The organism is Burkholderia thailandensis E264, assembly GCF_000012365.1.
Lineage (GTDB): Bacteria > Pseudomonadota > Gammaproteobacteria > Burkholderiales > Burkholderiaceae > Burkholderia > Burkholderia thailandensis.
This window is the reverse complement of record NC_007651.1, coordinates 228,561-284,047: the sequence shown is the minus strand read 5'-3', so window position 1 is coordinate 284,047 and position 55,487 is coordinate 228,561. Positions and strand designations below refer to the sequence as shown.

Genomic DNA, 55,487 nt, shown 5'->3' with positions numbered 1-55,487 from the left:
GGCAGCACGGTGAACGAATCGCCCGCGTTGGGCGTGGCCGACAGCGACAGATTCAAGCCGCCGATCGTCATCGTCGGCGGATTGGTCGCCGGCGTCGCCGTGCCGACGACACTGCCCGTCGCGCGGTCCGTCAGCGTGTATTTCGAGCCGTCGTACGACAGCGCGTAGTCGCTCGAAGGCGGCTGCGCGCCGTTCGCGATCGATGCGCTCAGCGTCGAGCTGCTCGTATTGCCCTGATTCGCATAGACGATCGGGCTGCCGGCCGTGAACAGGTTGCCGCCCGGATTGCCGGACATGTCGACGCCGAGCGCGTTCTGCGCGTTGACCTGCGACGCGAAGCTGACCGCGAGCGCGCCGAGCTGCGCCTGCGCGGGATCGAGCGTCTGGCTGCGGAACGCGAGCAGGCCGCCGAGCGTGCCGCCCGTCAGCGACGCGTCGGGCAGATACTGCGGGCTGCCCTGCGGATTCGCGCCGGCCACGCCGTTCGACACGATCGTGAGCTCGCTCGGATCGGACTTCGATGCGACGGCGGCGAGCTGATAGCTCGCGTTGCCGACGACGAGCGGCTGGCCGCCCGCGAGAAACACGCTGTAGCTGCCGTTGGTCGGCACGACCTGCACGCCCGCGAACTGCGACAGCTTCGACACCGCGAGATCGCGCTGATCGAGAAGCTGGTTCGGCGGCTGCCCCTGCGAGCTCGCCGACGCGATCTGCTCGTTGAGCTGCGCGATCTGCGAGGTGTAGCTGTTGATCTGCGTGACGGTATCGGTGAGCTGCGAATTCACGCTCTGGCGCAGTTGCGAGTATTGCTGGCCCGCGGCGACGAGCTGGCTCGCGAGCGTCTGCGCGTTGCTCATCGCGGTCTGCCGCGCGGACGGGTCAGCCGCGTTGTTCGCGACCGTCTGCAGGCCGGTGAAGTAGTTCGTGATCGCGGTCGCGATGCCGGCCGTCGGGCTGCCGACGTAGTTGTTCAGTTGCGCGACGAGCGTGTAGTAGGTCGACAGCGAACTGCCCTGCGTCTGCGCGGCGTTCAGCTGATTCGACAGATACTGGTTGTACTGGCGCTCGACGGTGACGGTCGACACGCCTTGCGGCAGATAGCCGCTGCTCGTGTACTGGCCGCTCGCCTCCGCGTAGACGGGGCGCTCGACGGAATAGCCGGGCGTCGCCGCGTTGCTGATGTTCTGGCCGGTCGTGGTGAGCCCCCAGAGTGCGGCGTTCAGGCCGCTGACCCCGAGGTTCATGAGGGTATTGGACATGCGCGATCCTATGAGCCGGCCGCGCCGCGGCCGCCGGGTTGCGTGGACTCCCGGTATAACGGCCGCGCGTCGAGAAAATTGAGGGATCGCACGCGCAAAAATGCGTGCCGCGGCGTGCGGCCTGCGCGCGAGCGCCGCCGCATGCGTTTCTGCCGCCCCGAGCGGGTTCGCCGGCCGCGCGCCGCGCGTTTCGTCAGGCGCGCGCGAGTTGCCGGCGCTTCATCTCGAGCTGCGTGATGATGCGCTGCAACGTATTCTCGGCATTGCCCGGCAGCGACAGGAAGCGAAAGCCCAACTGGTAGCGGCGCGCACCGCTCGGCGTCTCGGTTGCGCGGTGCGACACGAGCTGCAGGTCGAGCGACAGCATCCCGTGGCCGTTCAGGTTCAGCTCCACGTCGGGCAGCGTCATCCCCGGCTCGAACGACGCCACGCGATCGTCGCCCGTGCGCAGCCCCAGGCCGCCGAGCGACAGGTTGTGCACCTCGAACAGGAAGCTCTCGCCGTCGGGCAGCTTGCCTCGGCACACGTACGGATCGAGGATCGGCGCGTCGACCCGGAAATATTCGCGGCGCTGCACGCAGTACAGCACATCGGGAAAGTCGGCCTCGAACGCCGGCAGGTTCTCGTAACGGGTTTCGCGCGGGGTCGCGGTCGAGAATTCGACGCGCACGCCGTCCGGCGACGCATGGAACACGCAGCGCTGCGCGGCGAGGATGCCCGCGTTCTGGTCGGCAAGCGCGCCCCAGTCGAATACGAAGGTCCGCGCGCCGACGTCGACGTCGAGGATGCGGGTGACGAGTTGGCCGCCCTGATACTGGACGGTCAGGAAATCGCCGCGATTGACGAGGTTGCGCAACTGCACGCCGATCTCGAGCGGATTGCGGCGGCCGTAATCGTGGCCGGAATGCGCGGCGGCGTTCGCGGGCGGACTCGTCGACTGTTCGGTATTCATGGCTTGCCGGTATTTTATCTCTATGCGCCTGGCGGATTTCGGGGGCGCGTTATGACCGGGCGTGATCCGCCCGATCGCTGGTCTCTCACGTTTAGCGGCAACGGCTGCGCAAAGTTTAGATCGAAACCGGAGTTTATTTTTTCAGCAAACGTTAAAACCGCGCGAGGCGAAGCCCGGCGCGGTCCGAAATGTACCGAACGGTTGCTCGGCTTACATCAGCCGATCTGCTGCATGATCGAAATCAGCTTCTTCGCGTAGTGCGGATCGGTCGCGTAGCCGGCCTTCTGCATCCCGTTGGCGAAGCCCTCCGCGCTGTGGCCCGCGTTCAGCACGCTCGCGTAGCGCGGGTTGTTCCTCAGGAGGCTCGCGTAATCGGTCATCGCGTGCTCGTACGAATCGTACGCGCGGAACCGCGCGACGACGCGGTGCGGCTTGCCGTTCACGTACTCGGTCGTGACGGCCGACACCGTGCGGCCGGTCCAGCCCTTCGTCGCCTTGATGCCGAATACGTTGTAGCTCGATTCGCCGTTCGCGCCGCGAATCTCGCGCTTGCCCCAGCCGGATTCGAGCGCCGCCTGGCCGACGATGAAGCGCGCCGGAATGCCGGTGGCCGCGCTCGCCGCCTGCGCGGCGCCCGCCATCTTCTCGACGAACGCCTCCGCCTGCGGGGAGCCGTTGCCCTTGAGCGGCGGCGTGAGCGCGCTCGCCGCCGAATAGCCGTGCGTGCCCGCGAGCGCGCCGTTGCCGGACGACGCATTCGAATTCGCGTACGCCTTCGCGAGCGCGTTCATCGCCGCGAGCCCGCCTTCGCTCTGCGCGTCGGGCGCCACGTTCGCGTTGCGCAGCAACTGCTTCGTCAGCGCGTCGGCAACGCCGATGCCCTTCGACGACATCTGCTGCGCGAGCTGCTGATCGAGCATCGACGTGTACATCTTCGACGAGTTCGAATCGAGCAGGCCGTCCGACGGCGTCGCATCGCGCATGCTCTTCAACATCATCTGCGTGAACATCGCGTCGAACTGGCCCGCGACCATCTTCACGCCCTCGCGCGGCGGCACCGCCGCGGCTTTCGAGCGCAGCGCGTCGAACCCTTGAACGTCGAGCGCGAAGCGCTGCGACAGATCGTTCGCTTTCGAGAAAGTCGTCACTTAGATGATCTCCAGATCCGCGCGCAGCGCGCCCGCCGCCTTCATTGCCTGCAGGATCGACATCAGATCCGCGGGCGTCGCGCCGAGCGAGTTGAGCGCCTTCACCACTTCGGCGAGGTTCGCGCCCGCCGTCACCATCCGCAGCGAGCCGTTGTCCTGCTTGAGCTGGATCTGCGACTGCTGCGCGACGACCGTCTGCCCGTTCGAGAAGGGCCCCGGCTGCGACACGACGGGCTGCGTATTGACGACGACCGACAGATTGCCGTGCGCGATCGCGCAGTTCTGCAGCGTCACCATCTGGTTCATCACGATCGAGCCCGTGCGCGCGTTCAGGATCACCTTCGCCGCCGCCTTCTCCGGGCTCACCTCGAGGTTCTGCAGCCGCGCCATGAACGCGACCTGCTGCGCCGAATCGGCGGGCGCGGTGAGCTGGATCGTGCGGCCGTCGAGCGCCATCGCCGTGCCCGCGCCGAAGCTCGCGTTCACCGCAGAGACGATCCGCTGCGCGGTGCCGTAATCCATGTCGTTCAGTTGCAACTGCAGCACGCCGTTCATCTGCGCGACCGCGTTCGGCACCGAGCGCTCGACGATCGCGCCGCCGGCGATGCGGCCGGCCGCGAGCTGGTTCACCTGCACGCGGCTGCCGTTCGCGCTCGCCCCCGCGCCGCCCACCGCCATGTTGCCCTGCGCGAGCGCGTACACCTGGCCGTCCGCGCCCTTGAGCGGCGTGAGCAGCAGCGTGCCGCCGCGCAGGCTCTTCGCGTTGCCGAGCGACGACACCGTCACGTCGATCGCCTCGCCCGGGCGCGCGAACGGCGGCAGCGTCGCCGTCACCATCACCGCGGCGACGTTCTTCAGCTGCATGTTCGTCATCGCCGACGAACCGGCGCCGTTCGCCGAGCCGTTGTTGATCGAGATGCCGAGGTTCGCGAGCATGTTCGCGAGCGTCTGCGTCGTGAACGGCGTCTGCATCGTCTGGTCGCCCGTGCCGTCGAGCCCGACGACGAGGCCGTAGCCGATCAGCGGGTTGTCGCGCACGCCCTGGATCTGCGCGAGATCCTTCAGGCGCTCCGCACGCGCGGCGGCGGGCGCGAAAGCGAGCGCGAGCATGCACGCGGCGAGCGCACAGCACGCCGCCGCGCGGCGATTCGACGGGACGAGGGAGCGCATGGCGCGCGCGAGCAAGGTACGCATCGTCTTCACCACGGCGCGATGTTGAGGAAAAAGCGCTGCAGCCAGCCCATCGTCTCGGCCTCGTTGATGTAGCCCTTTGCCGAGTATTCGATCCTCGCGTCCGCGACCTGCGTCGAGTAGACCGAGTTCTGGCCCGAGATCGTGTTCGGATTGACGACCCCCGAGAAGCGCACGAATTCGTTGCCCTGGTTGATCAGCATCTGCTTCTGGCCGCTGACGACGAGGTTGCCGTTCGGCAGCACGTTCGTCACCGTCACGGTGATCGTGCCGTTGAACGTGTTCGCCGCGCTCGCGCCGCCCGTCGCGGCGAACTTGTTCGCGCCCTGCGCGGACAGGTTCGCCTTGTTGAAGAGGCCGCCCAGGAAGCCCGCGGTCGGCACGTCGAAGCTCGTGTTGCCCTGCCGGTTCGTGTTCGCGCCCGACGACTTCGTCGCGTTGATGTTCTCCGCGATCACGATCGTCAGGATGTCTCCGACGTTGCGCGGCCGCTGATCCTCGAAGAGCGGCCGGCCCGCGTAGCCCGGGTTGTAGATCGAGCCGGGCGCCTGCATCGCGGGCGGCATCGGAGGCATCGCCGACATCGGCTGCTGCGTGATCGGCTCGCGCGGAATCTGCGCGCAGCCCGCGAGCGCGAGCGCAGCGGCCGCGAGCGCGGCGGCGGACCCGCGGCGCGCGGCCGCGATGCGCGCGCGGCGCGCCGGTTGCGGGAGGAAACGAACCTGCTTCATGGCTTCGGACCTGGGGCCGGTTAGCGCGACATCTGCGTGACGGTCTGCAGCATCTGGTCGGACGTCGTCACGGCCTTGCTGTTGATTTCGTACGCGCGCTGCGTCTGGATCATGTTGACGAGCTCCTGCACGACGTTCACGTTCGATGCCTCGACGTAGCCCTGCTTGAGCGTGCCCGCCCCGTTCAGGCCCGGCTGCGACACGTTCGGCGCGCCCGACGAGGTCGTCTCCGCGAACAGGTTCTCGCCCCTCGCGTCGAGGCCGGCCGGATTGATGAACGTCGCGATCTGCAGCGCGCCGATCTGCACCGCGTTGTTCGAGCCCGGCTGCGTGACCGACACGACGCCGTCGCTGCCGATCGTGAGCGACGTCGCGTTCTGCGGAATCGTGATCGCCGGAATCACCTGATAGCCGCTCGACGTGACGAGCTGGCCCTGCGCGTTGGTCTGGAACGAGCCGTCGCGCGTGTACGCGTTCGTGCCGTCCGGCATCAGCACCTGGAAGAAGCCCTGGCCGTTGATCGCGACGTCCTTCGAGTTGCCGGTCTGCGTGAGGCTGCCCTGCGTATATAGGCGCTCGGTCGCCACCTGCTGGACGCCCGTGCCGAGCTGCAGGCCGGACGGCAGCTCGGTCTGCTGCGTCGAGTTCGCGCCGGGCTGGCGCACGGTCTGGTACAGCAGATCCTCGAACACCGCGCGCGAGCCCTTGAAGCCGTTGGTGCTCACGTTCGCGAGGTTGTTCGAGATCACGTCCATCTGCGCCTGCTGCGCATTCATGCCGGTTGCGGCGATGTAGAGGGAACGGTTCACGTGTTGACTCCTTGTCTGGCGCTTGGCTGCGCCTAGCTGAAGTTGAGCAGTTGGTTCGCCGCCTGCTCGTTCTGGTCGGCGGACTGGATCAGCTTCGTCTGCAATTCGAACGCGCGCGCGTTGTCGATCATCGACACCATCGCCGCCACCGGATTGACGTTGCTGCCTTCAAGCGAATTCGGCACGACCTTCACGGCCGGATCGGCGTCGGCAGGATTGCCGTCCGCGGTGCGGAACAGGCCGTCGTCGCCGCGCTTCATCGTCGCGGGATCGGGGTTCACGAGCTTCAGTTGATCGATCATCGCGACGGCGGTCGGCGGATCGCCCGGCATCAGCGCCGAGACGGTGCCGTCCGCGCCGATCGTGAGCTGCGCGTTCGGCGGCACGGCGAGCGGGCCGCCGTTGCCGACGACGGGCAGGTTGTTCGCGGTCACGAGCTGCCCGTTCTGGTCGACGTGCAGGTTGCCCGCGCGCGTGTACGCCTCGGAGCCGTCCGGCAGCATCACCGACAGCCAGCCCGGCCCCTGAATCGCGACGTCGAGCGGGTTGCCCGTGCGCTCGATCGGCCCCGGCGCGAAATCCGCGCCGGGCGTCGACGACAGCGTATAGGTGCGCGTCGTCGCCGGATCGACGTTGCCGCTGCCGTCCTCGAAGTTCATCGGCACCGCGCGGAACGTCGCGAGCTGCGCGCGGAACCCCGTCGTCGACGCGTTCGCGAGATTGTTCGCGACGACGGACTGCTGCTCGAGCGACTGCGTCGCGCCCGTCATCGCCGTATAGATCAGTCGGTCCATGGCTGGCTGTTGTCCGCGAAGGCCGCTTACAGGTTGATGAGCGTCTGGTCGACGGTCTGCTGCGTCTTGATCGTCTGCGCGTTCGCCTGGTAGTTGCGCTGCGCGGTGATCAGCTTCACGAGCTGGCTCGTCAGGTCGACGTTCGAGTTTTCGAGCGCGCTGCCCTGCAGCGTGCCGTGGTTCGTGCTGCCGGGCGCGGAGATTTGCGGCACGCCCGATGCGGCCGTCTCGACGTACTGGTTGTTGCCGACGTTCACGAGGCCGTTCGGGTTGTTGAAGTTCGCGAGCACGATCTGGCCGAGCGTCGCCGTCTGGCCGTTCGAGTAGTTGCCGGTCACCTTGCCGTCGTTGCCGATCGAGAAGGTCGTGAGCGTGCCGCTCGCGAAGCCGTCCTGCGCGAGGTTGGTCACGCCGTCCTTGCCGCCGTACTGCGTCGTGCCCGTCAGGTCGAGCTTGAGCGCCTGCGGCGTCGCGGAGCCGTCCGTGTTCGGAATCGAGAACTGGAACTGGCCGAGCGTCGTGGTCGGCGTGGTCGAACCCGGCAGCGTCGTGCTCTTGATCGCGCCCGACGTGTCGAACGTGACCGTGCCGAGATCGGTCGGCGTCTGGTTCTTGACGCCCGCGTACGCTTCCCACGTGCCCGCCGCCGACTTCACGAAATACATGTTGACCTGCTGCGAGCCGCCGAGCGAGTCGTACACCTGAACCGCCGTCTGGAAGTTGTACGTCGTGGAATCCGTATAGTTGAACGGCGTGTTGGTCGGCACCGTGTCCTGCGAGTTGAGGTTGAACTGGCCCGTGATCTTGGTCGTCGCGGTGGGCGCGATATTGTTCGTCGGCGCCTGCAGCGGCACGGTCTGCGCGGGGTTGATCACGCCGTTCTTGTCCGCCTGGTAGCCCATCAGGTTCAGGCCCTGCGAATTGACGATGTAGCCGTTCTTGTCGCGCTGGAACGTGCCGTCGCGCGAGTACGTGAGCACGCCGTTGTTCGACATCTGGAAGAAGCCGTTGCCGTTGATCGCGACGTTCAGCGACGACGTGCTCGACGTGATCGTGCCCTGGCTGAACTGCTGCTGCACCGACGCGAGCATCGTGCCGATGCCGATCGGATTGTTGACGGCCGACGCGACCGAATTCGCGTACATGTCGGAAAACTGCGCGGTGCTCCCCTTGAAGCCCACCGTGTTCGCGTTCGCGATGTTGTTGCCGATCACGTCGAGATCGCTCGACGCGCCCGCCAAACCGCTCAAACCTTGTTGATAGCCCATCTCGGTCTCCGTAGCGAAGTGCTGGATTAGTTGGTGGAAGACGAGGCGCTGCCCGTCGACGCGCTCTTCGTGGTGTTCGGGAAGATCGACGCGACCTGGCTGAAGCCGACCGTCGCGCCGTTCGACAGCACGAGCCCCGGCGTGCCGTCCGCCTGCTTGATGACGCTCAGCACCTGCGCGGACGACAGCGTCGTCGGCGCGTACTGCTTGCCGGACGTGTCCGTGTAGCTCGCGCTGATCGAGTAAGTGCCGTCGGGCAGCGTGTTGCCTGCGGCGTCGGTCGGCGTCCAGTTGAACGGCACGGTGCCCGCCGCTTGCGCGCCCGCGTTGATCGTGTTGACGACGGCGCCCGACGCGTTCTTCACGGTGATCGTCAGGTTCGACACGGCGCTCGTGAGCTGCACGCCGAACGGCGACGCCGCGCCGCCCTTGACGGGCACGGTGTTGCCCGGCGCGAGCACGTTCGAGCCGATCAGCATCGCCGCCTGCGTCTGCTGGCCCGCGGTGAGTTGCGACGACAGCGACGTGAGCGCGGTGTTCAACTGCGCGATGCCGCTCACGGTGTTGATCTGCGCGAGCTGCGAGGTCATCTGCGAGCTGTCGACGGGGCTCGTCGGGTCCTGGTTCTGCAACTGCGTGACGAGCAGCTTCAGGAACGTCGTCTGCAGGTCGGCCGCGGACGTCGTCGACAGCGAGCTCGCGACGTTGATGCCCGAACTCGCGCCGCTCGCGCCCGCCGTGCCGCCCGGCGTGTTCGACGTGCCCGACGGGCTCGACGACTGCCCGTTCGAGCTCATCGTGTCGTACGGCAGGCTGTTGACGGTCGTGCCGCTGCCGCCGATGGTGGTGAAGGAGGATGTCATCCGGGTTCGCCTTCCTCTGCTATGCGTATATCGATCGATGAAAAAGGAGCGCGTCAGCTGCCGATCGTCAGCGTCTTCAGCATCAGCTGCTTCGCGGTGTTGAGCGTCTCGACGTTCGCCTGGTACGAGCGCGACGCCGAAATCATGTTGACCATCTCCTGAACCGGATCGACGTTCGGCATCGTCACGTAGCCGTTCTGGTCGGCGGCCGGATTCGACGGGTCGTAGGTCGTCTTCATCGGCGACGGATCGTCGATCACCTTGGTCACCTGCACGCCGCCGACACCCTGGCCGGACGCGGTGCGCGCGCCGCCCATCGGCGCGGTCGCGAATACCACCTGCTTCGCCTTGTAGGGCTTGCCGTCGGGCCCCGTCACGCTGTCGGCGTTCGCGAGGTTCGACGCCGTCACGTTCAGGCGCTGCGACTGGGCCGACATCGCGGAACCCGCGACGTCGAAAATGTTCATCAACGAAGGCATGCGTACTCCTTATCGCGTAGCGCGCTCATTCAACCGTTTCCCGTGACGCGCGCGGCACGCGGGAAAAGCGCCGAGGCGGCGCGTCACGAACCCGAATTCGACGTGATCGCGGCGATCATCGTCTTGATCTGCTGCGTGAGCACCGTCATCCCGGCCTGGAAGTGCACCGCGTTGTCGGCGAACTGCACGCGCTCGGTGTCGAGATCGACGGTGTTGCCGTCGAGCGCGGGCTGCTGCGGGATTCGGTACTGCGCGCGGCCGTAGTCGTCGCTCGGGCCGCCCGTCGGAGTCAGCTTCACGTTGCCCGCCAGATGCGCGCCCGAGGTCGTCGCCATCGACATCCCGCTCGTCACGCCCGCCGGCTGCGCGAGCGGCAGCGCCGCCGCGTTGCCGGCGCTCGCCGCGCCGTCCTGCTTGAGCGCGCGGGCGAGCGTCGACGAGAAGTCGACGTCGCGCGCGCGGTAACCGGGGGTATCGGCGTTCGCGATGTTCGACGACAGCAGTTCTTGCCGATACGCGCGCACGTCGAGCGCCTGGCGGCCGAACGCGAATTCGGCATCGAGTTTGTCCAGCATCTGCGAGTCTCCGTCTGAAGCTGCGCCGCTCTTTCGCCGCCCGCGGCCGACCGCGACGCGGACAACCGGCGATGGACGGCCAAAGAGGCTTTTTTCCATGGGACGCATGGTAGGCGGACAACGCAACCGGCAATCGGGCGAATAACCGGCAAAGGGCCCCTCTATTCGCGGTTTGCCGGCAGCCGCCCCTCCCTAGAATGCAACCCGTACCAAACGGTTTCCACAAACGGTTTCCCAACGGGTTTCGAGGAGGGCGCGATGACGACTGACGCAAGCCGCGCCACGCGCATGCGCTTTGCCGTGGCGCTCGCGCTGGCGAGCGGGATGTGCGCGGCGCTCGCGCAGCAGGCGGACGACACCGGGATGATCGTGATCCCGGGCCGCGGCGAATCGGCTCAAACCGCGCTCGCGAATGCGAACGCGGCGAGCGCGCGCGGCGCGAATGCCGCGGGCGCTGCGGGCCCGAACGGGGCCGGCCATGCGGCAAGCCCGAGCGGATGGAACGCGGCGGCGGCCGCGCAGGCGGCGGCCGAGTGGGCCGGCCGAGCCGGCGCGACGCCGGGCGCGGAATCGGGCGAGCCCGGCGGTGTCCACGCGATGAACGAGCCGGGCAACGGCCTGATCGTGATCGAACCCCGCCCGGCCGAATCGAACAGCCGAATGGCGGCGGCGGCGCCGAACGGTTGGAGCCGGCCGGCGACCTCGGCCATGCCGCGAACCGGACCGAACGGCAACGCGAATCCCGCGGCGTCGACGGCCGGATCGTATTTTCCCGCAAGCCCCGCGTCGGCGAGGGCCGGATGGAACGCGCCAGCCGGCGCAACCGCGTCCGTCGCGGCGAACCCAAACAACCCGATGACGCCCGTCGCGACGGGCGTCAATCCCGAATTCCGCGCGGGCGCGGCATCGCACGCGCCTGCCCGGGCTCCGGCATGGGTCCCGGCCCGGGTTCCGGCCGACGCGCGGCGGGTCGCGATGGTCGTCGCGCAGGACGCGCCCCCACCCGCCGGCCAGCCCGCGAACACGCGGGCGGCGGCGCAATCATGGCAGGCCGCGCGCATGCAGGGCGCGACCACCGCGCAAGGCGGCGTGATCCCCGTGTCGTTCCGCTCGCAACCCGCGCCGCGCATGCTGCCGCCGCGCCCCGAGCCGATTCGAGCGGCGGCTGCAACGGCAAGCGCGAGCGGCGCGCCACCGGCGGCCGCCACGGCCGCCGCAACCGGCGCCGCCGCGGCGCCCCCGCCGCCCGCCGGCCAGCAGGACGGCGAATCGATCCGCCGCGCGGCGCTCGCGTTCCTGCAGCAGCAGGCGGCCGGCCTGCCCGGCAAGACCACCATCACCGTCGCGCCCGCGTTCCCGCGCGGGCTCGCCGCGTGCACGACACTCGAGCCGTTCCTGCCGTCGGGCGCGCGCCTGTGGGGCCGCACGACGGTCGGCGTGCGCTGCGCGGGCGCCCGTCCGTGGACGATCTACCTTCAGGCGAAGCTCGCCGTGCAGGCGACCTATTACGTCGCCGCGCGCCAGATCGCGCCCGGCGAGACGCTCACGGCCGCCGACCTCGTCGCGCGCGACGGCGATCTGACGATGCTGCCGCTCGCGGTGATCACCGATGCGCAGCAGGCGGTCGGCGCAACCGCGCTCACGCGGGTCGCGGCGGGGCTGCCGCTGCGCCAGGATTTGCTGAAGAGCGCGGCGTCGGTGTCGATCGGGCAGACGGTGCGGGTCGTCGCGTCGGGGCACGGATTCACGATCTCGACGGAGGGCAGCGTGCTCAACAACGCGGCGCCCGGCCAGCAGGTGCGGGTGCGGATGGCGGCGGGCCAGATCGTCACGGCGATCGTCAAGGACGCCGCGACGGTGGAAATCCCCCTCTAAGATTGCAAACTTTCGTTGATTCAGGGATTTACTGAAGGACGGGTGCTAAAGTTCGGGCCGGCCTTGCCGTTATCGTGGTCAAACCCGTACAGGAAACACCATCGTGAAAGTCGATTCCACCACTACTTCGAACGCCCGCACGCTGACGAACGCCAGTGCGGGCGCGGCTCGCACGCAAGCCGGCCAGCCGGCCGCGGCTCAGGCGCCTGCCGGCGCCGCGGGCGCGCCGACCGGCGGGGACGCGAACGTGAGCCTGTCCGGCCTGTCGTCGACGCTGCGCAGCCTCGCCGCCTCGGGCAGCGCCGACATCGATACCGCCCAGGTCGACGCGATCCGGGACGCGATCAAGAACGGCACGCTGTCGATCGACACGGGCAAGATCGCCGACGGGATCCTGCAGACCGCGCGCGATCTGCTGAAGCCGCCGCCGCAGGCGGGCAACAGCTGAGCCGGCTTCGCGGCCGGACGACGAAATGCACAACACGGCGCGCGGACGGTCCGCGCGCCGCCATGCCGGGCGAAACGAGATGAGAGACGAACTGCTGGCCACGGTCAACGACGAGCACGCGACGGTTGAAGCGTTCGCGTCCCTACTCGCGTACGAGGAGAAGGCGCTGACGACGGCGTCGCCGCTCGACGCGCTGCCGGGCATCGTCGACCGGAAAACCGCGCTGCTCGAGAAGCTCGCGCAACTCGAACGCCGGCGCGACACGCTGCTCGCGTCGCTCGGCCTGCCGGCCGGCAAGAAAGGGATGGATCTCGCGGCGGAACACGACGCGCGCCTCGCGAACGGCTGGCAACTGCTGCAACAATCGGCCGATCGCGCGCGCCACGCGAACGCGATCAACGGGATGCTGATCCGCATCCGGATGGACTACAACGAACGCACGCTGTCCGTGCTGCGCGCCGCGCCGCAGCGCAACGGCTTCTATGGGCCGGACGGGCGCGTCGCCGCGACCGCACGCTGAAATCGAAGCGGCGTGCGCGCGACGCGCGCATTGCCGCCGGCCCAAGCGCGCACCGAACGCGCCGGCGCCTGCCCCGCCAACCCCGACACCCGCCAACCCCGACACCCGCCTACTCCGCGACGCCGGTCGCCTGCGCGACCGCGCGCACGCGCGCGCGGTGCACCGCATCCTTGATCTTCGCGGGCTCGCCCGCGAGCCCCTGCGCGATCGCACCCGCATCGACCGAACGCGCGGCGACGAGCGCCTGCCGCAGCCGCTCCGCCTGCGGATAGGACGTCGTCTCGAGGCCGAGCCGGCCGCGCGCGTCGGCCTCGCTCGCCTGCAGCGCCTCGGCGAAGCGCGCCGGCTTGCGCAGCGCGTCGGCGCGCTCGAACAGGCGCACCAGCGCGGCCGCGCCCATCCCCATCACCCGATGCAGGTTGCCGTGCTCGCGCGCGACGACGAGCGCCAGATCGCGGCACTCGTTCGGCACCCGCAGCCGCTCGCACAGCGGCTTCAGCAGATCGACGCTGCGGCCCTCGTGGCCGATGTGGCGCGGCAGCGCGTCGGCGGGCGTCGTCGCCTTGCCGAGGTCGTGCGTGAGCGCCGCGAAGCGCACCGGCAGCGAATAGCCCTGCTTCGCCGCGTGATCGATCACCATCATCACGTGCACGCCCGTGTCGACCTCGGGGTGATAGTCGGCGCGCTGCGGCACGCCGAAGAGCGCGTCGATCTCGGGCAGGATTCGCACGAGCGCGCCGCACTCGCGCAGCACCGCAAACATCCGCGACGGCTTCGCTTCCATCAGCCCGCGCGCGAGCTCCTGCCACACGCGCTCGGGCACGAGCGCGTCGACCTCGCCCGCGTCGACCATCTCGCGCATCAGCGCGGACGTCTCGGGCGCAACCGCAAAATCGGCGAAGCGCGCGGCGAAGCGCGCGACGCGCAGCACCCGCACCGGGTCCTCGACGAACGCGCCGCCGACGTGCCGGAACAGCTTCGCGCGCAAATCCGCCTGCCCGCCGAACGGATCGACGACCGGCCCGACGAGCGCGCCGTCCGGGCTCACTTCGCGCGCCATCGCGTTGATCGTCAGGTCGCGCCGCACGAGATCCTGCTCGAGCGTGACGTCGGGCGCGTAATAGAACTGGAAGCCGTGATAGCCGGCCGCCGTCTTGCGCTCGGTGCGCGCGAGCGCGTATTCCTCGCGCGTGTCCGGATGCAGGAACACCGGAAAATCCTTGCCGACCGGCTTGAAGCCTTGCGCGGCCATCCGCTCGGGCGTCGCGCCGACGACGACGTAGTCGCGATCACGCACCGGCAGGCCGAGCAGTGCGTCGCGAATCGCGCCGCCCACCGCGTAGATCTTCATCGCGACGGCCCGTAGATGTCGATCACGCGGGTCTCGCCGCGCGCGCCCTCGACCCATTCGCGCACGGCCGGCAGCTCGGCGACGCGCGCGGCATACGCGCTCGCCTCCGGTGACAGCGGCGGCGCGTAGGTCTTGAAGCGCAGCACGACGGGCGCGTACATCGCATCGGCGATCGAGAACTCGCCGAACAGGAACGGGCCGCCCGACGCGGCGAGGCACGTGCGCCACAGCTCGTCGATGCGCGCGACGTCGGCGAGCGCGGCGGGCGTCGCGCCGCGCCCGGGGTGCGACTCGCGCACGTTGAGCGGCATCTCGCTGCGCAGCGCGGGAAAACCCGCGTGCATCTCGGCGGACACGCTGCGCGCATGCGCTCGCGCAGCCGGATCGCGCGGCCACAGCGCGTGCTGCGCAAAGCGCTCGGCGAGCGTCTCGACGATCGCGAGCGAATCCCAGACCGCGCCGCCGTCGTCGTCGACGAGGCACGGCACCTTGCCGGACGGCGAGTGCGCGAGGATGCGCTGCGCCGTATCGTCGAGCCGCAGCCCGATCATCACCTCGTCGAACGGGATGCCGAAGTGCTTCATCAGCACCCACGGGCGCATCGACCACGACGAGTAGTTCTTGTCTCCGATCACGAGTTTCATGGGATTCATCCTGTAGTTGTCGATTGTCCGGTCGACCCGCGGCGGCCGCGGTCGCACCGTCTGCTTACCGGCGCGCGCGCCAGTCGGAAAAGCGCGAGCGCAGCGCCGCGTCGCCGATATAGGTCGGCGCGATGCTCTCTAGGCTCGCGGGCGTGATCCCGAGCTCGGGCGCGATCGGCCCCGTCATCACGCTCGGCACCGACAGCGACGCAAGATTGTCGCGCGTGATGAGCGGCTCACCCGGCAGCATTTCGAACACGCACGCCTGCAGCCGCGCGAGCGCGTCGGGCAGCCGGACGATCCGCGCGGGGCGGCCGACGAGCCGGCCCGCATAGCGGACGATCTCCTCGAGCCGGTACGTGCGCGGCCCGCCGAGCTCGTAGGTCCTGCCGCGCGTCGCGTCGCGCGCGCAGGCGTTCGCGATCGCCTGCGCGACGTCGCCGACGTAGATCGGCTGCATCAACGCGTCGGGCATCGCGAGCGGCAGCACCGGAAAGATCCGCTGAAGCCGCGCGAACGTGTTGAGGAACGCGTCGCCCGGGCCGAACACGATCGACGGCCGGAACACCGTGACGTCGAGCACGCCCGCCGCGGCCTGCGCATGCAACGCGGCCTCGCCGTCGCCCTTCGAGCGCAGGTACATGCTCGGCGCGTTCGGGTCCGCGCCGAGCGCGCTCACATGGAGCATGCGCGGCACGCGCGCTTCGATGCACGCGGCGGCGAGCGCCGCGGGCAGCGCGACGTGCAGCCGCTCGAAGCCCTCGCCGTAACGCTTGCCGCGTCCGCCATGCAGCACGCCGACGAGGTTGACGGCCGCGTGCGCGCCGGCGACGAAGCGCGCGAGTTCGCGCACGTCGAATGCGGTCAGCTCGACGATGTCGACGGGCAGCGTCGCGAGATGCCGCGCATGGTCGCGGCGGCGCGCGCCGATCCGCACATGCGCGCCCGCGTCGACGAGCGCGTTGACGAGGCGGCTGCCGATGAAGCCCGTGCCGCCGAGCATGGCGATGGTCTGGCCCTGCATGATCGTGCCTCACCAAAGCGCGCCGCCGCGCGGCGCGCGGCGGCGAATCTCATACGAAGCGTCGGCCGGCGGCGCCCGGAAAACGCGTGCGCGGCGTTGCGGACGGCGCGCGACGCGCGTTACGGCGCGATGAAGCCGAGGCGAGCCTTCAGCGATTGCGGCTTCTTCTCGAAGAGCGCCGCGTAGTACGTCTCGTTCGACAGCACGTTCTTCACATATTCGCGCGTCTCGTTGAACGGGATCGTCTCCGCGAAGATCGCGCCTTCGACGGGACGCGCGAGCACCTGCCGCCATTGCGCCGGCCGGCCCGGCCCGGCGTTGTAGCCGGCCGTCGCGAGCACGGCCGAGTCGTCGAACTTCTGGTAGATGTCGGACAGATACCACGTGCCGAGCTGCACGTTCGTATCGATGTCGTGCATCTGCGCGCGCGTGACCGTGCCGAGGCCGAGCTTCTTCGCGACGAGTTGCGCGGTCGCCGGCATCAGCTGCATCAGGCCGCCCGCGCCCACCGACGAGCGCGCGTTCGTGATGAAGCGCGATTCCTGGCGGATCAGCCCGTACGCCCATTCGACGTCGAGCCCGTTGGTGCGCGCGTAGCGCTCGACGATGTCGCGATACGGCGACGGATAGCGCAGCGAGAAATCGTGCTCGGCCGTCGTGCGATCCGCGGTGTTGACCGTGCGGTCGAGCAGGTCGACGCGCTTGCCGTACTCGGCTGCGGCGAGCAGTTGCCGATCGGTCATCCCGCGCAGCGGCCAGTTCCATTCGCGATTGCCTTCGAGCCGCAGATTGAGCGCGTAGAAGCGCTGCGCGAGCGCGAAGCCCGGCACCTTGCTCATCGCGTCGATCTCGGCGTCCGTCACCTTCGTGCGCGGCGGGACCGTCGTCTTCTGGCCGAGCTCCTCGCCCGCGAGCTGCCCGTAGAAATTGAACTGCCCGGCGATCCGCTCGAACTCCTGGTTCGCCTTCAGCGTGTCGCCGCCTTCCTTCAGCGCGCGGCCGCGCCAGTAGATCCACGTCGTGTCGTCGCGCAGCCGCTCGGGCATCTGCTCGATCGAGCGGCGCACCATCGCCCAGTCGCCGGCAAGGAGCGCCGCGCGCACGCGCCATTCGTAGGCCGGATTCGACAGCGGCGCGCCCATCGACTTCCGGTACCACGACGCGGCCTGCGGCATCCGCTTGACCGCCGCCTGATAGCCGATCTCGCCCCAGCCGATCGCCTGCTCGTTCGCCGACAGCGTCGACGCGAGCGACGTGAGCTGCCCCGCCGCCGCTTCCGGATCGTTGCGCGCCATTCGCGTGATCGCGACGAGCGCGAGCTGGCGCGACGTCGCGTCCGAGCCGACGCCGCGCGCGAGGAAGAGCGGCGGCGCGCTCGTCACCTGATCCAAGCCGACCGGGCGCGGGCCGAGCGCGTCGGCGATCTTGCCGCCGAGCGTCGTGTAGTTCTGCTCGTACGCGAGGCGCACCTGCGCCCACACGTCGTCGCTCGAGAACTGCTTGTTCGTCGCGAGCGCGGTAATGAGATCGACGCACGCGTCGCCGTAATACTTCGGCTCGACGAGCAGCTCGCGCGCCATGTCCGCGACGTTCTCGCCGCGCGCCGCGCGCGATTCGAGCGCATAGCACTTCACCTGCGTGTCGTCGTCGAGCACGAAGCGCTTGTACTGATCGTCGAAGTTGCGCCAGTCGTGGCGCGCGCCGAGCACGAGCAGGTAATCGTTGCGCATCCGGTCGGCGATCGCCTGGCCGTCGTAGCGCGACAGGAACGACAGCACCGGCGCGTCGGGCGCGTCGAGGCGCGCGTGGCCCGCCGAATCGAACAGTTGCGGCTTGATCTGGAAGTATTCGAGATACGACGGCGCCGGATAATTCGGGATCATCGCGGCGAGCTGCGCGGCGCGCACGGGATCGTTCTTTCGCGCGGCCTCGCGCAACTGGACGAACACCCGATCGTCGTTCGACGACATTTCGTCAGCGGTCTGCGCGGCGCAAGCGGCCGTCCCCGCGGCCAGCACGACCGCGACGAGGGGCGCCGCGACCGCGCGATATACTCGAAAAAGGCTGGTTGACATCGTTGTGAACGGAGCACTCTAGTGAGCGAAAGCATAGCACGCGCCCAAGCGCCGAACCCGAAGCAAACGCTGCGCGAAACGCTTGCGCAGCGCCGCCTCGACGCGCATCGCTCGCCGCTCGCGCACGAGGCGCTCGCACAACGCGTGCTCGCGATTCTCGCGCAGTGCGCGCCGCGCACGGTCGGCTTCTACTGGCCGCTGCCGGGCGAGTTCGACGCGCGCGACGCGATCGCGTCCTGGCTCGCGGGCGACGCGAGCCGGCAGGCCGCGCTGCCCGTGATCGGAGCGCCTCGCACGCCGCTCGAATTCCACGCGTGGACGCCCGATGCGCCGATGCGCGAGGGCCGCCACCGGATCGCCGAGCCCGCGGCGGGCGCGCGGCTCGTGCCGGACCTGCTGCTGATTCCGTGCGTCGGCTTCGATCACGGCTGCTTCCGGCTCGGCTACGGCGGCGGCTATTACGACCGCACGCTCGCCGCGTGGCCGGGCGCGGCGCCGCCTGCGACGGTCGGCGTCGCGTACGACGCGTGCGGCGTGCGCGAGCTGCCGCGCGAAGCGCACGATCTGCCGCTCGACTGGATCGTCACCGAAACCCGGCTCTATCGGTCCGGCGACTGACGCGCGGCGGCCGGCGCGCGGCCCGGCGAGGCCCGCCCCGCCCCGCCGCGGCGCCGCCCGGACGCTACAGCGACGCGGCCGCGCGCGCCGCGGTGTCGTACAGCCCCGACGCGTGGCGCAACAGTTGCGCGGCATCGCCGATCTGCTCGTTCGTGAGCCCGCTGTCCTTCAGGGTCTCGATCAGGCAGCGCTCGCGCACGTCGCGGTACTTGAGGCAGAGCGCGCGGCCCGCGTCGGTCGCGTCAAAGAACACTTCCTTGCCAGTCTTTTCGCTTTTTACGTACCCTCTAGCTACCAGCTTCTTGAGTGCGTACGTCGCGACGTGCGTGTCCTCGATGTTGAGCACGAAGCAAATGTCGGCCAGTTTCTTCTTGCGGTCCCGGTGGCTCACGTGATGCAGCAGCGACACCTCGACCGCCGTCATGTCCTTCGCTCCGGCCGCCGCCATGCACCGGACCATCCAGCGATTGAACGCATTTCCCGCCATGATGAGCGCATATTCGAGCTCGGAGAGCTCCGCGCTTGTCTCGGAAACGAGATGTTCGGACGATACGATCTTGGTCGGATGGCGCGGCATGGCTGATCGGCGAAGGCGAGTCGGAAGTGCGCGAAAGTGTACGCCAAAGTCGTCCGCACGACGTTCGACGAATTTTTTTGACGAGAAGTTATCGACATTTTATTGATAATGTATTCTTCACTCGGCTCAACGCCGTTTGCTTGCCACCGATGACCACTCCACGCATCTATCCGCTTGGCGACACCGCCCTCGTCTGCGAGTCGCCCCCGCCCGCGACGCTCGAATGCCAGCGCCGCGTGTGGGCGGTCGCGAGCGCGGCGGCCGGCTGGCCGCACGTCGTCGACGTCGTGCCCGGCATGAACAACCTGACGATCGTGTTCGATCCGCTCGAAACGACGGCCGACACGCTCGCGCCGCTGATGAAGGCCGCGTGGCGCGACGCCGACGGCGTCGCCGAAAGCGGCCGCGAGATCGAGATCCCCGTCGAGTACGGCGGCGCGTTCGGCCCCGATCTCGACGCGGTCGCGAAGCACACGGGGCTCGCGCGCGACGAGGTCGTGCGGCGCCATTCGGCGGGCACCTACGTCGTGTTCTTCCTCGGCTTTCAGCCGGGCTTCACGTACATGGGCGGCCTCGACGGCTCGCTGCACACGCCGCGCCGCGCCGCGCCGCGGCTCGAAGTGCCCGCCGGCTCGGTCGGCATCGGCGGCGAGCAGACGGGCATCTACCCGGCCGCCGCGCCCGGCGGCTGGCAGCTGATCGGCCGCACGCCGCTCGCGCTCTTCGATCCCGCGCGCACGCCGCCCACGCTCCTGCAGCCGGGCGACCGCGTGCGCTTCACCGTCGCAGGGGTGCACACCGGATGACTTCACGCCAAGCAACAGGCGGCATCGAGGTGCTGCGCGCCGGGCCGCTGTCGACGGTCCAGGATCTCGGACGCCGCGGCTATCGCCATTTGGGCGTCGCGCAAAGCGGCGCGCTCGACTCGCTCGCGCTCGAAGTCGGCAATCGCCTCGTCGGCAACCGGCCGGACGCCGCCGCAATCGAAATCACGCTCGGCCCCGCGTCGTTCCGGTTTCCGCGCGCGACCCGCATCGCGATCACCGGCACCGAGTTCGGCGCGACGCTCGACGGCGCGCCGATCTACTCGTGGTGGAGCGTGCCCGTCGCGGCCGGCCAGACGCTCGCGCTGCCCGTCGCGAAGCGCGGAATGCGCGGCTACCTGTGCGTCGCGGGCGGCATCGACGTGCTGCCGATGCTCGGCTCGCGCAGCACCGATCTCGCGTCGCGCTTCGGCGGCCTCGGCGGCCGCGTGCTGCGCGACGGCGACAGGCTGCCCGTCGGCGCGCCGCCCGCCGCCGCGCCCGCGTGCGTCGGGCCCGACGCGCCCGAGTTCGGCGTGAAGGCTCCCGCGTGGTGCGCGTTCGCGCGCGTCGACAAGGAGCCGCGCCGCCCCAAGCATGCGCACGCCGCATGGGCGATGCCCGTGCGCGTGCTGCCCGGCCCGCAATACGCGAGCTTCACGCCGGCATCGCAGCAGACTTTCTGGGATGAGGAATGGGTCGTCACGCCGAACAGCAACCGGATGGGCTACCGGCTCGCGGGCGCGAAGCTCGAGCGCGCCGAGACGGGCGACCTGCTGTCGCACGCGGTGCTGCCGGGCACGATCCAGGTGCCGGGCAACGGCCAGCCGATCGTGCTGATGAACGACGCGCAAACGACGGGCGGCTATCCGCGGATCGGCGCCGTGATCCGCGCGGACCTCTGGAAGCTCGCGCAGGCGCGCCTGAACCTGCCGGTGCGCTTCGTCCGCGTGACGGCGGCGGCCGCGCGCGACGCGCTCGCCGCCGAGCGCGCGTACCTGCGGCAGATCGACATCGCGATCGAGATGCGCGAGGAGGCGCTGCAGCGCGCGCTCGCCGCGCGCGCAGCGGCCGCATGATTCCGGGACCGGACGCGCCACGCGGCCGGTCGCGAACGCTTTGGGCAGAAACATCATGGAAATCGATTTGAACGCCGACCTCGGCGAAGGCTGCGGCTCCGACGAGGCGCTTCTCGACCTCGTCACGTCGGCGAACATCGCGTGCGGCTGGCACGCGGGCGGCGCCCCGGCGATGCGCGACTGCGTGCGCTGGGCGGTGGAAAAAGGCGTGTCGATCGGCGCGCATCCGAGCTTTCACGATCCGGAGAACTTCGGCCGCAAGGAAATGGACCTGCCCGCGAGCGAGATCTACGCGGGCGTGCTGTATCAATTGGGCGCGCTATCTGCGATCGCTCAGGCGGAAGGCGGGCGCATCGCGCACGTGAAGCCGCACGGCGCGCTGTACAACCAGGCCGCGCGCGACGCCGAGATCGCCGACGCGGTGGTGTCGGCGATCCACGATTTCGATCCGTCGCTCGCGGTGTTCGGCCTCGCGAGCAGCGGATTCGTCGATGCCGCGCGGCATGCGGGGCTCGTCGCCGTCGAGGAAGTGTTCGCCGACCGCGGCTATCGCGCGGACGGCTCGCTCGTGCCGCGCAGCCAGCCGGGCGCGCTCGTCGACGACGAGCGCGAGATGCTCGCGCGCACGCTCGAGATGGTCCGCGGCCAGCGCGTGCGCGCGGTCACGGGCGAATGGGTGCCGCTCAACGCGCAGACGGTCTGCCTGCATGGCGACGGCCCGCACGCGCTCGCGTTCGCGAAGCGCATCCGCGAGGCGCTCGAGGCGGCCGGCATCGACGTGCATGCGCCCGGCGCGCTGCACGCGGGGGAGCGCGCTTAACGATTCGGGCGGCAATTCAGCCGACATTCGCACGGGGGCGCGCGATTCGCCCGTGCGGCCGGCGGCGCTTTTTTCTGAGCGACCCGGCACCGCGCAAGCGGCCCGGCCGCGCCGAGCGCGCGTGCGTCGCGAATAATCGCAAAGGCCGCAAAGGGCGCGAAACATGAACGCCGCCCGGTGCGCGCCCGCGCGCACTCGATGACATCTTGCACGCGGCGGGCCGCGCCCGCCGCACGAACGATTCGCCGACACGGCGAAGGCCGGCGCGCACCCATGCCCGCGCGACAGCCTTCGCCGTCACCCGGACCGGGCGCACGCGCGCGACGAACGCACGCGCGGCCCGCACCCGAGCGGCCGCCAGAGCCGCGAAGGCCCATCGGCGCGACGGCCGCGCGCCGATCGCAAGCCGCCGCGCGCCGCCCGAAGACGGCGCGCGCCAACCCATGTCAGGAGAATGTTCATGCAAGGCACCGTAGTAAGTCTATGGCCGCTGATCGGCGTCGCCGTGATCGTCGTCGGCTTCGCGCTGCGCTTCAATCCGATGCTGATCGTCGCGACCGCGGCGATCGTGACGGCCGCGAGCGCGCACTTCCCGCCCGAGCGCATCCTCGCCGCGATCGGCGCGGGCTTTATCAAGACCCGCAACATCCCGCTCATCATCCTGCTGCCGCTCGCCGTGATCGGCCTGCTCGAGCGACACGGGCTGCGCGAGCGAGCGCAGGCGTGGATCGCGAGCATCAGGGCGGCGACCGCGGGACGCCTCCTCATCCTCTATCTGCTCGTGCGCGAGCTGACGGCCGCCGTCGGCCTGACGGGCCTCGGCGGCCATCCGCAGATGGTGCGGCCGCTGATCGCGCCGATGGCCGAAGGCGCGACCGAGAACCGCTTCGGTCCGCTGCCCGACGCGATCCGCCACCGGCTGCGCGCCTACGCGGCCGCGACCGATAACGTCGGCCTCTTCTTCGGCGAGGACATCTTCGTCGCGTTCGGCGCGATCGTGCTGATGGTGACGTTCCTGAAGGAGGCGGGCATCGCCGTCGAGCCGATGCACGTCGCGCTCTGGGGCATTCCGACCGCCGCGTCCGCGTTCCTGATCCACGGCTTTCGGCTGTGGCGGCTCGACCGCAAACTCGAACGCGAGCTGCGCGCGAGCGCCGCATCGCACATCGCCGCGAACGCCGCCGACAACGGAGGCCACGCATGACGCTCACGATCGATTACCTGTTCTGGCTCGTCGGCCTCGTGCTGCTCGCGGTGGGCGCGACGATCGTCACGGACCGCGCGCACCCGCGCCGCTTCACCGCGGGCGGCTTCTGGCTGCTGTACGCGCTCGTCTTCCTCGTGGGCGACAAGCTGCCCGTCGAGCTCGTCGGCGCCATCGTGATCGCGATGGCGCTGATCGCGGGCTTCGGCGGCGTGACGGCGGCCAGGCCGAAGCTGCCGTCCGACGATGCGCGCCGCGCGAGCGCCGCGCGCATCGGCAACCGGCTCTTCGCGCCCGCGCTCACGATTCCGTTCGTGACGGTCGCGATCACGCTCGCGGCGAGCCATCTGCACATCGGCGGCGCGCCGCTCGTCGATCCGAAGAACGTCACGCTGATCGGCTTCGGCATCGGCTGCGTGATCGCGCTCGGCTTAGCGTGCTGGATCACGCGCGATTCGGTCGGCCAGTCGCTGCAGGAGGCGCGGCGTCTCGTCGACGCGCTGTCGTGGGCGGCCGTGCTGCCGCAGATGCTCGGCATGCTCGGGCTCGTGTTCTCGGACGCGGGTGTCGGCAAGGCGGTCGCGCACGTGACGACCGCATACGTGAACCTCGACTACCGGCTCGCCGCGGTCGCCGTGTACTGCATCGGGATGGCGCTCTTCACGATGGTGATGGGCAACGGCTTCGCCGCGTTTCCGGTGATGACGGGCGGCGTCGGCGTGCCGATCCTCGTCAACGTGTTCCATGGCGACCCGGCCGTGATGGTCGCGATCGGGATGTTCTCCGGCTACTGCGGCACGCTGATGACGCCGATGGCCGCGAACTTCAACGTGGTGCCCGCCGCGCTGCTCGAGCTGCCCGACAAGAACGGCGTGATCAAGGCTCAGATCCCGACCGCGCTCGCGCTGCTCGCGACGAACATCGTCCTGCTGAATCTTCTGATGTTTCGATGAGCGGCTGACGCGCGCGGCCGCACGCCACCCATGAAAAAAGCGCCCTCGGGCGCTTTTGCTTCGATCGGCCGGCCGATCCGCGCAGCGGGCCGGCCAACGGCCGCGCATCGTCGCGGCCGAATCCCGCGTTCAGGACAAAAAATGCGTCCGCCGCCGCCCGCATCTGCTTCCCCCGGCCGGACGGCGGAACGCCCATCGAATGGGCGTACGTGCCTGCATGGTGGCTTGTTGTGGTGATTGGCCCCGTCGTGCATGCAGACAACCGCTGCCGGCACGCCGAAAGCGTGCCGGCAACGCTACCCCCGCGCTGTTTTTATTGTTCCCCGTAGCGCATTTTCTTTTTTACGACTTGGTGAAGGGAGCATAGATTTAGCCCCCTGGAGTGTCAATCGTCGGAACAGCGTTTGCCCGCGCGCCGCAGCCAAAATGTGGGTTTATCCCTATTCGCCCGCCGGTTCGTTCGGGTTCCCGATCACCCCGCGTCGACGCGATAGCCCTGCTGCCGCAGCAGTTCGAGCACGCCCTTCGGGCCGCCCAGGTGCAGCGCGCCGATCGCGACGAACAGCGGCCGGTTCGGCGCGGCGATCGCCGTCATCCGCGCGACGAAGCGACGGTTGCGCTCGTAGACGATCTTGTTGTCGATCGACTCGGCGATCGACTGCGCGCGCGCGAGCCGCTCCGTCTTCGCGTTCGCCCAGGCGGCGATCGCGTCCGCGTCGCCGATGCGCCAGAGGCGATGCAGCGTGCGCACGTCGGCCGCGTTCTGCGCGGGCGTCTGCACCATGTCCTGCGCGAGCATCTCGCGCTGCTGCGCGAGCGAGAGGCCCGTGAACGCGCGCATCTGCTCGGCGAGCGTCTCGAGCCCGACCACCTTGCCGCCCTTCTTGCGCAGGAACACGTTCTGCAGCTGCGCCTCGGTGCCGTATTCGGTCTGCAAGCCGGCCGACAGCGAATCGTACGTCTCGACGACGAGCGACGCGAGCCACGGCCGCATGTTGCGAATGCCGGCGAGCGCGGCCGGATTGCCGCGCAGCCGGTTCGCGAGCTTCTGCCAGAGAGGCCGCGGCAACAGGCGCGGCAGGCACGCGTAGTTGCACACGCCGTACTTCGACACGTCGTCCTGCGATTCGAGCAGATCGTCCGGCGACAGTTCGAGCGCGAGCGTCGGCGACACGGCGAGCGCCGCGAGGATCGGCCGGCGAAACGGCTGGTTCGCCGGATAGTCTGCGGGGTCGCCCACGTGCAGCGTGCCGAGCACGTAGATCGTGACCTTGCCCTTCGTCGCGACGTAGAACGGCATCCGTGCGGGCTGCGTGCGCACCGCGCCGCTCGCGACGGTGCCGTTCGACGTCGACGGCGGCGGCGCGTGGAAGCCCGGCAACTGCATGCTCGGCGCCGGAATCGGCGCCTGCGGCAGCGGCGCGGTCGCGACGCTGCCCGCCGCCAGCGCGCCGACGGGTGGCCAAGCGAGCCCGCCCGCCGCGCATGCGCCGGCGAGCACGGCGCTGGCGAGCGCGCGCGCGCGCCAGCGCCGGGGAGTCCGTCCGGCGTGCGTCGCCGCGCGCCGGACGCCGTTGCGCGAGCGGCGCGCGGCTTCGCGCGCCGCCACTGCCTCAGGCATTCGCCTCCCCCACCTCCTCGGCGCGATGGCAGGCGACGAGCCGGCCATCGACGTCGCGCAGCTTCGGCTCCTCGGCGCGGCACCGCTCGACCGCGTACGGGCAGCGCTGATGAAACGCGCAGCCGGACGGCGGATTGAGCGGCGACGGCAGCTCGCCCTGCAGCTTGATCTGGATCTTGCGATCCGCCTCGAAGATCGCGGGCGTCGCCGACATCAACGCGCGCGTGTACGGGTGCCGCGGCCGCGCGTAGATCGTCTTCTTGTCGCCGAGCTCCGCGACGCTGCCGAAGTACATCACCATCACGTCGTCGGCGATGTGCTCGACGACAGAGAGGTTGTGCGAGATGAACACGTAGCTCGTCTTGAACTGCTCCTGCAGATCCATGAAGAGATTCAGGATCTGCGCCTGGATCGACACGTCGAGCGCGGACACCGGCTCGTCGGCGACGACGATCTGCGGATCGAGGATCATCGCGCGCGCGATCGCGACGCGCTGGCGCTGCCCGCCCGAGAACATGTGCGGATAGCGCTTCGCATGCTCGGGCCTCAAGCCCACCGTGTGCATGATCTGCGCGATCCGCTGCGCGCGCTCCGCGGCCGTCAGATGCGTGTTGATCGCGAGCGGCTCGGCGAGCGTCTGCTCGACCGTCTTGCGCGGATTGAGCGACGCGAACGGATTCTGGAACACCATCTGCACGCGGCGGCGCAGCGCGGCGACCGTCTCCCTGTCCGCGCCCGCGACGTCTCGGCCGTCGATCGACAAGTGCCCCGAGCTCGGCGGCTCGATCATCGTGAGCTGCCGCGCGAGCGTCGACTTGCCGCAGCCGGATTCGCCGACGACGGCGAGCGTCTTGCCGCGCGCGAGCGAGAACGACACGCCGTTGAGCGCCTTCACGGTGCCGTGGCCGAACATCCCGCGCCGCACCGTGTAGTGCTTCGCGAGATTGTCCGCGACGAGCACGATGTCGTCGCGCGCGGCGGCTTCGCGCGTTTCGTGGACTGCGTTCATCGCGCGCCTCCTTGCGTGTACGCCGCTTGCAGGTTGAGCGGCTTGATGCAGCGCGCGCGCATGCCGGTGCCCGGCGCGAGCTCGGCAAGCGCGGGGCGCGCCTTCACGCAATCGTCGACGACGTACTTGCAGCGCGGCGCGAACAGGCAGCCGCTCGGCCGGTCGTCGCGGCCCGGCACCATCCCGGGCAGCGCGGCGAGCCGCTTCGCGCCCGCATTGTGCTCCGGAATCGCCGCGAGCAACGCTTCGGTGTACGGATGATGCGGATGCGCGAAGATGTCCGGCACGCGGTTCGTCTCGATGATCTCGCCCGCGTACATCACCGCGACGCGCTGCGCGACTTCCGACACGACCGCGAGATCGTGGGAAATCAGCACGAGCGCCATCCCGCGCTCCTTCTGCAGCGTGACGAGCAGATCCATGATCTGCGCCTGGATCGTCACGTCGAGCGCGGTCGTCGGCTCGTCGGCGATCAAAAGCTTCGGATTGCATGCGACCGCCATCGCGATCATCACGCGCTGGTTCATGCCGCCCGACATCTGGTGCGGGAACGTGCCGATGCGGTTCTTCGCATCGGGAATCCCGACCTGGTCGAGCAGTTCGAGCGCGCGCCGGTTCAGCGCGTCGCCGCGCAGGCCCTCGTGCAGCTTCAGCACCTCCTTGATCTGATAGCCGACCGTGTAGCTCGGGTTCAGGCTCGTCAGCGCGTCCTGAAACACCATCGCGATATCCTTGCCGATGATCCTGCGGCGCGCCTTCGGGCTCGCCTTCAGCAGATCGACGCCGTCGAACGTGACTTCGTCGGCCGTGACGATGCCGGGCGCGTCGATCAAGCCCATCAGCGCCATCATCGTCACGCTCTTGCCCGAGCCGGACTCGCCCACCACGCCGACCACTTCGCCGCGCGCGACGGACAGGTTGATCCTGTCGACCGCGGGCAGCCCGTTGAAGTTCACCGCGAGATTGCGGATGGTCAATAAATCGCTCATGTCAGGCCATCCGTTTGAGTTTGGGATCGAGCGCGTCGCGCAGCCCGTCGCCGAGCAGGTTGATCGCGAGCACCGAGATCAGGATCGACAGGCCCGGCATCGTGACGATCCACCATGCGTTGTCGATGTAGTCGCGCGCCGATGCGAGCATCGCGCCCCACTCGGCCGTCGGCGGCTGCACGCCAAGGCCGAGAAAGCCGAGCGCCGCCGCATCGAGGATCGCCGACGAGAAGCCGAGCGTCGCCTGCACGATGAGCGGCGCCGTGCAGTTCGGCAGCACCTGCGAGAACATCAGCCGCAGCGTGCCCGCGCCCGCGACGCGCGACGCCGTCACGTACTCCTTCTGCAGCTCGCCGAGCGCCGACGCGCGCGTGAGGCGCACGTACGCGGGCAGCGCGACGATCGCGATCGCGAACATCGTGTTGGTGAGGCCCGGGCCGATGATCGCGACGACCGCGACCGCGAGCAGCAGCGACGGCAGCGCGAGCAGCACGTCCATCACGCGCATCACGGGCGTGTCGGCCCACTTCTGGAAGAACGCGGCGACCAGCCCGAGCACGACGCCGGGAATCAGCGCGAGCACGACCGACACGAAGCCGATCCAGAACGACATCCGCGCGCCGTACATCAGGCGCGAGAGGATGTCGCGGCCCGCTTCGTCGGTGCCGAGCACGAATTGCCAGTTGCCGCCCGCGAGCCACGCGGGCGGGATCTTCACGGAGTCGCGGTACTGCTCGATCGGGCTGTGCGGCGCGAGCAACGGCGCGAAGAGCGCGACCGCGACCAGCACGAGCACGACGACGCCGGCGCCCACCGCGCCGCGATTACGGGAGAAATTCGCCCAGAATTCGCGCAGCGCGAGCACGCGGCCGCTCACGGGCGCCGCCTGCGACGGCATGGTGTTTTGCATGTTGCTCATCGCGCCTCCCGCGTGGCCGCGCATGCGCGCTCGAATGCCGCGGCGGCGCGCGAGCGCCGGCGCAGCGAATGGATACGAGTGTGGGGATGCATGTTCGATTACCTCGTATGGCGAATGCGCGGATTCAGCACGCCGTACAGCAGATCGACGACGAGATTCACGACGATCACGAGCGTCGCGATCATCAGGATGCCGCCTTGCACGACCGGATAGTCGCGGCGGCCGATCGCGTCGATCAGCCACTTGCCGACGCCCGGCCACGAGAACAGCGTCTCGGTGAGCACCGCGCCCGCGAGCAGCGTGCCGACCTGCAGGCCGATCACCGTGACGACCGGAATCAGCGCGTTGCGCAGCGCATGCACGACGACGACGCGCGCGGGCGACAGCCCCTTCGCGCGCGCGGTGCGGATGTAATCCTCGCGCAGCACCTCGAGCATCGACGAACGCGTCATCCGCGCGATCACCGCGAGCGGGATCGTGCCGAGCACGATCGCGGGCAGGATCAGGTGGCTCACCGCCGACGCGAACGCGCCCTCCTCGCCGGAGAGCAGCGTGTCGATCAGCATGAAGCCCGTCGTATGAGGAATCTCGTATTCGACCGCGATGCGGCCCGACACGGGCGTCCAGCCCAGATACGACGAGAACACCATGATGAGGATGAGCCCCCACCAGAAGATCGGCATCGAATAGCCGGTGAGCGCCGTGCCCATCACGCCGTGATCGACGATCGTGCCGCGCCTGAGGGCCGCGAACACGCCGGCCGGCAGCCCGAACGCGAGCGCGAACGCGAGCGCGCAGATCGACAGCTCGACCGTCGCCGGAAAGCGCGCGAGGAACTCGCCCATCACGCTCGTGTTGGTGATGATCGACGTGCCCAGGTCGCCGTGCAGCGCGCGGCCGACGTAGTGCAGGTACTGCATGGGAAGCGGCTCGTCGAGCCCGAGGCGATGCAGCGCTTCCGCATGCATCGCCGGATCGACGCCGCGCTCGCCCATCATCACCTCGATGGGGTCGCCCGGTATCAGGTGAATCAGCGCGAACGCGAGCACCGTGATGCCGATGAAGGTCGGGATCACCATGCCCACGCGGCGCAAGACGAATCGGAACATGACGCTTCTCGATAATTTCTTGTGGGAAATGTGCGACCGGCGACGAGGAGCTCGTGGCCCCCCGTCGCCGGGTGATTATCGTGCAGTCGGGCTAACGGCGCACCGACGCGCTTATTTCACGCTGACGCCGTCGAAGCGCGCATAGCCGAGCGGCTCGATCCGCATGTCGACGACGTTCTTGCGCACCGGCTGATAGACGGTCGAGTTCGCGATCGGCGAAAACGGCAGTTGTTGCGCGAAGATCTGCTGCGCCTGCATGTAAATCTTCGCGCGGGCATCCTGCGAGGTCGTCACGCGGCCCTTCTGGATCAGCTCGTCGAACGGCTTGTAGCACCACTCGGAGAAGTTGTTGCCCTTGACCGCCTCGCAGCCGAGCAGCGTGCCGAGCCAGTTGTCGGGGTCGCCGTTGTCGCCGTTCCAGCCGATCAGCATCGTGTCGTGCTCGCCCGCATGCGCGCGCTTGATGTACTCGCCCCACTCGTACGTGACGATCTTCGCCTGCACGCCGATCTTCGCCCAGTCGGCCTGGATCATCTCGGCCATCAGCTTCGCGTTCGGGTTGTACGGGCGCTGCACGGGCATCGCCCACAGTGTGATCGGGAAGCCGTTCGGGTAGCCCGCCTTCGCGAGCAGCGCCTTCGCCTTCGCCGGATCGTAGGCGGCGGCCTTCAGGTTCTTGTCGTACGACCATTGGGTCGGCGGCATCGGCGCGCTCGCCGCCTGCCCCGCGCCCTGATAGACGGATTCGAGGATCGCCTTCTTGTTGATCGCCATGTCGAGCGCCTGGCGCACCTCGAGCTTGTCGACCGGCTTGTGCTGCACGTTGTACGCGAGGTAGCCGAGGTTGAAGCCCGGCAGCGACGGCATGTCGACGTTCGGATCGGCCTTCAGCGTCGCGATGTCGGCGGGCCGCGGATAGCTCATCACCTGGCACTCGTTGCGCTTGATCTTCTGCACGCGCACGCCCGGATCGGGCGTGATCGAGAAGATCAGCTTCGAGATCTTCACCGCGCCCTTCTTCCAATAATCAGGATTGCCGTCGAAGCGGATCGTCGCGTCCTTCGTGTAGCTGCGGAAGATGAACGGGCCCGTGCCGATCGGCTTCTGATTGATGTCGGCGGCCTTGCCCGCCTTCATCAGCTGGTCCGCGTATTCGGCGGAGAGGATCGACGCGTATTCCATCGCGAGGTTCTGGATGAACGGCGCGTTCGGCTCCTTCAGCGTGAAGCGGACCGTATACGGATCGACCTTCTCGATCTTCACGATCAGCTTGTCCAGGCCCATGTCGGTGAAGTACGGGAACGACACCGGATACGCCTTGCGAAACGGCTGGTTCGGATCGATCATCCGCTCGAACGTGAACGCGACGTCGTCCGCGTTGAATTCGCGCGTCGGCTTGAAGAAATCGGTCGTATGGAACTTGACGCCGTGGCGCAGATGGAACGTGTAGACCTTGCCGTCGGGCGAGATGTCCCACTTCTCGGCGAGGCCGGGCTCGACCTTCGTGCCGCCGCGCTCGAACTCGACGAGGCGGTTGTAGATCGGGAACGTTGACGCGGTGAAATCGACGCCCGTCGTGAACTGCGCGGAATCGAAGCCCGCCGGGCTGCCTTCTGAGCAGTAGACGAGCGTTTTGTTCGGGATCTGTGCGAATGCAGAACCCGCGACGCCAAACGATGCCGCTGCAACGCCCGCGATGGCGGTAACACGCAGTGCGCGCAACAGACGGTTATGTTCCATGTTTCCTCCAGGTCTCCAGTTCAAGGCCGGCCTAGGCCAGCGTAGGCGGATATTACTTGAGCTTTCGTAAGAGGAACAAGCTGGAGAAAAAACCGTCCGTTATACGCTCGCGATCGTCAATTGCAAGGAAATGCACTGCTTTGCGGGACGAAGCGCACACGATGCCGAGCCGAATCGGCGCGACGCGCCGAGATCAGCGTTATCCCTGATAGCTTCGTATTTTCGTAAAGGTCTTCGGAGATCGAACCGATTCGGAGCGCGACTGTTGCGGATCGCATGATGTTTCTCGGCGCGGCCGGCCGGGCGCACGCATCGCGCGGCGCCGGCAGCGCGGCGCGATGGCGTGGCCGCCGGCATGGCGCGGCCGCCGGCGCCGATCAATCGAGATCGCCGCTTCTCGCCGGCACGAACGCGAGCGCGACGAGCGACAGCGCGAGCCCCGCCATCACGTAATAGGTCGGCGCAAGCGGCGTGCCCGTGGTCTTGATGAGCCACGTGACGATGAACTGGCCGAAGCCGCCGAACACCATCACCGCGACGTTATACGCGAGCGACAGCCCCGTCGAGCGCACGTTCGCCGGAAAGAGCTCGGCGATCATCGCGCCGAACGGCCCGTAGTAGCCGGCGAGCGTCACCGACAGCACCGCCTGCACGACGATCAGCCGCGCAATGCTCGGCGACGCGTCGAGCCACTCGAACAGCGGATAGATCAACGCGAGCGTGAACCCGAGCGCCCACAGCGAGAGCCCCTTGCGCCCGATCCGGTCGGACCATGCGCCCGCGACGGGCGACAGCGCGGTCAGCAGCAGGTTGCCGATGATCACCGCGTAGAACGATTGCCCGTAAGGCAGCTTCAGTTGCTTGACGGCGAAGGTCGGCAGATAGCTGATCAGCACGTAGACGGTGACGGTGAGCGCGATCACCGCGCCGAGCCCGCATACCACCGCACGCCCATGCCGCGCGAACACTTCGCGAAGCGTCACGCGCTCGCCGCGCTCGCGCGCCTGCAGGAACGCTTCCGAATCGACGAGATGGCGGCGCACATAGAAGCCGACCGGCCCGATCACGAGCCCGATCAGGAACGGCACGCGCCAGCCCCACGCATGCAGTGCCTCGGTCGACAGGCCGCGCGTCACCGCCGCGCCGACGAGCGAGCCGAACAGCAGCGCCGCCGCCTGGCTCGCCATCTGCCAGCTGCCGTAGTAGCCGCGCCGCGAGAACGGCGCGGCCTCGATCAGCAGCGCCGTCGCGCTGCCGAATTCGCCGCCCGCGGAGAAGCCCTGCAACAGGCGGCCGAGCACGATGAGAAGCGGCCCGCCGATGCCGATCGCCGCATACGGCGGCGCGACCGCGATCAGGAAGATGCCGAGCGTCATCAGCAGGATCACGAGCGACAACGCCGCCTTGCGTCCCGCGCGATCCGCATAGAGGCCGAGCACGATGCCGCCGATCGGCCGCATGAAGAACGCGACGCCGAACGTCGCGGTCGTGAGGAGCAGCGACGAATATTCGTTGCTGGTCGGAAAGAACAATTGGGCGATCACGACCGTCATGAAACTGAAGACGGTGAAGTCGTACCACTCGAGCGCGTTGCCGATCACGGCCGCCGCCACCGCGCGCCGGTTCAGCGCATGTCCCGCCGTTTTCGTCGAAGCCGCAATGGATGCCATCCTCGCCCCTCGCTGTCGTCGTGCGTTCGTGATGTCGTCGTATATCGCGCGTCGCGCACGGATAGCGTCGCCGAAAAAGGCGAACGCCGCGCCGTGGAGCGAGTGTAGAAAGCGGGGGAATCGATTTCAAGCAATAAAAAAACACCCGCCGTCATTCGGACGGCGGGTGTTTTTCCGCTTCGATGCGAGGCGACGCGCGCGACACGGGCGCCGCGCCGCGTGAAGCTTGCGTCACGCCATCTTCGTGAACGCGTTGCACCAGCCCTTCGCCGATACCTGCTTGCCGGGAAACGCGCCGCACGGCCCCGACGCCGAACCCTTCTTGCCCTGATACAGCATGCAGCCCGAACAGATTTCGCCTGCCGCGTATTTCGGGAACTTCGCCTTGTCGACCTTGGTGGCGTCGGCCTTGTAGCCGAGCGCGACGGCTGTCGGATCGGTTTCGGACAGCATCGGCAGATCGGCCGAGAACGCTTCGCGCGTGAGCGCGAGCGCCGACACGGCGCCGACGCTCGTGATCAGGAAACTCCGGCGGGACGTTTTCATGGGAATTCGCTCCAACATTGTGGGTTGTCGCTGCTCTAGCGGCAGCAGCGCACAAGCATACCGCTCATGCGCCCCGATGTGTCGCCTGAAATTCCGAAGATAAGCCGATCGAAAACAAGAAATCTCCACGCGACCTACGCATGCGGCGTGCGCGCCGCCATTTCGCCGACGCGCTGCGCGATCGCGAGCGCCGCGGTGAGCCCGGGCGACTCGATGCCGAACAGGTTCACGAGCCCGCGCACGCCGTGCTGCGCCGCACCCTGAATCACGAAATCGGCGGCGGGCTCGCCGGGCCCGCAGACTTTCGGGCGAATGCCCGCGTAAGCCGGCTGAAGCGAGCCGTCGGGCAATCCCGGCCAATACGCGCGGATCGACGCGTAGAACGAGTCGGCGCGACGCGGATCGACGTCGTAGCGCAGCGCGTCGATCCATTCGACGTCGGGCCCGAAACGCGCGCCGCCGGCAAGATCGAGCGTCAGATGGACGCCGAGCCCGGCGCGGTCCGGGACCGGATAGACGAGATGCGCGAACGGCGCGCGGCCCGACAGGCCGAAGTAATTGCCGCGCGCGAGATAGAGCGGCGGCACCCAGCGCGAATCGAGCCCGCGGATGCGCTTGGCGAGCGCCTGCGCGCCGAGCCCCGCGCTGTTGATCACGCACGCGGCCTCGATCGCGGTCGGCGCATCGCCGCCCGTGCGCACGACGAAGCGGCCGCCCGCCGCGTCGATCGAATCGACCGGCGAGCGCAGCGCGCACGATGCGCCGTCGCGCTCGGCGTCGCCCAGCAGCGCGAGCATCAATTGATGGCTGTCGACGATGCCCGTGCTCGGCGAGAACAGCGCCTCGAGGCATTCGAGCTCGGGCTCGAGCGCCTGCACCTCGTCGCGCGACAGCGTCAGCAGATCGAGCACGCCGTTTTCTTCCGCACGCGCGGCGATCGCCTTCAACTGCTTCGCCTGCGCGGGCGAGGTCGCGACGACGAGCTTGCCGCAGCGCCGGTGCGGCACCTGGTGCGTGTCGCAAAAGTCGTACAGCAGGTCTCGCCCGTGCACGCACAGCGACGCCTTCAGCGACCCGCGCGGGTAATAGAGCCCCGCGTGGATCACCTCGCTGTTGCGCGAACTCGTGCCCGTGCCGATCGCGTCGGCCGCCTCCAGGATCAGCGTCTCGCGTCCGCGCGCGGCCAGCTCGCGCGCGATCGCGAGGCCGACAACGCCGGCGCCGATCACCACACAGTCAATCCGCTCCATCGTCATTCGCTTCGCTCACGCTTCGAAGACAGGGCCTTCGATTGTACGTCGCGCGGCGCGTGCGCGTGGCGGCCGTCAAAAGCCGATCGGACGGCGGCGTCCCGCGCTTTCGTCGGTGCGGATGTCGCGCGGCGCGATCGCGTCCCGCCCGTCGAGCCGCGCCGCGCCGAACGCGTGCAGCAGCACGCGGCGCATCGTGCGCGGCGGCATCGCGGCGAGCACGTCGAGCGCGTCGTCGCCGAGCGCGCCGGGAAAGCGCTGCCCCCATGCGTGCGCGTTGCGGATCTCGCCGTAGATCGTCTGCGCGATGCGGCGCGCGCCCGACGCGTCGGGCGGCTCGATCTCGTACACGTTCATCCGGTTCATGATCGGCTCGGGAATCGCGCTCGCGTCGTTCGCGGTCGCGATCCAGATCACGTTGCCCGCGTCGATCGGCACCTCGGCGAATTCGTCGACGAACGCACACGCGGTGTCGTGCTCGAGGAGCGCATACAGCGCGCCGAGCGGATCGTACTGCGCGTCGCTGCCCGCCTTGTCGATCTCGTCGATCGCGATCACGGGATTCGAGTAGCAGCCGTTGACGAGCGCATCGAACACCTTGCCCGGCTTCGCGTTCTTCCACTGCGACGACGCGCCCGAGAGCACCCAGCCCGCCGTCAGCGAGCTCATCGGCACGTAGTGATAAGCGGTCCCGAGCATCTTCGCGAGCGCCTTCGCGAAATGCGTCTTGCCGATGCCCGGCTCGCCGAGCAGCAGGATCGGCATCAATTCGAGGCGGTCGTCGGTTTCGAGGCACAGCGCCACCTGCTTGCGCACGTCGTCGAGCGGCTCAGCGAAGTTCGGCAATTCCTCCGCGAGCGAATCGAACGCGGGCATGCGCGTCGGTTTCACGCAAAAGCGCAGGTTGCCCGTCTTCAGCATCTTCTCGTAAGTCGCGCGCAGCGCATCGCTCGCGCCCTCATTCAGATCGCCCAGCGCCGTCTCGACTCGCTCGATATCGTAGACCGTGCTGAACGAAGCCACCGCCAATTCCTGTTTCACCATCGCCGTCGTCATCGCCCACCTCGCCTTGCTACCGCCCATCCATCAGACCCCGTCGATTTCAGTGTAGCGAGCCCGAAATCCCGCGCAAGCAAGCAGCCGCCGGGGTCTGCTGCTAACATGCTCGCGATGCTGCACGCGGCACGCGCCGCGCGTATGATCGAGTGTTTACGTCGCGCATCGCGCCGCCATCGGCGGTCCGCAGCGCCTGCGCGCCGCGCGCGACGCCGATGCACTCGCCGCTCGCGCCGTCGGCGCGCCTGTTTGTCGCGTCGCCCGACGCTTGAAAAATCCGCGCGTCGCGCACATGTCGTCGATGTCCCCGATAACGGCGCCGCGCGCAAAAGATGAACCGAGCAAAAACCCGCGCGGTCGGAAGTTCGATGATTTCGTTTAAGCGTAAGATGTCCGCCTGTCCCGCCCGCCGGCTCGCCCGCGCCGGGAAATTCGTGCTCGAAGCCTGCGCCGCGGGCGCACTTGCCGGCGCCGCGCTCGTCGCGCATGCGCAAAGCGGCCCGCAGCCCGTGATCGATTGGGAGATCCAGGTGGTACGCGACGGCCAGACGATCGACTCGTTCGAGCAGAAAACCACCGTCGGCCAGGCCCGCACGGACACGCACAGCTTTCCCGTCGCGCCCGCGGCGGGTTGCGCCGCAACGGGCGCGTCCGCCGCGTCGGCCGACGCGCCCGGCTCCGTCCCGTCGCGCACGATCACCGTCGCGCCGCTGTACGTCGAAGACGGCGCGGTCGCGCTCGCGATCGACGCGCAGGAGACGTTCGCCGACGAAGGCGCTGCGCCGTCCGCCGGCGCGCCGTGCACGTTCCCGCCGCCGCGGCGAATCGTCGCAAGCCACCCCGGCCTCGCCGCGCGCGCCGCGCAGTGGACCGACTGGACGCTCGCCGAGCGCAAGCCGCAGCTCGTCTACCGCGTGCGCGCACGCGTCGTCGAGGACTGATCGGCCATGCATGTTCCCGAAACCGTGCCGCTCGCCGAGCCGCTGCCCGTCGCCAACGAGATCACCGCGGTCAGCTGGAATCTGCACAAGGGGCGCTCGCCGCTCGGCTTCACCGCGTGGAACGCGATGCGCAACTGGGTGGAATCGACGCACGCGGACATCTATTTCCTGCAGGAAGCGATGGCGCGGCGCATGCCGCGTCCGGTGCTCGCGTCCGGCTTCGGCACGCCGATGACGGAGCCTGCCGACGACATCTGGCACTGCCAAGCAACCGAGATCGCGCACGCGCTCGACTGGCAGATCGCGCTCGGGCCCAACGTGTTCAAGCCGTCGTGGCGGCACGGCAACGCGATCCTCTCGCCGCATCCGCTCGATCTCGGCGGCCGCTGGGACATCTCCGCGCACCGCTTCGAGCGCCGCGGCCTGCTCGTCGCGCGCGCGACGCTCGGGGGCGGCGCGCCCGTGACGCTGCTGTGCGCGCACCTCGCGCTCACACGCGCCGCTCGGCTGCGGCAAATGCACTGGATCGCGCACTGGATCGAGCGCAACGCGGGCGCGGGGCCGCTCGTGCTCGCGGGCGACTTCAACGACTGGCGCAACGATTCGATCCCGCTGTTCGGCGAGATCGGCCTGTCGGAAGTGGCGACGCTGCTCGGCGAGTCGGGCCGCACGTTTCCGGCGTTCTCGCCCGCGCTCGCGCTCGACAAGATGTTCGTGCGCGGGATGACGCCGCTCGAATGGCGCGCGCCCGGCGACGAGACCGCATGGCTGTCCGACCATCTGCCGTACGTCGCGCGGCTGCGGCTGGATACGCCGTGAGCGCGGCGGCGCGAACCGGCGCCGGCGGCCGGCCGCTCGGACGACGCCGGCGCGCGCCTGCCGCCGCCCGCGATGCGCGATTACCTGCGCGCGTACCGCACGGGCCTCTTCACGTGCCTGACGAACCCGAAATCGTGCGCGTTCTGGACAAGCGTGTTCGCGGCGATGATGCCCGCGCACGTGCCGCTGTGGTTCAACGGCGCGACGCTGCTCGCGATCGGCGCGATGTCGGGCGGCTGGTATTGCGGCGTCGCGTACCTGTTCGCGAACCCGCGCGCGCGGCGCGGCTACCGGCGCGTGCGGCGCCCGCTCGACGCGCTGTGCGGCACGGCGCTCGTCGGCCTCGGCGCAAAGCTCGCGGCGGACCGATGACGGTCGCCGAAGCGCATGTGTTGCGCCAAATCCGCGCGCGCCACGGGGATCAAGCGCGCGCTTGCCTCGAGCAGGGTAAAATGACAAGTTCCTCAATCGTCTCTGATCGAGAAGGCGCGTGTCCGGCGCGCCGGCCGGCCGATCCCGCGATCGGGCCGACGCCCTCGGTTTGGGCCCGCTTTGGGGCCCGTTATACGCGCCTGTTTCCGAATCCATGAGCAAATTCGACACTGCTACCGTCCTGTCCGTCCACCACTGGACCGACACGCTGTTCAGCTTCACCTGCACCCGCGACCAAGCCCTGCGCTTCAACAACGGCGAGTTCACGATGGTCGGCCTGGAAGTCGACGGCAAGCCGCTCACGCGCGCCTACAGCATCGTGAGCCCGAACTACGAAGAACATCTCGAATTCTTCAGCATCAAGGTGCAGAACGGGCCGCTCACGTCGCGGCTGCAGCACCTGAAGGTCGGCGATCCGGTTCTGATCGGCAAGAAGCCGACGGGCACGCTCGTCGCCGACAACCTGCTGCCCGGCAAGACGCTGTGGATGCTGTCGACGGGCACGGGCCTCGCGCCGTTCATGTCGATCATCCGCGATCCGGATATCTACGAACGCTTCGACAAGGTGGTCCTCACGCACACGTGCCGCCTGAAGGGCGAACTCGCGTACATGGACTACATCAAGCACGACCTGCCGGGCCACGAGTACCTCGGCGACGTGATCCGCGAGAAGCTCGTCTACTACCCGACCGTCACGCGCGAGGAGTTCGAGAACGAAGGCCGGATCACCGATCTGATCGCATCCGGCAAGCTGTTCACGGATCTGGACATGCCGCCGTTCTCGCCCGAGCAAGATCGCGTGATGCTGTGCGGCAGCACCGCGATGCTGAAGGACACGACCGAGTTGCTGAAGAAGGCGGGCCTCGTCGAAGGCAAGAACAGCGCCCCCGGTCACTACGTGATCGAGCGCGCGTTCGTCGACTGACCCCCGATTCTTAATCGACATCAAAAACCGGAGCCTTGCGCTCCGGTTTTTTTGTGCCCGATCTTGGCAACATAGTTACAAAACGTCATATTTGTATCTCAGAATAGTTACAAGTTCTCGTTGGTTTGCGGCATTTGTCTGTCGGTGTTTGTCCTACATCGGGAACATCCCGACATGTAACAATCGCCTTTAAATGTCCGCCCGGTATGACTTTTCCTATAATTCTGCGATATCATGCGCCGCTGTGAAAACGGTCCCACGCGCTGTTACAGTGCCAGACCAAATGTTACAAGATGTAAATAGTGTTTCCGCGGTACGAGGCTAACGCGACGCCGGCAAATCCTGCCCGCCGCGTCGGTCGGCAATCGTTTTAGCAAGTGTCTGAATAGCTTTCTGAATAGAAAGGGAGAGTCATGGATACGCCGTCTATTGCGCCGTCGACTGCAAGCGTCCCCGCTTCGTCGTCGAGCGACCTCGCGTCCGAGGTCGGCATTCCTTTCGTTTCCCGCTCCGCCCCGCGTGCGCCCACCGCCGAGCGGCTCGGCGCGCGCGTCGCGCAGCTGTCCGCCGAGCTCGTCGCCGCCGACGAATCCGCGCGCCGCCATCTCGCCGGCGAACTGCACGACGGCCTCGGCGCCGATCTCACCGCCGCGCGCTTCGCGCTCGCCAACGTCGACACATGGCTGCCGGACGACGCGGCCGACGCTTGCCGGCGCGCGCTCGCGCTCGCGCAACAGGCGCTCGACGCCGCGACGGCCGCGAATCGCCGCCTGATCGACGGCCTGTGCACGCCCGCGCTCGAAGCCGGGCTCGTCGGCACGCTCGCCGCATGGATCGGCGCGCACGGCGCGCGCACCGGCCTGCGCACGAGCTTCGTCTGCGCGGCCGACGCGCGCGTCACGCAACTGTCCGCCGACGGCGCGCTCGCCGTCTTCCGCGTCGCACAGGAAGCGCTCGCAAACGTTGCCAAGCATGCGCACGCGTCGGCCGCCGACGTGCGGATCGACGTCGACGACACGCACCTCACGCTCGTCGTCGCCGACGACGGCGTGGGCATCGCGACCACGCGGCGCCGCGGCGGCTACGGGCTCGGCAGCATGCGAGCACGCTGCGAGGCGCTTGGCGGCACGCTCGAGTTCGCTTCGCCGCGCTCGGGCGGCGCGGGCACCGCGCTGCGCGCGCGCTTCGCCTGGGGCGCGCTCGTCGCCGCACGCACGCCGGCCGCCGCGCGCAGGGTGCGCAAGGAGGCGCGATGAGCCTACAGATCCTGCTCGTCGACGATCATGCGATCGTCCGCCAAGGCATCCGCCAGTTGCTGATCGACCGCGGCATCGCACGCGAAGTCGTGGAGGCCGAGTGCGGCGGCGAGGCGCTCGCGATCGTCGAGAAAGGCGAGTTCGACGTGGTTCTGCTCGACATCTCGCTGCCCGACATGAACGGCATCGAAGTGCTCAAGCGCCTGAAGCGCCGGCTGCCGCGCACGCCGGTGCTGATGTTCTCGATGTATCGCGAGGATCAGTTCGCGGTGCGCGCGCTGAAGGCCGGCGCGGCAGGCTACCTGTCGAAGACCGTGAACGCCGCGCAGATGGTGTCGGCGATCAGCCAGGTCGCCGCGGGCCGCAAGTACGTGAGCCCGGCGATGGCCGAGGCGCTCGCCGAGTACGTGTCGTTCGAGAACGAGCCGCTGCCGCACGAGAAGCTGTCGGACCGCGAATACCAGACGCTCTGCATGATCGCGTCGGGCAAGCGGCTCACGGACATCGCGCACGCGCTGTCGCTATCGGTGAAGACGGTCAGCGTCTATCGGACGCGCCTGCTCGAGAAAATGAAGCTGTCGAACAACGCGGAACTCACGTTCTATGTGATGAGCAACCGCCTCGTCGACATGAATCCGGCGATCGGCGCGTAATGCGGCGCGGCGGCAGCCCGGCCTCGGCCGCCTGAATACGAAGCGTGCGCGCCCTGCGGCGCGGCGCCGCAGGCGGACAATTGATGCAAGCAATTGTTTTCATTGGGCGATTTTTTTGCGCCCCGCGTCGCGATCGCGCATCGTCCGGCGCGGGCAAGCGCGTCTTATCCGCTAAAATGCCGGGTTTTCCACTTGTCCGGCGCGCGCCCCGCGCCGTCCGGTAATCCCTCGCAATGTCTCTTTTCCGCAAGAAAAACGTCGACCGCATGATCGCCGGCGCGCACGCGGCCGGCCTCAAGAAGGCGCTCGGCGCGGTCGACCTCACCTTTCTCGGCATCGGCGCGATCATCGGCACCGGCATCTTCGTGCTGACCGGCACGGGCGCCGTGCAAGCCGGCCCCGCCTTGATGCTGTCGTTCGTGATCGCGGCGATCGCATGCGGCCTCGCCGCGCTGTCGTACGCCGAATTCGCGTCGACGATCCCCGTCGCCGGCTCGATCTACACGTATTCGTACGCGACCCTCGGCGAGCTCGTCGCGTGGATCATCGGCTGGGACCTGATGCTCGAGTACGGGCTCGCGGCGTCCGCGGTGTCGGTCGGCTGGTCCGGCTACCTGCAATCGCTGCTGCAGGGCTTCGGCGTGTCGCTGCCGGCCGCGCTCACCGCCGCGCCGGGCGCGCTGCCGGGCGTCGTCACCTATTTCAACCTGCCGGCGTTTCTCGTGATGCTCGTCATCACGACGCTGCTGTCGATCGGCATCCGCGAATCGACGCGCGTGAACAACATCATGGTGTTCATCAAGGTCGCCGTCGTGCTGCTCGTGATCGCGGTCGGCATCTTCCACGTGACGCCCGCGAACTGGAAGCCGTTCATGCCGCATGGCTGGAACGGCGTGTTCGGCGCGGCGGCCGTGATGTTCTTCGCGTTCATCGGCTTCGACGCGGTGTCGTCGGCCGCCGAGGAAGTGAAGAATCCGAAGCGCGATCTGCCGGTCGGCATCATCGCGTCGCTCGGCGTGTGCGCGTTCCTGTACGTCGCGGTCGCGGCCATCGCGACGGGCATCGTGCCGTGGGCGCAGTACGCGAACGTCTCGCACCCGATCTCGTACGCGCTGCAGGTCGCGGGCGAGAAGTGGGTGGCGGGCTTCATCGATCTCGGCGCCGTCATCGGCATGCTGACCGTGATCCTCGTGATGAGCTACGGCCAGACCCGGATCATCTTCGCGATGTCGCGCGACGGCCTGCTGCCCGCCGCGCTGTCGCGCGTGCACCCGCGCTTCGCGACGCCGTTCCTGACGACCTGGCTCGTCGGCCTGTTCTTCGGCCTGATCGCCGCGCTGATTCCGCTGAACGTGCTCGCCGAGCTGATCAACATCGGCACGCTCGCCGCGTTCTCGATGGTGTCGATCGCGGTGCTCGTGCTGCGCCGCACGCACCCGGACCTGCCGCGCGCGTTCCGCTGCCCGGGCGTGCCGTTCGTGCCGATCCTCGCGGTCGCCGCGTGCCTGTTCCTGATGCTGAACCTGCAGCCCGTCACGTGGATCGCGTTCCTGACGTGGCTCGTGATCGGCCTCTTCGTGTACTTCGCCTACTCGCGCAGCCGCTCGAAGCTTGCGCACGGCGCGCAGCAGCATTGACGCGCCGTTTCACTCGATGCGCGCCGCGAGCCGGCCGCATCGCTCGCGAACGCGCGTTTCGCTCGAGACGCAACGCTCCCGGCTTCCGGGAGCGTTTTTTTTCGCGCGCGAGCGCGCCTGCACGCTTTCATCGGACGCGCCATAATCGCGCCATCGAGCGGCCGGCTCTCCCGCCGGCCGGAAAGCCGCAGGGACGCATCATGGAAAGCGTGGATCTCGAAGTGCTGCGAACGAGCGCGCGCTGGCTCGACGAGGGCCGTCGCGCGCTGCTCGTCACGGTCGTGCGAACCTGGGGTTCGTCGCCGCGCCCCGAAGGCGCGATGCTCGCGGTGCGCGACGACGGGCTCGTCGTCGGCTCGGTGTCGGGCGGCTGCATCGAGGACGATCTGATCGCGCGCGTGCAGGCGTCGGGCGTTTCGAGCGGGACGCGGCCCGAAGCGGTCAAGTACGGGGTGACGGCCGAGGAGGCGCATCGCTTCGGCCTGCCCTGCGGCGGCACGATCGAGCTCGTGCTCGAGCCGCTCGCGCCGGCGAGCGGCATCGCCGCGCTGTGCGAGGCGGTCGAGCACGGCCGGCTCGTCACGCGCACGCTCGAACTCGCGACGGGCGAAGCGACGCTCGCGCCCGCGATCGCGACCGACGGGCTGCACTTCGACGGCGCACGCCTGGTGACGATCCACGGGCCGCGCTACCGGATGCTCGTGATCGGCGCGGGGCAGCTGTCGCGCTACCTGTGCCAGATCGCGGCGGGGCTCGATTATCAGGTGACCGTCTGCGATCCGCGCGAAGAGTACACGGATGCGTGGGACGTGCCCGGCACGCGCGTCGTGCGGACGATGCCCGACGACACCGTGCTCGACATGCGGCTCGATCGCCGCTCGGCGGTGATCGCGTTGACGCACGATCCGAAGCTCGACGATCTCGCGCTGATGGAGGCGTTGAAGACGCCGGCGTTCTACGTCGGCGCGCTCGGCTCGCGGCGCAACAGCCAGGCGCGGCGCGAGCGGCTGCGCGAATTCGACCTGAGCGCCGCGGAGCTCGCGCGGCTGCACGGGCCGGCAGGCATCTACATCGGCAGCCGCACGCCGCCCGAGATCGCGGTGTCGATCCTCGCCGAGGTGACGGCGGCGAAAAACGGCGTGTCGTTGCCGACGATCCTGCAAGTCGAAGGAGCAAAGGCCGCGCGGGAAATCGAGGCGAACAGCGGCGTGGCTTGCGGGATCTAGCGCGGCGGCGAGCGTCGTCCGGCGCGCCGCGCCCGCCGCCGGACGGCGGCGGCCGAAGGTGCCCGGCTCAGGTCAACCCCGCCGCGAGCGCCGCGGCCACCGAGCCGGCGACGAGGATGACGCCGACCGTGCGCCGCTTGTTGAGCTCGGTCCACAGCAGCACGCCCGTCAGCGACAGCAGCACCATCGATCCAGCGATGGTGTCCATCAACAGCACCCAGAACAGGTTCATGCCGACGCCGCGATGCAGGTTGTTGAGCGTCGTGAGGAACGCGTTGTCGGTGCGCTTCACCGATACGTAGCCGTTCCCCTTCCAGTACTCGACCTGCACGTTGCGGCTCGGACCGAAAAGGCCGAACTGCCAGTGCTCGGGCTGCTCGACGCGCCGATCGCCCCACGCGACGGGCTGCGCCGAATCCTTTCGGACGCGGCCGAGCCGGCCGTCGAACGCGAGCTCGCGCCGGAGCCACGCGGCCATTGCATGAGGCGTCGCGGGCGCGGGCGACGGCAGCGCGAGCTGGATCTGGCTCACCTGCGGCTCGCCGGACGAGATCTTGAGCGGCGGCGCGCGGTGATTGAGCAGCACACCCGTCACGCCGAACAGGAGGCCGAGCACCGCGCCCCACAGGCCGATCCAGCCGTGCACCTTGCGCAGCCATTTGATGAACGTCGCGCGCCGCGAGCGGCGGCGACGTTCGGCCAGCTCGGATTCGTCGAGCTTTCGCGGCGGGCCCGGATACGGCAGCACGACGCCGGAGTGTTTTTCGATCGATTCGGGCGCGTTCACGCTTCGGCTTCCATTCGCACAAAACATCGGGCGGCACGCAACCGAGTCGCGCGCCGCCCGCTTCAATTAAATGAGAATGGATATCATTACACAAAATGGCAGCGGACTCAATGTCCGCGGATGCTGGATCGCCGCGCCGCAAGGCTCCGAAGAAGAGCCGTCGAGCGATTCGTCAGTCGTTCGACTTGTCGATCCGGTGATCCGGTGATCCGGTGATCCGGTGATCCGGTGATCCGGTGATCGCCGATCCGTCGAACAGCCGGCTCGCGAACTCCCCGCTTCCTCCCCGCCGACTCACCAGCTCACCGCTTCGCCCCTACGCTCACTCACCGCCCTGCCCGCCCACCGACTCGTGAACTCGCCGATCAGCCGGCTTGCCAATCCGCCGGTTCGCCAATCCGCCGCCTCGCGCCGTCGATTCCTCGCTTCATCGCGCACCAGCCCCGCGAAGCGACCCGTTGGCGTCACGCGCGCCGAGTCCGAAATGCCCGCCTCACGCGATGCAGCCCACGTCCGGCGCGGGGCACTCGACACTCACCGTGGCCGCGTCGGCAGCGGCGGAAAAGCCGGCTGCGCACCGCCGCCGTCGCCGCCCGCGCCGCTTTCGAGCGCATACAGCCACGCGAGCAGTTCCGCGACCGCCTGATACAGCTGCGGCGGAATCCGCGCATCGAGGTCGACCTGCATCAGCAGCGACACCATCTCGGGCGCGGTGTGCACGTACAGTCCCGCATCGCGCGCGCGCTCGATGATCCGCTCGGCGACGAGCCCATAACCCTTCGCCACGACGCGCGGCGCGCTGTCGCCGCCCTTCGCGTCGTACGCGAGCACCGCGGCGCGCTTGCGCTGCCGCCCGCTCATCGCGCTAGCTCCCAGTCGTCGTCGGTCTCGACCGGCGGCGGCGCTGGCGGCACGCGACGCTCGGCGCCCGCCGAAACGCCCGCCGACGCCGCTCCGGCGTCGCCGTCCGCGCCCGCCGCCCTGGATACCGCCGCCGCCCTGGATACCGCCGCCGCCCCGCCTTCGCCGCCCGCCGCTTCGCGGGCATACGCGGAAGCGGCCGCCCGCGCGGCCACCGCGCCGAAGCCGTCGGGCACGCCGTCGATCGCGCGGATCGACAGGCCGCTCACCTGCAGCCCGAGCGCCTGCAGGCGCGCGCGCAGCGCCTCGCCGTGCGGCGCGAGCCGCGCCGCGCCCGTCCCGCTCACGCGCAGCCGCGCGGCGAGCTGCTCGCCGTTCAGCACGAGTTCCGCATCCACCGTGCCGAGCGACGGCAACGCGAGCGTCAGGCGCGTGCGCCAGCCGCGCGCCTCCGGGAAATCCGCGTCGGGGGCGGGCCGCTCGCGGCCTTGCTGCTCATCCGGCTCGATCGTCCAGTCGAGCCGCGCGCCCGGCCACGCCTCGCCGATCCAGCGAAACTGATCGGTCGCGAGCAGATCGAGCTGCTGCCGCACGATCGGCAGCGTCGCCGCATGCAGCGACGCCGCGACCGACGCAGGCGCGTCGGCGCCCGCCTGCGGCATGCCGGGCCGCGCGAGCGCGGCATGCGCGGCGAGCGCGCCGACAGGCTTCCCGTCGGCGTCGGCGAGCGCCGCATACGCATCGACGGAGCGCGCAAGCGCCGCCGCGTTCGCCGGCGCGCGACCGGACGCCATCGCACCTTCGTCCGCGCCGCCCGCCGGCCGCCCCGGCGCGGGCGCGGGCCTCTGCGCGGGCGCATCACGGCCGCCCTGCGGCAGCGGCAGACGCGCGGCGAGCGCATCGTCGAACCCGTCGCCCGTCTGGCCGGCCTGCGCGCCCGGCTGGGCGCCGCTTGCGAGCCGCGCCTGCGGCTCGCGCGCGAGCTCGGCCGTCGTGCGCTGGCCGGCAAGCCATTGAGCGAGATGGGATTCGTAGAAAAGGCCGCTCTGCGCGACAGCCTGCGCGAGCGCGAGGCTCAGCGCGGCGGCGGGCGACGCGGCCAAGGCCGCTTGCGCGGCGGCCTGCGCGCTCTGCGGCCCCGACGCCGCCGCGGAAGACGCAGGATTGCCGGCGCGGGCATCGGGCGTGGCGGGCAACGGATCGGACAACGCCGCCTGCGCGGCGGAAGCAACGAAAGCGGCCGGCAGCAGCGGCGCGGCGCCGACGACGGCGGGTGTCGCGCCGCCGCCGTAGCGGGAAATCGCGTCGAGCGTGAGCCCGACCTCGGACAGCGCGGTTTGCGCGGACGCGGGCGGCGGCCCGCCCGCCGGCTGCTGCGGCGTCGCGGCGGCGGGCGGCGCGCCGGACGTGCCGACCTGCGTCGCCGCCGCGCCGCCCGCCGAGGGCTGGATCGCGTCGAGAAGGCTGTCGATGCGGCTCGCCAGGATGGCGGCGGCAGCAGTGTCGATACCGGTCATCGTGAATCCTGACGCGCGCCGAATGAAATCCGGGCCATTCGCGCGAACGAACGCGCGCCGTCCGTCCGCGCGAGCCGGCGCGCCCGAAGGCGGCGGCGCGCCCTGCCGTTTAGCCGCGCGCCCGGTACAGATCCTTGAGCGTCGAGCGGCCCGCGTGGAAGAACGCGGACAAGCGCGCGACCTCGGGGCTCGCGAGATCGCGAATCGCGGCGTCGTCGGCGAGGATGCGGCGGATCAGCTCGAACTTGCGGGTGCGCTCGGTTTCGTCGAGCAGAACGCCCTGCTCGGCCTCCTTCAGCCCGTCGACGAGCCGCAGATACTCCTCCTGCAGCCCGCTCATCGCGTGCCACGCCGCATCGCGGGCCGCGACGAGCATCCGCCCGGACACGTCGGCGATCGCTTCGTAACGTGCAAGGTATTCGTCCTTCCGGTTCATCGCGACTGTTCCGTTGCTGCTTGCGCGGTCATCCTGGCCACTTCCGGGCCGATGCCCGTCCACGCATCCTCGAGCGTCGCGAGCAAGCCGTCGACTTCGATCAGCATCGGCTCGCTCGCGTCGGCGTTCGCCTGCAGCAAACGCCGGCAGATATACGTATAGAGCGCGTCGAGGCGCGATGCGATGTCGCCGCCGACTTCGAGATTCAGCGACTGCTGAAGACCGCTCTCGACGATGCGGATCGCCTTGCCGATCGCCTCGCCGCGCGCGGCGACGTTGCCCTGCTGCAAATGCAGCCGCGCGTGCGCGATCGCCTGGCGCGCACCCTGGTACAGCATCGCGATCAGCCGGTGGGCAGACGCGCCCATCACCCCGGTTTCGACGCCGACGCGTGCGTAGGCACTGGCTCCCGCGTGGCCTGGGGTAAACATGGCGCTCCTCCTCGTTGGTGCATTCGATTCGATACCACCGCTCCGTGCGCAGCACGGCGCGGGCTTGTACCGACGTTATCGGTAAGGAAGCCCAAAAGCTTTAGCGAAATGACGCAGCGCCGGCCGGCGCCGTCAGACGGACATCTGCATGATCTCGTTGTAGGCGCTCACTAACTTGTTGCGCACCTGGAGTCCGAACTGGAAGCCGATGTTGGCTTTCTGCATGTCGACCATCACATCGTTGAGCGACACGTTCTGCGCGCCGATCTCGAACGCATGAGCCTCGCCGAGCGCCTTTTGCTGATCGCCGCTGATCTTCTCGAGCGAGGCTTTCATCGCGCTTGCGAACGAACCGGCCGTCGCCGCGCCGGAGCCGGCGAGCGACGCCGCGGGGCTGGCCGCGCCGCCCGCGGCCTGCGCAGCCATCGCCTGCATCTGTTGCAGCGCCGAAGCGATGCCGTTGACGGGGGCAACCATGTGATCTCCGCAAAAGAAGCCGGGCCGCGCGGGCCCGGCGGGGGGGGACCCCGGCTTCCCGCGAGCGTTGCGAGGGCCGGATTGCGAAAAAGCATAGCAGCCGCGCCACGGCGAAAGCCGAAGAAGTACGGCCGAAACCCCGCTCTATTCGTCCGATCGCACTTGACCGCGCTGCGGATAATCGCACCGTGTCAATGTCCGCCTGCTCTGCCGAGCCGGCATTCAGCCCGCAGTGGAGATACTCGACGCATGGACTCGCAGGCCAACTCGCTGATCAACCCCGACGCCCGTTCGAGCCTTGCGGGCGCGCCGCCGCAAGCGGCGGGCGCGCTGCCCGGCGCGGCGGCGGGCGGCGCGGATTTCGGCCTGGGCGGCTTCGCCGAACGCATCCCGGGCCTCGCCCGGATGAAGACCAATCCGCGGCTGCCGTTCCTGATCGGCGCGGCGCTCGCGATCGCCGCGATCGTGGCGCTCGTGCTCTGGAGCCGCGCGCCCGACTATCGCGTGCTGTACAGCAACCTGTCCGACCGCGACGGCGGCGCGATCATCGCCGCGCTCCAGCAGGCAAACGTTCCCTATAAGTTCGCCGACGCGGGCGGCGCGATCCTCGTGCCCGCGAACCAGGTTCACGAGACGCGCCTGAAGCTCGCCGCGATGGGGCTGCCCAAGGGCGGCTCGGTCGGCTTCGAGCTGATGGACAACCAGAAATTCGGCATCAGCCAGTTCGCCGAGCAGGTCAACTACCAGCGCGCGCTCGAAGGCGAGCTGCAGCGCACGGTCGAATCGGTCAACGCGGTGCGCGCCGCGCGCGTGCATCTCGCGATCCCGAAACCGTCGGTATTCGTGCGAGATCGCGAAGCGCCCTCGGCGTCGGTGCTCGTCGATCTGTACCCGGGCCGCGTGCTCGACGAAGGGCAAGTGCTCGCCATCACGCGGCTGGTGTCGTCGAGCGTGCCGGACATGCCCGCGAAGAACGTGACGATCGTCGACCAGGACGGCAACCTGCTCACGCAGACCGCGTCGGCCACGGGCCTCGACGCGAGCCAGCTCAAGTACGTGCAGCAGATCGAGCGCAACACGCAAAAGCGCATCGACGCGATCCTCGCGCCCATCTTCGGCGCCGGCAACGCGCGCTCGCAGGTGAGCGCCGACGTCGACTTCTCGAAGATCGAGCAGACCTCGGAAAGCTACGCGCCGAACGGCACGCCGCAGCAAAGCGCGATTCGCAGCCAGCAGACGAGCACCTCGACCGAGCTCGCGCAAAGCGGCACGTCGGGCGTGCCGGGCGCGCTGTCGAACACGCCGCCGCAGCCGGCGTCCGCGCCGATCGTCGCGAGCAACGGCCAGCCGGCCGCGCCGGCCGCGACGCCCGTCAGCGACCGCAAGGATTCGACGACGAACTACGAGCTCGACAAGACCGTGCGCCACGTCGAGCAATCGATGGGCACGATCAAGCGGCTGTCGGTCGCGGTCGTCGTCAACTATCAGCCGTCCACCGACGCGAAGGGCCGCGTGACGATGCAGCCGCTCACCGCGGACAAGCTCGCGCAAGTCCAGCAGCTCGTGAAGGACGCGATGGGCTACGACGAGAAGCGCGGCGATTCGGTCAACGTCGTCAACAGCGCGTTCTCGGCCGCGGCCGATCCGTTCGCGAACCTGCCGTGGTGGCGCCAGCCCGACATGATCGAGCTCGGCAAGGACATCGCGAAGTGGCTGGGCGTCGCCGCGGCCGCCGCCGCGCTGTACTTCATGTTCGTGCGCCCGGCGCTGCGCCGCGCGTTCCCGCCGCCCGCCGAGCCCGCGGCCGCCGTGCCGGCGCTCGACGGCCCGGACGACGCGCTCGCGCTCGACGGCCTGCCGAGCCCCGACAAGAAGCAGCTCGCCGAGGAGGACGAAGAGCATCCGGCCCTGCTCGCCTTCGAAAGCGAGAAGAACCGCTACGAACGCAACCTGGACTACGCGCGCACGATCGCGCGCCAGGACCCGAAGATCGTCGCAACCGTCGTGAAGAACTGGGTGTCCGATGAACGCTGAAGGCTTGACCAAGAGCGCGCTCCTGCTGATGTCGATCGGCGAGGAAGAGGCCGCGCAGGTATTCAAATTCCTCGCGCCGCGCGAAGTGCAGAAGATCGGCGCGGCGATGGCCTCGCTGAAGAACGTCACGCGCGAGCAGGTCGAGGACGTGCTCAGCGAATTCGTGCACGAAGCGGAAAAGCACACCGCGCTGTCGCTCGATTCGAGCGAGTACATCCGCTCGGTGCTGACGAAGGCGCTCGGCGAAGACAAGGCGGGCGTGCTGATCGACCGAATCCTGCAAGGCAGCGACACGAGCGGGATCGAAGGGCTCAAGTGGATGGATTCCGCGGCCGTGGCCGAACTCATCAAGAACGAGCATCCGCAGATCATCGCGACGATTCTCGTGCACCTCGATCGCGACCAGGCGTCCGAGATCGCGTCGTGCTTCACCGAGCGGCTGCGCAACGACGTGCTGCTGCGGATCGCGACGCTCGACGGCATCCAGCCGACCGCGCTTCGCGAGCTCGACGACGTGCTGACGGGCCTGCTCTCCGGCAGCGACAACCTGAAGCGCGCGCCGATGGGCGGCATCCGCACCGCAGCCGAGATCCTGAACTTCATGACGAGCGTGCACGAAGAGGCCGTGCTCGAGAACGTCAAGCAATACGATCCCGACCTCGCGCAGAAGATCATCGACCAGATGTTCGTGTTCGAGAACCTGCTCGATCTCGAGGACCGCGCGATCCAGCTGCTGCTGAAGGAAGTCGAATCGGAAGCGCTGATCGTCGCGCTGAAGGGCGCGCCGCCCGCGCTGCGGCAGAAGTTCCTGTCGAACATGTCGCAGCGCGCGGCCGAACTGCTCGCCGAGGATCTCGACGCGCGCGGCCCGGTGCGCGTGTCCGAAGTCGAGACGCAGCAGCGCAAGATCCTGCAGGTCGTGCGCAACCTCGCCGAGAGCGGCCAGATCGTGATCGGCGGCAAGGCGGAAGACGCGTATGTCTGATCGCGCGAGCGCGTCGGCCAAGCCCGTCACCGCATACCAGCGGTGGGAGATGGCTTCGTTCGATCCCCCGCCGCCGCCGCCGCCCGACGACGGCGGCGCGGCGGCGGCGGCGCTCGCCGCCGAACTGCAGCGCGTGCGCGACGCCGCGCACGCGGAAGGACTCGCCGCCGGCCACGTCGAAGGCCAGGCGCTCGGCTATCAGGCCGGCTACGAGCAGGGGCGCGCGAAGGGCTTCGACGAAGGCCAGGCCGAAGCGCACGCGCACGGCGCGCAGCTCGCCGCGCTCGCCGCGTCGTTTCGCGAAGCGCTCGCGGGCGTCGAGCGCGATCTCGCCGACGACATCGCGACGCTCGCGCTCGAAATCGCGCAGCAGGTCGTGCGCCAGCACGTGCAGCACGATCCGGCCGCGCTGATCGCGGCCGCGCGCGAGGTGCTCGCCGCGGAGCCCGCGCTCGCCGGCGCGCCGCATCTGATCGTGAATCCCGCGGACCTGCCTGTCGTCGAGGCGTATCTGAAGGACGAGCTCGACACGCTCGGCTGGAGCGTGCGCACCGACGCGGGCGTCGAGCGCGGCGGCTGCCGCGCGCACGCGTCGACGGGCGAAATCGATGCGACGCTCGCGACCCGCTGGGAGCGGGTCGCGGCCGCGCTCGGCAAGGTGAGCGCATGGTGAACGACGGCGGCGGCACGTTCGGCCGCGACGACCTCGACGCGCTCGAACGCGAGCTCGCGCTCGCGTCGCACGGCGCCGAACACGATCGCGCGGCCGCGCAAGACGGCGGCGCGCAGCATCACGCGCCCCCTCGCCCGCTCGCGAATCCGTATCTTGCGAACTGGCGCACGCATCTCGACGGCATCCGCGAGCGCAACGCACGCGCGCTGCCGCTGCGCCCGTGCGGGCGCCTCACTCGCGCGGCAGGCCTCGTGCTCGAAGCGATCGGGCTGCGGCTGTCGGTCGGCGCCGAGTGCACGATCGAGCTGCCCGCGGGCAGTTCGCTGCCGTATGCGCAAGCCGAAGTCGTCGGCTTCGCGGGCGAACGCCTCTTCCTGATGCCAACCACCGCGGTCGCGGGCGTGCTGCCCGGCGCGCGCGTGTGGCCGCTCGAAAGCGCGCCCGTCGCCGATCCGCTCGCGGGCGCGAAGCGCCTGCCCGTCGGCTGGGAACTGCTCGGGCGCGTCGTCGACGCGTCGGGCCGCCCGCTCGACAATCTCGGGCCGCTCGCGTCGAAGGTCGACGCGCCGCTCACCGCGCCGTCGATCAACCCGCTCGATCGCGAGCCGATCCATCACGTGCTCGACGTCGGCGTGCGCGCGATCAACGGGCTCCTGACCGTCGGCCGCGGTCAGCGCATGGGGCTCTTCGCGGGCTCGGGCGTCGGCAAGTCCGTGCTGCTCGGCACGATGGCGCGCTACACGAGCGCCGAGGTGATCGTGATCGGCCTGATCGGCGAGCGCGGCCGCGAAGTGAAGGAGTTCATCGAGCAGATCCTCGGCGAGGACGGGCTCGCGCGCTCGGTCGTCGTCGCCGCGCCCGCCGACGTGTCGCCGCTTCTGCGGATGCAGGGCGCCGCATACGCGACGACGCTCGCCGAATACTTCCGCGATCAGGGCAAGCACGTGCTGCTGCTGATGGATTCGCTCACGCGCTACGCGATGGCGCAGCGCGAGATCGCGCTCGCGATCGGCGAGCCGCCCGCGACGAAAGGCTATCCGCCGTCGGTGTTCGCGAAGCTGCCCGCGCTCGTCGAGCGCACCGGCAACGGCCCGGAAGGCGGCGGCTCGATCACCGCGTTCTACACGGTGCTCACCGAAGGCGACGATCAGCAGGACCCGATCGCCGATTCCGCGCGCGCGATTCTCGACGGCCACATCGTGCTGTCGCGCTCGCTCGCGGAGGCCGGCCACTATCCGGCCATCGACATTGAAGCGTCGATCAGCCGCGCGATGACCGCGCTGATCGACGACGCGCACCTCGAGCGCGTGCGCCAGTTCAAGCAAATGCTGTCGCGCTACCAGCGCAATCGCGATCTGATCGCGGTCGGCGCATACGCGCCGGGGCGCGACGCGCAGCTCGACCGCGCGATCGCGCTGTATCCGCGCATCGAATCGTTCCTGCAGCAGGGCTTTCGAGAATGCGCGCCGTACGCGCCGAGCCTCGCCGCGCTCGATGCGCTGTTCGAATCCGAAGGAGGCTGATCGCCATGGCCCAATCGTTCCCGCTCCAGCTCCTGCTCGACCGCGCGCAGGACGATCTCGACACCGCAACGAAGCAGCTCGGCCACGCGCAGCGCGAGCGCACCGACGCGCAGGCGCAGCTCGACGCGCTCGTGCGCTATCGCGACGAATATCGCGAGCGCTTCGCCGCATCCGCGCAATCGGGGATGCCGGCCGGCAACTGGCGCAACTTCCAGGCGTTCCTCGACACGCTCGATGCGGCGATCGAGCAGCAGCGGCGCGTGCTCGCCGCCGCGCAGACGCGCATCGACGCGGCGCGCCCCGAGTGGCAGGCGAAAAAGCGCACGCTCGGCTCGTACGAAATCCTCCAGGCGCGCGGCGCGCGGCAGGACGCGCAACGCGCGGCGAAGCGCGAGCAGCGCGACGCGGACGAGCACGCGGCGAAGGTGCTGCGCATGCGCGCGGACGCGGCGAAGTAAGCGCCCTCCATCGAACCCGAACGCGAGATCCGATATGCCTCCTCTTCCCCTGATCGGCATGCTGCTCGGCACAGCGAGCACGATGATCAAGTCGTCGTCCGGCGCCGCGGCGCACGCGTCCGGCGCATCGAGCGCGCCTTCCGGCGACGCAGCGCCCACCGCGCCGTTCGCGCAGACGCTCAAGCGGAACGTGCAGACGCAGCGCCAGACAAACGCGGGCGCTGGCGCGGGCGCGCCGAACGCCGGCAATGCGACGAATGCCGCGACGAGCGGCACCGCCAATGCGTCGACGACTTCGAGCGCGAGCGAGCCGGCGACAACGAACGCGGGTAACACGAAGGCGTCCGGCAAGCCGGACGATCAGGACGACGACAAGAACGCCACGCAATCGGCGTCCGCGGACGCGGCGGCGGCGCTCGCCGCAGCCGCATCGCTACAGGCGCAATTGCAGGCGCGCCCCGATGCGCAGGCCGCGCAGGCGGCCGCCCCGCAAGCGGGCGCGAGCGACGCCGCGCATCCGCCGACGACGCTCGCGACGAATACGGCCGCCGCCGGCGACGCCGACACATCCGCGCTCGCCGGCGCGCAGCAGCCGGTTGGCGAAGCGCTGAACGCGGCGTTGAGCAAGCTGACGGGCGCCGGGCCGGCGGGCGCGGCAGCCACGCAGCGCGCGCAGCCTGCGGGCCGGAACGACGGCGCGCCCACCCCGCTTGCCGCGAACGGCCCCTTCGACAAGATGCTCGCCGGCGCGAAGGCCCCGGCCGCACCGGCCACGCTTACCGACGCTTCGGGCACGAACCCGGCGGTCTCGACCGCCGCCCAGCCCGCCGCATCGGGCGCGATCGCGGCGCTGCAGGACGCCGCCGATTCCGCCCGCGCGACGCTCGCGGCGTCGAGCGCGCCGGCCGCGCTGCAACAGGCGGCGCCCGCCGCGCTCGCCGCGAACGCGAACGCCGCGGCGGCAACGGCCGCGCCGTCGCTCGCGCCGCCCGTCGGCACGCCGGACTGGACCGAGGCGCTCAGCCAGAAGGTCGTGTTCCTGTCGAACGCGCACCAGCAGAGCGCGGAGCTCACGCTGAATCCGCCCGATCTCGGGCCGCTGCAAGTCGTGCTGCGCGTCGCCGAAAACCATGCGCACGCGCTCTTCGTGTCGCAGCACGCGCAAGTGCGCGACGCGGTCGAAGCCGCGCTGCCGAAGCTGCGCGAAGCGATGGAAGCGGGCGGGCTCGGGCTCGGCAGCGCGAGCGTCAGCGACGGCGGCTTCGCGTCCGCGCAACAGCAGCAGACCCCGCAACGACAATCGTCGGACGGGTCCGCTGCGCGACGCGCGTCCGGCGCGCCGACAGCCGACGCCGCGCTCGGCGAGGTCTCGGCGGTCTCTTCCGGCGGCGTGACACGACGCAGCGTCGGGATGGTCGACACGTTCGCCTGACGGCCGCGCCCGCGA

Annotated in this window: 54 protein-coding genes and 1 pseudogene (1 of these 55 only partly in view); 23 read left to right on the top strand and 32 right to left on the bottom strand. The window is 69.2% G+C overall.

The features are described 5' to 3' along the window. From flgK to flgB, 11 genes are all read right to left on the bottom strand, one after another. Window positions 1-1,259 carry the 5' portion of a flagellar hook-associated protein FlgK gene (gene flgK, locus BTH_RS13475; protein ID WP_009893431.1) on the bottom strand. It extends 745 nt beyond the left edge of the window, so only the first 1,259 of its 2,004 coding nucleotides appear in the window; it begins with the start codon at window positions 1,257-1,259; its stop codon lies off the left edge, out of view. Between the two features lie 193 nt (window positions 1,260-1,452). Next, window positions 1,453-2,211 carry a flagellar brake protein gene (locus BTH_RS13470; RefSeq protein WP_009893432.1) on the bottom strand — a complete coding sequence of 253 codons (759 nt, stop codon included), beginning with the start codon at window positions 2,209-2,211 and terminating at the stop codon, window positions 1,453-1,455. A 215-nt stretch (window positions 2,212-2,426) separates the two neighbouring features. Then, window positions 2,427-3,359, bottom strand: a complete 933-nt coding sequence (gene flgJ / locus BTH_RS13465; protein ID WP_009893434.1) for a flagellar assembly peptidoglycan hydrolase FlgJ — start codon at window positions 3,357-3,359, stop codon at window positions 2,427-2,429. Beyond that, entirely contained in the window at window positions 3,360-4,553 is a 1,194-nt protein-coding gene (locus tag BTH_RS13460) for a flagellar basal body P-ring protein FlgI (RefSeq protein ID WP_043037195.1), read from the bottom strand. A 5-nt stretch (window positions 4,554-4,558) separates the two neighbouring features. Continuing rightward, the gene (gene flgH / locus BTH_RS13455) at window positions 4,559-5,281 is read right to left on the bottom strand and encodes a flagellar basal body L-ring protein FlgH (RefSeq protein WP_009893438.1); all 723 of its coding nucleotides are present in this window, start codon (window positions 5,279-5,281) and stop codon (window positions 4,559-4,561) included. A gap of 20 nt (window positions 5,282-5,301) precedes the next feature. Beyond that, window positions 5,302-6,090, bottom strand: a complete 789-nt coding sequence (gene flgG, locus BTH_RS13450; protein WP_009893440.1) for a flagellar basal-body rod protein FlgG — start codon at window positions 6,088-6,090, stop codon at window positions 5,302-5,304. Window positions 6,091-6,122: 32 nt separating this feature from the next. Then, the gene (flgF, locus tag BTH_RS13445) at window positions 6,123-6,884 is read right to left on the bottom strand and encodes a flagellar basal-body rod protein FlgF (RefSeq protein ID WP_009893442.1); all 762 of its coding nucleotides are present in this window, start codon (window positions 6,882-6,884) and stop codon (window positions 6,123-6,125) included. A gap of 26 nt (window positions 6,885-6,910) precedes the next feature. Further along, on the bottom strand, window positions 6,911-8,152 hold the full coding sequence (gene flgE, locus BTH_RS13440) for a flagellar hook protein FlgE (RefSeq protein WP_009893444.1): 1,242 nt from the start codon (window positions 8,150-8,152) through the stop codon (window positions 6,911-6,913). Window positions 8,153-8,178: 26 nt separating this feature from the next. Next, the gene (flgD, locus tag BTH_RS13435) at window positions 8,179-9,015 is read right to left on the bottom strand and encodes a flagellar hook assembly protein FlgD (protein ID WP_009893445.1); all 837 of its coding nucleotides are present in this window, start codon (window positions 9,013-9,015) and stop codon (window positions 8,179-8,181) included. Window positions 9,016-9,068: 53 nt separating this feature from the next. Beyond that, complete coding sequence (gene flgC / locus BTH_RS13430; protein ID WP_009893446.1) at window positions 9,069-9,494, bottom strand: flagellar basal body rod protein FlgC; 426 nt, start codon at window positions 9,492-9,494, stop codon at window positions 9,069-9,071. Window positions 9,495-9,577: 83 nt separating this feature from the next. Next, window positions 9,578-10,069, bottom strand: coding sequence for a flagellar basal body rod protein FlgB (gene flgB, locus BTH_RS13425; protein WP_009893447.1), 492 nt, complete (start codon window positions 10,067-10,069; stop codon window positions 9,578-9,580). Window positions 10,070-10,327: 258 nt separating this feature from the next. Between flgB and flgA the strand changes: the two genes are divergently transcribed. The 3 genes from flgA to BTH_RS13410 all read left to right on the top strand — a co-directional run bounded on the left by flgA (window position 10,328) and on the right by BTH_RS13410 (window position 12,912). After that, a complete protein-coding gene (gene flgA, locus BTH_RS13420) occupies window positions 10,328-11,944 on the top strand; it encodes a flagellar basal body P-ring formation chaperone FlgA (protein WP_009893449.1) in 1,617 nt (538 codons plus the stop codon). Between the two features lie 103 nt (window positions 11,945-12,047). Next, window positions 12,048-12,392: a flagellar biosynthesis anti-sigma factor FlgM gene (gene flgM, locus BTH_RS13415; protein WP_009893450.1), complete on the top strand. Its 345-nt coding sequence runs from the start codon at window positions 12,048-12,050 to the stop codon at window positions 12,390-12,392. Window positions 12,393-12,417: 25 nt separating this feature from the next. After that, entirely contained in the window at window positions 12,418-12,912 is a 495-nt protein-coding gene (locus BTH_RS13410) for a flagella synthesis protein FlgN (protein ID WP_009893451.1), read from the top strand. A gap of 109 nt (window positions 12,913-13,021) precedes the next feature. On the opposite strand, the gene BTH_RS13405 is transcribed toward BTH_RS13410, so the two are convergent. The 4 genes from BTH_RS13405 to BTH_RS13390 all read right to left on the bottom strand — a co-directional run bounded on the left by BTH_RS13405 (window position 13,022) and on the right by BTH_RS13390 (window position 18,006). Beyond that, on the bottom strand, window positions 13,022-14,263 hold the full coding sequence (locus BTH_RS13405) for a multifunctional CCA addition/repair protein (protein WP_009893452.1): 1,242 nt from the start codon (window positions 14,261-14,263) through the stop codon (window positions 13,022-13,024). Further along, window positions 14,260-14,907 (bottom strand): glutathione S-transferase family protein, encoded by a 648-nt coding sequence (locus BTH_RS13400; protein WP_009893454.1) that lies wholly within the window; start codon window positions 14,905-14,907, stop codon window positions 14,260-14,262. The genes BTH_RS13405 and BTH_RS13400 overlap by 4 nt, the downstream gene beginning before the upstream one ends. 64 nt (window positions 14,908-14,971) lie before the next feature. Then, a complete protein-coding gene (locus tag BTH_RS13395) occupies window positions 14,972-15,931 on the bottom strand; it encodes a complex I NDUFA9 subunit family protein (protein ID WP_009893455.1) in 960 nt (319 codons plus the stop codon). 119 nt (window positions 15,932-16,050) lie between these two features. After that, the gene (locus BTH_RS13390; protein ID WP_009893457.1) at window positions 16,051-18,006 is read right to left on the bottom strand and encodes a lytic transglycosylase domain-containing protein; all 1,956 of its coding nucleotides are present in this window, start codon (window positions 18,004-18,006) and stop codon (window positions 16,051-16,053) included. A 21-nt stretch (window positions 18,007-18,027) separates the two neighbouring features. Between BTH_RS13390 and BTH_RS13385 the strand changes: the two genes are divergently transcribed. Continuing rightward, window positions 18,028-18,624 carry a 5-formyltetrahydrofolate cyclo-ligase gene (locus tag BTH_RS13385; RefSeq protein ID WP_009893458.1) on the top strand — a complete coding sequence of 199 codons (597 nt, stop codon included), beginning with the start codon at window positions 18,028-18,030 and terminating at the stop codon, window positions 18,622-18,624. Between the two features lie 64 nt (window positions 18,625-18,688). On the opposite strand, the gene BTH_RS13380 is transcribed toward BTH_RS13385, so the two are convergent. Beyond that, the gene (locus BTH_RS13380; protein ID WP_009893459.1) at window positions 18,689-19,201 is read right to left on the bottom strand and encodes a winged helix DNA-binding protein; all 513 of its coding nucleotides are present in this window, start codon (window positions 19,199-19,201) and stop codon (window positions 18,689-18,691) included. A 149-nt stretch (window positions 19,202-19,350) separates the two neighbouring features. Here BTH_RS13380 and pxpB point away from each other — a divergent pair, with 149 nt between their 5' ends. From pxpB to BTH_RS13350, 5 genes are all read left to right on the top strand, one after another. After that, window positions 19,351-20,007 carry a 5-oxoprolinase subunit PxpB gene (gene pxpB, locus BTH_RS13375; protein ID WP_009893460.1) on the top strand — a complete coding sequence of 219 codons (657 nt, stop codon included), beginning with the start codon at window positions 19,351-19,353 and terminating at the stop codon, window positions 20,005-20,007. Next, window positions 20,004-21,083, top strand: a complete 1,080-nt coding sequence (locus BTH_RS13370; protein ID WP_011401702.1) for a biotin-dependent carboxyltransferase family protein — start codon at window positions 20,004-20,006, stop codon at window positions 21,081-21,083. Before pxpB ends, BTH_RS13370 begins: the two co-directional genes overlap by 4 nt. 55 nt (window positions 21,084-21,138) lie before the next feature. Then, on the top strand, window positions 21,139-21,903 hold the full coding sequence (pxpA, locus tag BTH_RS13365; protein WP_009893463.1) for a 5-oxoprolinase subunit PxpA: 765 nt from the start codon (window positions 21,139-21,141) through the stop codon (window positions 21,901-21,903). Between the two features lie 460 nt (window positions 21,904-22,363). Further along, the gene (locus BTH_RS13355) at window positions 22,364-23,107 is read left to right on the top strand and encodes a DUF969 domain-containing protein (RefSeq protein ID WP_011401701.1); all 744 of its coding nucleotides are present in this window, start codon (window positions 22,364-22,366) and stop codon (window positions 23,105-23,107) included. Then, window positions 23,104-24,060 (top strand): DUF979 domain-containing protein, encoded by a 957-nt coding sequence (locus tag BTH_RS13350; RefSeq protein WP_009893467.1) that lies wholly within the window; start codon window positions 23,104-23,106, stop codon window positions 24,058-24,060. Before BTH_RS13355 ends, BTH_RS13350 begins: the two co-directional genes overlap by 4 nt. 472 nt (window positions 24,061-24,532) lie before the next feature. On the opposite strand, the gene BTH_RS13345 is transcribed toward BTH_RS13350, so the two are convergent. From BTH_RS13345 to BTH_RS13300, 10 genes are all read right to left on the bottom strand, one after another. Next, the gene (locus tag BTH_RS13345) at window positions 24,533-25,681 is read right to left on the bottom strand and encodes a TraB/GumN family protein (protein ID WP_043288863.1); all 1,149 of its coding nucleotides are present in this window, start codon (window positions 25,679-25,681) and stop codon (window positions 24,533-24,535) included. Next, window positions 25,674-26,690, bottom strand: a complete 1,017-nt coding sequence (locus tag BTH_RS13340) for a peptide ABC transporter ATP-binding protein (protein WP_009893469.1) — start codon at window positions 26,688-26,690, stop codon at window positions 25,674-25,676. Before BTH_RS13340 ends, BTH_RS13345 begins: the two co-directional genes overlap by 8 nt. Next, a complete protein-coding gene (locus tag BTH_RS13335) occupies window positions 26,687-27,679 on the bottom strand; it encodes an ABC transporter ATP-binding protein (RefSeq protein WP_009893471.1) in 993 nt (330 codons plus the stop codon). Before BTH_RS13335 ends, BTH_RS13340 begins: the two co-directional genes overlap by 4 nt. A gap of 1 nt (window position 27,680) precedes the next feature. Beyond that, a complete protein-coding gene (locus tag BTH_RS13330; RefSeq protein ID WP_009902262.1) occupies window positions 27,681-28,598 on the bottom strand; it encodes an ABC transporter permease subunit in 918 nt (305 codons plus the stop codon). Window positions 28,599-28,696: 98 nt separating this feature from the next. Continuing rightward, the gene (locus BTH_RS13325; RefSeq protein ID WP_009893474.1) at window positions 28,697-29,707 is read right to left on the bottom strand and encodes an ABC transporter permease subunit; all 1,011 of its coding nucleotides are present in this window, start codon (window positions 29,705-29,707) and stop codon (window positions 28,697-28,699) included. Between the two features lie 111 nt (window positions 29,708-29,818). Next, complete coding sequence (locus BTH_RS13320; protein ID WP_009893476.1) at window positions 29,819-31,447, bottom strand: ABC transporter substrate-binding protein; 1,629 nt, start codon at window positions 31,445-31,447, stop codon at window positions 29,819-29,821. Between the two features lie 377 nt (window positions 31,448-31,824). Continuing rightward, complete coding sequence (locus tag BTH_RS13315) at window positions 31,825-33,117, bottom strand: MFS transporter (RefSeq protein ID WP_009893477.1); 1,293 nt, start codon at window positions 33,115-33,117, stop codon at window positions 31,825-31,827. A gap of 231 nt (window positions 33,118-33,348) precedes the next feature. Next, the gene (locus BTH_RS13310) at window positions 33,349-33,663 is read right to left on the bottom strand and encodes a high-potential iron-sulfur protein (RefSeq protein ID WP_009893478.1); all 315 of its coding nucleotides are present in this window, start codon (window positions 33,661-33,663) and stop codon (window positions 33,349-33,351) included. A 134-nt stretch (window positions 33,664-33,797) separates the two neighbouring features. After that, the gene (locus BTH_RS13305) at window positions 33,798-34,919 is read right to left on the bottom strand and encodes an NAD(P)/FAD-dependent oxidoreductase (RefSeq protein ID WP_009893479.1); all 1,122 of its coding nucleotides are present in this window, start codon (window positions 34,917-34,919) and stop codon (window positions 33,798-33,800) included. A 69-nt stretch (window positions 34,920-34,988) separates the two neighbouring features. Continuing rightward, window positions 34,989-35,969: an AAA family ATPase gene (locus BTH_RS13300; RefSeq protein ID WP_009893480.1), complete on the bottom strand. Its 981-nt coding sequence runs from the start codon at window positions 35,967-35,969 to the stop codon at window positions 34,989-34,991. A 368-nt stretch (window positions 35,970-36,337) separates the two neighbouring features. On the opposite strand from BTH_RS13300, the gene BTH_RS13290 reads away from it, so the two are divergent. The 8 genes and pseudogenes from BTH_RS13290 to BTH_RS13255 all read left to right on the top strand — a co-directional run bounded on the left by BTH_RS13290 (window position 36,338) and on the right by BTH_RS13255 (window position 43,858). Next, on the top strand, window positions 36,338-36,910 hold the full coding sequence (locus BTH_RS13290) for a hypothetical protein (protein WP_025404061.1): 573 nt from the start codon (window positions 36,338-36,340) through the stop codon (window positions 36,908-36,910). A gap of 6 nt (window positions 36,911-36,916) precedes the next feature. Further along, window positions 36,917-37,729, top strand: a complete 813-nt coding sequence (locus BTH_RS13285) for an endonuclease/exonuclease/phosphatase family protein (RefSeq protein WP_009893482.1) — start codon at window positions 36,917-36,919, stop codon at window positions 37,727-37,729. 6 nt (window positions 37,730-37,735) lie between these two features. Next, window positions 37,736-38,101 (top strand): annotated as a pseudogene (locus BTH_RS13280) (LysE family translocator); the annotation flags it as partial. A gap of 214 nt (window positions 38,102-38,315) precedes the next feature. Continuing rightward, window positions 38,316-39,086: a ferredoxin--NADP reductase gene (locus tag BTH_RS13275; protein ID WP_009893486.1), complete on the top strand. Its 771-nt coding sequence runs from the start codon at window positions 38,316-38,318 to the stop codon at window positions 39,084-39,086. Window positions 39,087-39,499: 413 nt separating this feature from the next. Next, entirely contained in the window at window positions 39,500-40,342 is an 843-nt protein-coding gene (locus BTH_RS13270; protein WP_009893487.1) for a sensor histidine kinase, read from the top strand. After that, the gene (gene rqpR / locus BTH_RS13265; protein WP_009893489.1) at window positions 40,339-40,995 is read left to right on the top strand and encodes a response regulator transcription factor RqpR; all 657 of its coding nucleotides are present in this window, start codon (window positions 40,339-40,341) and stop codon (window positions 40,993-40,995) included. Before BTH_RS13270 ends, rqpR begins: the two co-directional genes overlap by 4 nt. 233 nt (window positions 40,996-41,228) lie before the next feature. Beyond that, window positions 41,229-42,632: an amino acid permease gene (locus BTH_RS13260; RefSeq protein ID WP_009893490.1), complete on the top strand. Its 1,404-nt coding sequence runs from the start codon at window positions 41,229-41,231 to the stop codon at window positions 42,630-42,632. Window positions 42,633-42,832: 200 nt separating this feature from the next. After that, on the top strand, window positions 42,833-43,858 hold the full coding sequence (locus tag BTH_RS13255; RefSeq protein ID WP_009893493.1) for an XdhC family protein: 1,026 nt from the start codon (window positions 42,833-42,835) through the stop codon (window positions 43,856-43,858). A 67-nt stretch (window positions 43,859-43,925) separates the two neighbouring features. Here BTH_RS13255 and BTH_RS13250 read toward each other — a convergent pair whose 3' ends face one another. The 6 genes from BTH_RS13250 to fliE all read right to left on the bottom strand — a co-directional run bounded on the left by BTH_RS13250 (window position 43,926) and on the right by fliE (window position 48,367). Continuing rightward, window positions 43,926-44,645: a PepSY-associated TM helix domain-containing protein gene (locus tag BTH_RS13250; protein ID WP_009893494.1), complete on the bottom strand. Its 720-nt coding sequence runs from the start codon at window positions 44,643-44,645 to the stop codon at window positions 43,926-43,928. Between the two features lie 534 nt (window positions 44,646-45,179). Beyond that, window positions 45,180-45,506 carry an EscU/YscU/HrcU family type III secretion system export apparatus switch protein gene (locus BTH_RS13245; protein WP_009893496.1) on the bottom strand — a complete coding sequence of 109 codons (327 nt, stop codon included), beginning with the start codon at window positions 45,504-45,506 and terminating at the stop codon, window positions 45,180-45,182. After that, window positions 45,503-47,023 carry a flagellar hook-length control protein FliK gene (locus BTH_RS13240; RefSeq protein ID WP_009893497.1) on the bottom strand — a complete coding sequence of 507 codons (1,521 nt, stop codon included), beginning with the start codon at window positions 47,021-47,023 and terminating at the stop codon, window positions 45,503-45,505. Before BTH_RS13240 ends, BTH_RS13245 begins: the two co-directional genes overlap by 4 nt. A 109-nt stretch (window positions 47,024-47,132) precedes the next feature. Beyond that, a complete protein-coding gene (locus tag BTH_RS13235) occupies window positions 47,133-47,459 on the bottom strand; it encodes a flagellar protein FliT (protein WP_009893499.1) in 327 nt (108 codons plus the stop codon). Beyond that, window positions 47,456-47,890 carry a flagellar export chaperone FliS gene (fliS, locus tag BTH_RS13230; RefSeq protein ID WP_009893501.1) on the bottom strand — a complete coding sequence of 145 codons (435 nt, stop codon included), beginning with the start codon at window positions 47,888-47,890 and terminating at the stop codon, window positions 47,456-47,458. Before fliS ends, BTH_RS13235 begins: the two co-directional genes overlap by 4 nt. A gap of 132 nt (window positions 47,891-48,022) precedes the next feature. Continuing rightward, window positions 48,023-48,367, bottom strand: coding sequence for a flagellar hook-basal body complex protein FliE (gene fliE / locus BTH_RS13225; protein WP_009893502.1), 345 nt, complete (start codon window positions 48,365-48,367; stop codon window positions 48,023-48,025). A gap of 249 nt (window positions 48,368-48,616) precedes the next feature. Between fliE and fliF the strand changes: the two genes are divergently transcribed. Genes fliF through BTH_RS13195 form a run of 6 tightly spaced genes read left to right on the top strand, consistent with a single transcriptional unit; the run spans window position 48,617 to window position 55,472 of the window. Continuing rightward, entirely contained in the window at window positions 48,617-50,401 is a 1,785-nt protein-coding gene (fliF, locus tag BTH_RS13220; protein ID WP_009908334.1) for a flagellar basal-body MS-ring/collar protein FliF, read from the top strand. Further along, window positions 50,391-51,386 (top strand): flagellar motor switch protein FliG, encoded by a 996-nt coding sequence (gene fliG, locus BTH_RS13215; RefSeq protein WP_009893507.1) that lies wholly within the window; start codon window positions 50,391-50,393, stop codon window positions 51,384-51,386. The genes fliF and fliG overlap by 11 nt, the downstream gene beginning before the upstream one ends. After that, a complete protein-coding gene (gene fliH, locus BTH_RS13210; RefSeq protein ID WP_025404060.1) occupies window positions 51,379-52,059 on the top strand; it encodes a flagellar assembly protein FliH in 681 nt (226 codons plus the stop codon). The genes fliG and fliH overlap by 8 nt, the downstream gene beginning before the upstream one ends. Continuing rightward, window positions 52,053-53,582, top strand: coding sequence for a flagellar protein export ATPase FliI (gene fliI, locus BTH_RS13205; RefSeq protein ID WP_009893510.1), 1,530 nt, complete (start codon window positions 52,053-52,055; stop codon window positions 53,580-53,582). The genes fliH and fliI overlap by 7 nt, the downstream gene beginning before the upstream one ends. A gap of 5 nt (window positions 53,583-53,587) precedes the next feature. Further along, a complete protein-coding gene (gene fliJ, locus BTH_RS13200) occupies window positions 53,588-54,040 on the top strand; it encodes a flagellar export protein FliJ (protein ID WP_009893512.1) in 453 nt (150 codons plus the stop codon). Window positions 54,041-54,074: 34 nt separating this feature from the next. Then, window positions 54,075-55,472, top strand: a complete 1,398-nt coding sequence (locus BTH_RS13195) for a flagellar hook-length control protein FliK (RefSeq protein ID WP_009893514.1) — start codon at window positions 54,075-54,077, stop codon at window positions 55,470-55,472. Window positions 55,473-55,487: the final 15 nt, after the last annotated feature.

What these genes read in the sequence shown, in the direction of transcription:
- BTH_RS13370 (WP_011401702.1), top strand. Translation starts at nt 20,004, where the DNA reads ATGACTTCACGCCAAGCAACAGGCGGCATCGAGGTGCTGCGCGCCGGG.
- fliF (WP_009908334.1), top strand. Translation starts at nt 48,617, where the DNA reads ATGGACTCGCAGGCCAACTCGCTGATCAACCCCGACGCCCGTTCGAGC.
- BTH_RS13285 (WP_009893482.1), top strand. Translation starts at nt 36,917, where the DNA reads ATGCATGTTCCCGAAACCGTGCCGCTCGCCGAGCCGCTGCCCGTCGCC.
- fliJ (WP_009893512.1), top strand. Translation starts at nt 53,588, where the DNA reads ATGGCCCAATCGTTCCCGCTCCAGCTCCTGCTCGACCGCGCGCAGGAC.
- BTH_RS13405 (WP_009893452.1), bottom strand. Translation starts at nt 14,263, where the DNA reads ATGAAGATCTACGCGGTGGGCGGCGCGATTCGCGACGCACTGCTCGGC.
- BTH_RS13275 (WP_009893486.1), top strand. Translation starts at nt 38,316, where the DNA reads ATGAGCAAATTCGACACTGCTACCGTCCTGTCCGTCCACCACTGGACC.
- BTH_RS13390 (WP_009893457.1), bottom strand. Translation starts at nt 18,006, where the DNA reads ATGTCAACCAGCCTTTTTCGAGTATATCGCGCGGTCGCGGCGCCCCTC.
- flgH (WP_009893438.1), bottom strand. Translation starts at nt 5,281, where the DNA reads ATGAAGCAGGTTCGTTTCCTCCCGCAACCGGCGCGCCGCGCGCGCATC.
- pxpA (WP_009893463.1), top strand. Translation starts at nt 21,139, where the DNA reads ATGGAAATCGATTTGAACGCCGACCTCGGCGAAGGCTGCGGCTCCGAC.
- BTH_RS13270 (WP_009893487.1), top strand. Translation starts at nt 39,500, where the DNA reads ATGGATACGCCGTCTATTGCGCCGTCGACTGCAAGCGTCCCCGCTTCG.
- BTH_RS13290 (WP_025404061.1), top strand. Translation starts at nt 36,338, where the DNA reads ATGATTTCGTTTAAGCGTAAGATGTCCGCCTGTCCCGCCCGCCGGCTC.
- BTH_RS13345 (WP_043288863.1), bottom strand. Translation starts at nt 25,681, where the DNA reads ATGCCTGAGGCAGTGGCGGCGCGCGAAGCCGCGCGCCGCTCGCGCAAC.
- fliH (WP_025404060.1), top strand. Translation starts at nt 51,379, where the DNA reads ATGTCTGATCGCGCGAGCGCGTCGGCCAAGCCCGTCACCGCATACCAG.
- flgD (WP_009893445.1), bottom strand. Translation starts at nt 9,015, where the DNA reads ATGACATCCTCCTTCACCACCATCGGCGGCAGCGGCACGACCGTCAAC.
- BTH_RS13305 (WP_009893479.1), bottom strand. Translation starts at nt 34,919, where the DNA reads ATGACGATGGAGCGGATTGACTGTGTGGTGATCGGCGCCGGCGTTGTC.
- fliG (WP_009893507.1), top strand. Translation starts at nt 50,391, where the DNA reads ATGAACGCTGAAGGCTTGACCAAGAGCGCGCTCCTGCTGATGTCGATC.
- fliS (WP_009893501.1), bottom strand. Translation starts at nt 47,890, where the DNA reads ATGTTTACCCCAGGCCACGCGGGAGCCAGTGCCTACGCACGCGTCGGC.
- flgB (WP_009893447.1), bottom strand. Translation starts at nt 10,069, where the DNA reads ATGCTGGACAAACTCGATGCCGAATTCGCGTTCGGCCGCCAGGCGCTC.
- BTH_RS13325 (WP_009893474.1), bottom strand. Translation starts at nt 29,707, where the DNA reads ATGTTCCGATTCGTCTTGCGCCGCGTGGGCATGGTGATCCCGACCTTC.
- BTH_RS13380 (WP_009893459.1), bottom strand. Translation starts at nt 19,201, where the DNA reads ATGCCGCGCCATCCGACCAAGATCGTATCGTCCGAACATCTCGTTTCC.
- BTH_RS13260 (WP_009893490.1), top strand. Translation starts at nt 41,229, where the DNA reads ATGTCTCTTTTCCGCAAGAAAAACGTCGACCGCATGATCGCCGGCGCG.
- BTH_RS13330 (WP_009902262.1), bottom strand. Translation starts at nt 28,598, where the DNA reads ATGAGCAACATGCAAAACACCATGCCGTCGCAGGCGGCGCCCGTGAGC.
- BTH_RS13240 (WP_009893497.1), bottom strand. Translation starts at nt 47,023, where the DNA reads ATGACCGGTATCGACACTGCTGCCGCCGCCATCCTGGCGAGCCGCATC.
- BTH_RS13300 (WP_009893480.1), bottom strand. Translation starts at nt 35,969, where the DNA reads ATGACGACGGCGATGGTGAAACAGGAATTGGCGGTGGCTTCGTTCAGC.
- BTH_RS13400 (WP_009893454.1), bottom strand. Translation starts at nt 14,907, where the DNA reads ATGAAACTCGTGATCGGAGACAAGAACTACTCGTCGTGGTCGATGCGC.
- BTH_RS13460 (WP_043037195.1), bottom strand. Translation starts at nt 4,553, where the DNA reads ATGCGTACCTTGCTCGCGCGCGCCATGCGCTCCCTCGTCCCGTCGAAT.
- BTH_RS13315 (WP_009893477.1), bottom strand. Translation starts at nt 33,117, where the DNA reads ATGGCATCCATTGCGGCTTCGACGAAAACGGCGGGACATGCGCTGAAC.
- BTH_RS13410 (WP_009893451.1), top strand. Translation starts at nt 12,418, where the DNA reads ATGCACAACACGGCGCGCGGACGGTCCGCGCGCCGCCATGCCGGGCGA.
- fliI (WP_009893510.1), top strand. Translation starts at nt 52,053, where the DNA reads ATGGTGAACGACGGCGGCGGCACGTTCGGCCGCGACGACCTCGACGCG.
- BTH_RS13355 (WP_011401701.1), top strand. Translation starts at nt 22,364, where the DNA reads ATGCAAGGCACCGTAGTAAGTCTATGGCCGCTGATCGGCGTCGCCGTG.
- flgE (WP_009893444.1), bottom strand. Translation starts at nt 8,152, where the DNA reads ATGGGCTATCAACAAGGTTTGAGCGGTTTGGCGGGCGCGTCGAGCGAT.
- flgC (WP_009893446.1), bottom strand. Translation starts at nt 9,494, where the DNA reads ATGCCTTCGTTGATGAACATTTTCGACGTCGCGGGTTCCGCGATGTCG.
- fliE (WP_009893502.1), bottom strand. Translation starts at nt 48,367, where the DNA reads ATGGTTGCCCCCGTCAACGGCATCGCTTCGGCGCTGCAACAGATGCAG.
- BTH_RS13340 (WP_009893469.1), bottom strand. Translation starts at nt 26,690, where the DNA reads ATGAACGCAGTCCACGAAACGCGCGAAGCCGCCGCGCGCGACGACATC.
- flgF (WP_009893442.1), bottom strand. Translation starts at nt 6,884, where the DNA reads ATGGACCGACTGATCTATACGGCGATGACGGGCGCGACGCAGTCGCTC.
- pxpB (WP_009893460.1), top strand. Translation starts at nt 19,351, where the DNA reads ATGACCACTCCACGCATCTATCCGCTTGGCGACACCGCCCTCGTCTGC.
- BTH_RS13245 (WP_009893496.1), bottom strand. Translation starts at nt 45,506, where the DNA reads ATGAGCGGGCGGCAGCGCAAGCGCGCCGCGGTGCTCGCGTACGACGCG.
- BTH_RS13395 (WP_009893455.1), bottom strand. Translation starts at nt 15,931, where the DNA reads ATGCAGGGCCAGACCATCGCCATGCTCGGCGGCACGGGCTTCATCGGC.
- BTH_RS13320 (WP_009893476.1), bottom strand. Translation starts at nt 31,447, where the DNA reads ATGGAACATAACCGTCTGTTGCGCGCACTGCGTGTTACCGCCATCGCG.
- rqpR (WP_009893489.1), top strand. Translation starts at nt 40,339, where the DNA reads ATGAGCCTACAGATCCTGCTCGTCGACGATCATGCGATCGTCCGCCAA.
- BTH_RS13470 (WP_009893432.1), bottom strand. Translation starts at nt 2,211, where the DNA reads ATGAATACCGAACAGTCGACGAGTCCGCCCGCGAACGCCGCCGCGCAT.
- BTH_RS13350 (WP_009893467.1), top strand. Translation starts at nt 23,104, where the DNA reads ATGACGCTCACGATCGATTACCTGTTCTGGCTCGTCGGCCTCGTGCTG.
- flgA (WP_009893449.1), top strand. Translation starts at nt 10,328, where the DNA reads ATGACGACTGACGCAAGCCGCGCCACGCGCATGCGCTTTGCCGTGGCG.
- BTH_RS13255 (WP_009893493.1), top strand. Translation starts at nt 42,833, where the DNA reads ATGGAAAGCGTGGATCTCGAAGTGCTGCGAACGAGCGCGCGCTGGCTC.
- BTH_RS13195 (WP_009893514.1), top strand. Translation starts at nt 54,075, where the DNA reads ATGCCTCCTCTTCCCCTGATCGGCATGCTGCTCGGCACAGCGAGCACG.
- BTH_RS13235 (WP_009893499.1), bottom strand. Translation starts at nt 47,459, where the DNA reads ATGAACCGGAAGGACGAATACCTTGCACGTTACGAAGCGATCGCCGAC.
- BTH_RS13310 (WP_009893478.1), bottom strand. Translation starts at nt 33,663, where the DNA reads ATGAAAACGTCCCGCCGGAGTTTCCTGATCACGAGCGTCGGCGCCGTG.
- BTH_RS13335 (WP_009893471.1), bottom strand. Translation starts at nt 27,679, where the DNA reads ATGAGCGATTTATTGACCATCCGCAATCTCGCGGTGAACTTCAACGGG.